The sequence below is a fragment of the Chlorogloeopsis sp. ULAP01 genome, from assembly GCF_030381805.1.
Lineage (GTDB): Bacteria > Cyanobacteriota > Cyanobacteriia > Cyanobacteriales > Nostocaceae > Chlorogloeopsis.
The window spans coordinates 1-57,671 of sequence record NZ_JAUDRH010000018.1 but is presented as its reverse complement, the minus strand read 5'-3'; the positions used below and the strand labels follow the sequence as shown (position 1 = coordinate 57,671).

General features: G+C 41.7%; 47 protein-coding genes. 25 read left to right on the top strand and 22 right to left on the bottom strand.

Annotation, left to right across the window (positions count from 1 at the left end; translation table 11 throughout):
- Window positions 1-107: 107 nt before the first annotated feature.
- Complete coding sequence (locus QUB80_RS29560; RefSeq protein ID WP_289793029.1) at window positions 108-500, top strand: BON domain-containing protein; 393 nt, start codon at window positions 108-110, stop codon at window positions 498-500.
- A gap of 100 nt (window positions 501-600) precedes the next feature.
- Here QUB80_RS29560 and bioF read toward each other — a convergent pair whose 3' ends face one another.
- From bioF to QUB80_RS29535, 5 genes are all read right to left on the bottom strand, one after another.
- Window positions 601-1,779, bottom strand: a complete 1,179-nt coding sequence (gene bioF, locus QUB80_RS29555) for an 8-amino-7-oxononanoate synthase (protein WP_289793028.1) — start codon at window positions 1,777-1,779, stop codon at window positions 601-603.
- 141 nt (window positions 1,780-1,920) lie between these two features.
- The gene (gene ruvA / locus QUB80_RS29550) at window positions 1,921-2,559 is read right to left on the bottom strand and encodes a Holliday junction branch migration protein RuvA (protein ID WP_289793027.1); all 639 of its coding nucleotides are present in this window, start codon (window positions 2,557-2,559) and stop codon (window positions 1,921-1,923) included.
- A complete protein-coding gene (locus tag QUB80_RS29545; protein ID WP_289793026.1) occupies window positions 2,556-3,305 on the bottom strand; it encodes a sucrose-phosphate phosphatase in 750 nt (249 codons plus the stop codon). Before QUB80_RS29545 ends, ruvA begins: the two co-directional genes overlap by 4 nt.
- 454 nt (window positions 3,306-3,759) lie before the next feature.
- Entirely contained in the window at window positions 3,760-4,422 is a 663-nt protein-coding gene (locus tag QUB80_RS29540; RefSeq protein WP_289793025.1) for a Coq4 family protein, read from the bottom strand.
- Between the two features lie 123 nt (window positions 4,423-4,545).
- Window positions 4,546-5,163 carry a CDP-alcohol phosphatidyltransferase family protein gene (locus QUB80_RS29535; RefSeq protein WP_289793024.1) on the bottom strand — a complete coding sequence of 206 codons (618 nt, stop codon included), beginning with the start codon at window positions 5,161-5,163 and terminating at the stop codon, window positions 4,546-4,548.
- A gap of 99 nt (window positions 5,164-5,262) precedes the next feature.
- Between QUB80_RS29535 and QUB80_RS29530 the strand changes: the two genes are divergently transcribed.
- Both QUB80_RS29530 and QUB80_RS29525 read left to right on the top strand, forming a co-directional pair.
- A complete protein-coding gene (locus QUB80_RS29530; protein ID WP_289793023.1) occupies window positions 5,263-5,427 on the top strand; it encodes a hypothetical protein in 165 nt (54 codons plus the stop codon).
- A 443-nt stretch (window positions 5,428-5,870) separates the two neighbouring features.
- Window positions 5,871-8,018, top strand: a complete 2,148-nt coding sequence (locus tag QUB80_RS29525; protein ID WP_289793022.1) for a glycoside hydrolase family 10-like protein — start codon at window positions 5,871-5,873, stop codon at window positions 8,016-8,018.
- Here the strand turns inward: QUB80_RS29525 and QUB80_RS29520 are convergent.
- Window positions 8,015-8,446, bottom strand: coding sequence for a hypothetical protein (locus QUB80_RS29520; RefSeq protein ID WP_289793021.1), 432 nt, complete (start codon window positions 8,444-8,446; stop codon window positions 8,015-8,017). The genes QUB80_RS29525 and QUB80_RS29520 overlap by 4 nt on opposite strands.
- 466 nt (window positions 8,447-8,912) lie before the next feature.
- On the opposite strand from QUB80_RS29520, the gene QUB80_RS29515 reads away from it, so the two are divergent.
- Window positions 8,913-13,070: a PAS domain S-box protein gene (locus QUB80_RS29515; RefSeq protein ID WP_289793020.1), complete on the top strand. Its 4,158-nt coding sequence runs from the start codon at window positions 8,913-8,915 to the stop codon at window positions 13,068-13,070.
- A 641-nt stretch (window positions 13,071-13,711) separates the two neighbouring features.
- On the opposite strand, the gene QUB80_RS29510 is transcribed toward QUB80_RS29515, so the two are convergent.
- The gene (locus QUB80_RS29510; RefSeq protein ID WP_289793019.1) at window positions 13,712-14,437 is read right to left on the bottom strand and encodes a phosphorylase family protein; all 726 of its coding nucleotides are present in this window, start codon (window positions 14,435-14,437) and stop codon (window positions 13,712-13,714) included.
- Window positions 14,438-14,654: 217 nt separating this feature from the next.
- On the opposite strand from QUB80_RS29510, the gene QUB80_RS29505 reads away from it, so the two are divergent.
- Complete coding sequence (locus QUB80_RS29505) at window positions 14,655-17,399, top strand: efflux RND transporter permease subunit (protein ID WP_289793018.1); 2,745 nt, start codon at window positions 14,655-14,657, stop codon at window positions 17,397-17,399.
- On the top strand, window positions 17,399-18,385 hold the full coding sequence (gene hpnA / locus QUB80_RS29500) for a hopanoid-associated sugar epimerase (protein WP_289793017.1): 987 nt from the start codon (window positions 17,399-17,401) through the stop codon (window positions 18,383-18,385). Before QUB80_RS29505 ends, hpnA begins: the two co-directional genes overlap by 1 nt.
- A 314-nt stretch (window positions 18,386-18,699) precedes the next feature.
- On the opposite strand, the gene QUB80_RS29495 is transcribed toward hpnA, so the two are convergent.
- The 3 genes from QUB80_RS29495 to QUB80_RS29485 all read right to left on the bottom strand — a co-directional run bounded on the left by QUB80_RS29495 (window position 18,700) and on the right by QUB80_RS29485 (window position 20,745).
- Complete coding sequence (locus tag QUB80_RS29495) at window positions 18,700-19,239, bottom strand: DUF1830 domain-containing protein (RefSeq protein WP_289793016.1); 540 nt, start codon at window positions 19,237-19,239, stop codon at window positions 18,700-18,702.
- Window positions 19,240-19,791, bottom strand: a complete 552-nt coding sequence (locus QUB80_RS29490) for a CAP domain-containing protein (RefSeq protein WP_289793015.1) — start codon at window positions 19,789-19,791, stop codon at window positions 19,240-19,242. It abuts the gene before it with no gap.
- A 261-nt stretch (window positions 19,792-20,052) separates the two neighbouring features.
- Window positions 20,053-20,745 carry a response regulator transcription factor gene (locus QUB80_RS29485; RefSeq protein ID WP_289793014.1) on the bottom strand — a complete coding sequence of 231 codons (693 nt, stop codon included), beginning with the start codon at window positions 20,743-20,745 and terminating at the stop codon, window positions 20,053-20,055.
- Window positions 20,746-21,109: 364 nt separating this feature from the next.
- Between QUB80_RS29485 and fraC the strand changes: the two genes are divergently transcribed.
- The 3 genes from fraC to QUB80_RS29470 all read left to right on the top strand — a co-directional run bounded on the left by fraC (window position 21,110) and on the right by QUB80_RS29470 (window position 23,745).
- Window positions 21,110-21,649: a filament integrity protein FraC gene (fraC, locus tag QUB80_RS29480; RefSeq protein ID WP_289793013.1), complete on the top strand. Its 540-nt coding sequence runs from the start codon at window positions 21,110-21,112 to the stop codon at window positions 21,647-21,649.
- A 31-nt stretch (window positions 21,650-21,680) separates the two neighbouring features.
- Window positions 21,681-22,700 carry a septal junction protein FraD gene (gene fraD / locus QUB80_RS29475; protein WP_289793012.1) on the top strand — a complete coding sequence of 340 codons (1,020 nt, stop codon included), beginning with the start codon at window positions 21,681-21,683 and terminating at the stop codon, window positions 22,698-22,700.
- Window positions 22,701-22,965: 265 nt separating this feature from the next.
- Window positions 22,966-23,745 (top strand): ABC transporter permease, encoded by a 780-nt coding sequence (locus tag QUB80_RS29470; protein ID WP_289793011.1) that lies wholly within the window; start codon window positions 22,966-22,968, stop codon window positions 23,743-23,745.
- Between the two features lie 216 nt (window positions 23,746-23,961).
- On the opposite strand, the gene QUB80_RS29465 is transcribed toward QUB80_RS29470, so the two are convergent.
- From QUB80_RS29465 to QUB80_RS29455, 3 genes are all read right to left on the bottom strand, one after another.
- Window positions 23,962-24,624: a pentapeptide repeat-containing protein gene (locus tag QUB80_RS29465; protein WP_289793010.1), complete on the bottom strand. Its 663-nt coding sequence runs from the start codon at window positions 24,622-24,624 to the stop codon at window positions 23,962-23,964.
- Window positions 24,625-24,940: 316 nt separating this feature from the next.
- The gene (locus QUB80_RS29460; RefSeq protein WP_289793174.1) at window positions 24,941-25,495 is read right to left on the bottom strand and encodes a DUF981 family protein; all 555 of its coding nucleotides are present in this window, start codon (window positions 25,493-25,495) and stop codon (window positions 24,941-24,943) included.
- 111 nt (window positions 25,496-25,606) lie between these two features.
- Complete coding sequence (locus QUB80_RS29455) at window positions 25,607-26,506, bottom strand: carbohydrate ABC transporter permease (protein ID WP_289793009.1); 900 nt, start codon at window positions 26,504-26,506, stop codon at window positions 25,607-25,609.
- A 159-nt stretch (window positions 26,507-26,665) separates the two neighbouring features.
- On the opposite strand from QUB80_RS29455, the gene QUB80_RS29450 reads away from it, so the two are divergent.
- Both QUB80_RS29450 and purN read left to right on the top strand, forming a co-directional pair.
- Entirely contained in the window at window positions 26,666-27,544 is an 879-nt protein-coding gene (locus QUB80_RS29450; protein WP_289793008.1) for a bile acid:sodium symporter family protein, read from the top strand.
- A gap of 128 nt (window positions 27,545-27,672) precedes the next feature.
- Window positions 27,673-28,347 carry a phosphoribosylglycinamide formyltransferase gene (purN, locus tag QUB80_RS29445; RefSeq protein WP_289793007.1) on the top strand — a complete coding sequence of 225 codons (675 nt, stop codon included), beginning with the start codon at window positions 27,673-27,675 and terminating at the stop codon, window positions 28,345-28,347.
- A 118-nt stretch (window positions 28,348-28,465) separates the two neighbouring features.
- On the opposite strand, the gene QUB80_RS29440 is transcribed toward purN, so the two are convergent.
- From QUB80_RS29440 to QUB80_RS29425, 4 genes are all read right to left on the bottom strand, one after another.
- A complete protein-coding gene (locus QUB80_RS29440) occupies window positions 28,466-29,047 on the bottom strand; it encodes a CPBP family intramembrane glutamic endopeptidase (protein ID WP_289793006.1) in 582 nt (193 codons plus the stop codon).
- 340 nt (window positions 29,048-29,387) lie between these two features.
- Window positions 29,388-30,449 carry a DUF3326 domain-containing protein gene (locus tag QUB80_RS29435; RefSeq protein WP_289793005.1) on the bottom strand — a complete coding sequence of 354 codons (1,062 nt, stop codon included), beginning with the start codon at window positions 30,447-30,449 and terminating at the stop codon, window positions 29,388-29,390.
- Between the two features lie 80 nt (window positions 30,450-30,529).
- Window positions 30,530-30,706, bottom strand: coding sequence for a DUF8621 family protein (locus QUB80_RS29430; RefSeq protein WP_289793004.1), 177 nt, complete (start codon window positions 30,704-30,706; stop codon window positions 30,530-30,532).
- An 83-nt stretch (window positions 30,707-30,789) separates the two neighbouring features.
- The gene (locus QUB80_RS29425; RefSeq protein WP_289793003.1) at window positions 30,790-31,107 is read right to left on the bottom strand and encodes a 2Fe-2S iron-sulfur cluster-binding protein; all 318 of its coding nucleotides are present in this window, start codon (window positions 31,105-31,107) and stop codon (window positions 30,790-30,792) included.
- A 279-nt stretch (window positions 31,108-31,386) separates the two neighbouring features.
- On the opposite strand from QUB80_RS29425, the gene acnB reads away from it, so the two are divergent.
- The 3 genes from acnB (at window position 31,387) to QUB80_RS29410 (ending at window position 36,157) form a co-directional block, all read left to right on the top strand.
- Complete coding sequence (gene acnB / locus QUB80_RS29420) at window positions 31,387-34,059, top strand: bifunctional aconitate hydratase 2/2-methylisocitrate dehydratase (protein WP_289793002.1); 2,673 nt, start codon at window positions 31,387-31,389, stop codon at window positions 34,057-34,059.
- A 338-nt stretch (window positions 34,060-34,397) separates the two neighbouring features.
- Window positions 34,398-35,162 carry a cyclase family protein gene (locus QUB80_RS29415; RefSeq protein ID WP_289793001.1) on the top strand — a complete coding sequence of 255 codons (765 nt, stop codon included), beginning with the start codon at window positions 34,398-34,400 and terminating at the stop codon, window positions 35,160-35,162.
- The gene (locus tag QUB80_RS29410) at window positions 35,159-36,157 is read left to right on the top strand and encodes a fumarylacetoacetate hydrolase family protein (RefSeq protein WP_289793000.1); all 999 of its coding nucleotides are present in this window, start codon (window positions 35,159-35,161) and stop codon (window positions 36,155-36,157) included. Before QUB80_RS29415 ends, QUB80_RS29410 begins: the two co-directional genes overlap by 4 nt.
- Window positions 36,158-36,313: 156 nt before the next feature.
- On the opposite strand, the gene QUB80_RS29405 is transcribed toward QUB80_RS29410, so the two are convergent.
- Entirely contained in the window at window positions 36,314-37,600 is a 1,287-nt protein-coding gene (locus tag QUB80_RS29405) for a sensor histidine kinase (protein ID WP_289793173.1), read from the bottom strand.
- Between the two features lie 874 nt (window positions 37,601-38,474).
- On the opposite strand from QUB80_RS29405, the gene pcrA reads away from it, so the two are divergent.
- The 3 genes from pcrA (at window position 38,475) to QUB80_RS29390 (ending at window position 42,004) form a co-directional block, all read left to right on the top strand.
- Window positions 38,475-40,817, top strand: a complete 2,343-nt coding sequence (gene pcrA / locus QUB80_RS29400) for a DNA helicase PcrA (RefSeq protein WP_289792999.1) — start codon at window positions 38,475-38,477, stop codon at window positions 40,815-40,817.
- Window positions 40,810-41,571, top strand: coding sequence for a class I SAM-dependent DNA methyltransferase (locus QUB80_RS29395; protein WP_289792998.1), 762 nt, complete (start codon window positions 40,810-40,812; stop codon window positions 41,569-41,571). Before pcrA ends, QUB80_RS29395 begins: the two co-directional genes overlap by 8 nt.
- A gap of 130 nt (window positions 41,572-41,701) precedes the next feature.
- Window positions 41,702-42,004, top strand: a complete 303-nt coding sequence (locus QUB80_RS29390; protein ID WP_289792997.1) for a hypothetical protein — start codon at window positions 41,702-41,704, stop codon at window positions 42,002-42,004.
- 88 nt (window positions 42,005-42,092) lie between these two features.
- On the opposite strand, the gene QUB80_RS29385 is transcribed toward QUB80_RS29390, so the two are convergent.
- Complete coding sequence (locus tag QUB80_RS29385; protein ID WP_289792996.1) at window positions 42,093-43,562, bottom strand: aldehyde dehydrogenase family protein; 1,470 nt, start codon at window positions 43,560-43,562, stop codon at window positions 42,093-42,095.
- Between the two features lie 205 nt (window positions 43,563-43,767).
- On the bottom strand, window positions 43,768-45,762 hold the full coding sequence (locus QUB80_RS29380) for a zinc metalloprotease HtpX (protein WP_289792995.1): 1,995 nt from the start codon (window positions 45,760-45,762) through the stop codon (window positions 43,768-43,770).
- 462 nt (window positions 45,763-46,224) lie between these two features.
- Between QUB80_RS29380 and QUB80_RS29375 the strand changes: the two genes are divergently transcribed.
- From QUB80_RS29375 to QUB80_RS29355, 5 genes are all read left to right on the top strand, one after another.
- The gene (locus tag QUB80_RS29375) at window positions 46,225-46,659 is read left to right on the top strand and encodes a QcrA and Rieske domain-containing protein (RefSeq protein ID WP_289792994.1); all 435 of its coding nucleotides are present in this window, start codon (window positions 46,225-46,227) and stop codon (window positions 46,657-46,659) included.
- A 366-nt stretch (window positions 46,660-47,025) separates the two neighbouring features.
- Complete coding sequence (locus QUB80_RS29370; protein WP_289792993.1) at window positions 47,026-47,889, top strand: substrate-binding domain-containing protein; 864 nt, start codon at window positions 47,026-47,028, stop codon at window positions 47,887-47,889.
- 22 nt (window positions 47,890-47,911) lie between these two features.
- Window positions 47,912-49,882, top strand: a complete 1,971-nt coding sequence (locus QUB80_RS29365; protein WP_336622361.1) for a sensor histidine kinase — start codon at window positions 47,912-47,914, stop codon at window positions 49,880-49,882.
- Between the two features lie 194 nt (window positions 49,883-50,076).
- Window positions 50,077-51,387 (top strand): glutamate-5-semialdehyde dehydrogenase, encoded by a 1,311-nt coding sequence (locus QUB80_RS29360; protein WP_289792992.1) that lies wholly within the window; start codon window positions 50,077-50,079, stop codon window positions 51,385-51,387.
- A gap of 79 nt (window positions 51,388-51,466) precedes the next feature.
- Entirely contained in the window at window positions 51,467-52,378 is a 912-nt protein-coding gene (locus QUB80_RS29355) for a bestrophin family protein (protein WP_289792991.1), read from the top strand.
- Window positions 52,379-52,505: 127 nt separating this feature from the next.
- On the opposite strand, the gene QUB80_RS29350 is transcribed toward QUB80_RS29355, so the two are convergent.
- Window positions 52,506-52,640, bottom strand: a complete 135-nt coding sequence (locus QUB80_RS29350) for a hypothetical protein (RefSeq protein WP_289792990.1) — start codon at window positions 52,638-52,640, stop codon at window positions 52,506-52,508.
- Window positions 52,641-52,738: 98 nt separating this feature from the next.
- Entirely contained in the window at window positions 52,739-53,011 is a 273-nt protein-coding gene (locus QUB80_RS29345) for a hypothetical protein (protein WP_289793181.1), read from the bottom strand.
- 176 nt (window positions 53,012-53,187) lie between these two features.
- Here QUB80_RS29345 and QUB80_RS29340 point away from each other — a divergent pair, with 176 nt between their 5' ends.
- From QUB80_RS29340 to QUB80_RS29330, 3 genes are all read left to right on the top strand, one after another.
- On the top strand, window positions 53,188-54,279 hold the full coding sequence (locus QUB80_RS29340; protein WP_289792989.1) for a DNA polymerase III subunit delta: 1,092 nt from the start codon (window positions 53,188-53,190) through the stop codon (window positions 54,277-54,279).
- A 243-nt stretch (window positions 54,280-54,522) separates the two neighbouring features.
- Window positions 54,523-56,250: a glycoside hydrolase family 15 protein gene (locus QUB80_RS29335; protein WP_289792988.1), complete on the top strand. Its 1,728-nt coding sequence runs from the start codon at window positions 54,523-54,525 to the stop codon at window positions 56,248-56,250.
- 172 nt (window positions 56,251-56,422) lie between these two features.
- A complete protein-coding gene (locus QUB80_RS29330) occupies window positions 56,423-57,436 on the top strand; it encodes a zinc-dependent alcohol dehydrogenase family protein (RefSeq protein ID WP_289792987.1) in 1,014 nt (337 codons plus the stop codon).
- The last annotated feature ends 235 nt before the right edge of the window (window positions 57,437-57,671 follow it).

The window sequence follows — 57,671 nt, the reverse complement described above, 5'->3', positions numbered from 1 at the left end:
GACCACTTATGTCATGTTTGTTTTGACATTTTTAGATTTGCTCCTCAACGTCAATTTCAAAACTAAATCAACTTCATCGCCTCAAACATCTAATCAGGAGTAATAAAATGAAAGGGCTATTCCCGTTTTTGATGACTGCTATTGTGTTAGTTGGTACACTTGGTTGTCAACAAGAAGCTAATAACACTGGTTCACAGACTCCTAAAACTACGCAAGCGCCAGCAAAAAATGCTAGTCAGACGAGTCAAACTGCAAAGAAAACAACGGCTACTTCTAAAGCGCCTACAGGCAATATAACAGCTGCGGTAAATAAACATTTGCAGGAGAAATTGCCAGGTAGCAAGTTAGAAGCTGTAGATAATAAAAATGGTGCTGTCACAGTTAAAGGAACAGTTCCTTCACAAGCGGATCTCAAAAAAGTTGAACCTTTGACAAAGGAAGTTCAAGGTGTCAAGACTGTGAAGGTGGAAGCAAAAGTTGCACCTGTGAAAAAGCAGTAGGGTAAAGAGGATAGGGAGGTAAAGAAGTTGAAGGAGATGAGGAAGTAATAAAAGTAAACCTTCCCTATCTTCCTCATTTGTTCCTCCCCCCTGCTCTTTTTCATGCAGCAGTATTTAGCAAGCTATGAAGGGATTGTATTAATTTCTCAATATGTGCTGCTTTGTGAGTTGCCATCACAGAAATACGTATCCGACTTGTAGGAACGGTGGGGGGACGAATTGCAGGGGCAAAAATACCAGCAGATTTGAGATATTGTGCTGCTTGAAGTGCATCGGCTGCACTCGGTAATTGCAAGCAAAGAATAGGTGATTGTGAAGGTAGTAATCTTTGGTTTGGTAAGTGTTTTTGTATCAACTCTTTTAATTGAGCTACATTGTACCAGAGTTGGGCATGGCGTTGCGGCTCTTTTTGTACTACGTCAATTGCTGCTAATGCTGCCGCCGCATCAGCAGGTGAAAGGGCGGTGGTATAAATCCAAGTTGGGGCGCGATTTCGCAAAAAGTCAATGAGGGTGGTGCTTCCAGCTACATATCCGCCTAAGCTACCCAAAGCTTTGCTTAGAGTGCCAATTTGGATGAGTTGTCTGCCAGTACAGCCAAAATGTTCTACACATCCAGCACCAGTTTTTCCCATAACTCCAGTAGCATGAGCTTCATCAACAAGCAGCATACAGCTAAACTCTTCAGCTAGCTCCAACAGTACAGGTAAAGGACATAAATCCCCATCCATGCTAAAAACGCTATCGGTAACTATCAAACAGCGTCGGTAGTCTTGCCGCACTCGTTGTAACTCATTTTTTAAAGCTGAAATATCACAATGAGGAAATTCAATTATGGTTGCACTACTGAGAATTGCCCCATTCTTTAAACTGGAATGATTGTACTGATCAGCTAAAATTAAATCTCGCTTCCCAACTAAAGCAGTTATTGTCCCTAAATTTGCCAAATAACCCGAACTAAAAACCAGTGCATCTTCTGTTTGCTTGAGGGATGCGATCGCCTCTTCTAATTCTCGGTGTAATTTTCTGTGTCCACTGAGTAATCGAGAACCAGTACTACCAGTGCCAAATTCTTGAGTAGCAGCAGTTGCGGCAGCTATTAAACGTTCATCGCCTGCTAATCCCAGATAATCATTACTGGCAAAATTAATTACCTCTCGTCCTTCTAAAAGCACTGTGGCACCTGGATGCCCATTAATCGTTTGTACAGAACGATACCAGTCCGCACGGTGAATGGTTGCTAGAGATTGTTCTATCCAAGCGTAAGGATCGGCAGCCATGTTTTAGCAGGAGAGAGGGAAGAGGGGGAAACAAAGAAGCACCAGGGGCAGAGGAGAACCACTAACCACTAGCTGCTGTACGGGCGGGTTTTAACAACAATCTCTCTAGAATAATGAAATATCTAAATAAACCCGCCCCTACTAATGACTACATTCACTACTACTGAGATGAGCGATCGCTTGTTTAATCCAATCTTCTACATAGGCGTCTTTGGGTAATCCAATATCTTCGCCCACTACGTGTAAGGCATGGCTAACTTCACTGGGAGTATAACCTAATGCCAACAGAGTCATTTGTACTTCTTCAAGGATACCCGGTGCGGGGCCACCCGTAGCGACGAAAAATCCTGCTGTTTTGCGCCATTCAATCAACTTGCTTTTTAACTCCAAACAGATGCGCTCGGCAGTTTTTTTGCCGACGCCAGGAGCTTGAATTAATAATTGAATGTTGCCAGTAATAATTGTTTGAACTAATTCTGGTAATTCTAGAGTGTCTAATAAGGCGATCGCCAAAGCTGCACCAATGCCACTCACACTCAACAAGTGGCGAAACACATCACGTTCTCCAGGAGAAGCAAAGCCATACAAAAATGGCATTTCCTCTCGAATTTGGTAATGGGTAAATACTTGTACTTCGCCTCCCGACTCTGGCAACTGCTGTGCCATTCGTGCCGGAATTTGTAAGTCATACCCGATACCATTGACTTCGAGAGTGAGAATATAGCGATTACCGCCATGTTTCTGGATGCCTGCGACGATACCTTTAAGATAGCTGATCATTCTATGAGTCCAAAATATCGTAAACCTTCAATAATTCCGCCCGCACAGAAATTCTTTGCCAGGTAGCGGCGATCGCCAGGGTTCTCATTGTGCCATTCGAGTAGCTCTGGGCGAGCATTCCCGACAATGATTCCTCGTTCGTTGCCTGCGGCGAATAAAGCAATATCATTGCCAGAGTCACCACAGACAACTGTTTGCTCTGCTAAAAATTTCCATTCTTGACGGAGAAATTGTACTGCCTGACCTTTATCGCTCCTGTGAGGCACAATGTCAAGGTCTATACCGCTACTATAGATTAACTTTATATTTAGTCCACTTTTACGTAACTCTGATTCTAACTGGGATAAAACTTTTACAGCTACATCTTGGTTGAGGAAAAAACTCACCTTAAATGGACGCTGTTCTGAATCTGGTTGTGGTTGTAACTCCGGAATTGTATCAGTAATAGATAATACCAAGTCTCTGTCCCACCCTTGTGAAAGTTTTTCCGCCCAAGTTGAATCAAAAGTTTCACTGCCGTTGATATATATTTCTGTTCCTACAGCCAAAATCAGGGCATCTGGTTCTAAAAGATTTTTTTGTTGTTTCAATTCTTGATACAAAATTGGCGATCGCCCTGTGGCATAAACAATTTTGGTACCGTGTTCCTGACGGTGCCTTTGTAAGCGATCGTTCAATTCCAACAAAGCCTTATCATCGCCCACAAGAGTATTATCTAAATCTGTTACAAATAGAAATGTAGTCACAGCAACCTCTTTTGTCAGCTTTACCATCAAAAAGTTTATGCTGTAATGGCGCTGATCTCATCTATTTTTGGTGAACAAGTCGAATAGTTAAGTAGAAGGCAGCTATGCTGAGAGCAGCGCGTTGCGGAGCCAGTGCGCCCTTGGAGGCTCCCCGGAGGCGGAGTAACTCCTGCTCCGCTCCGTTGTAGCACCTGCCTTGGCAGGAGGCAGGAGGGAATTAGGAAAAGAGGATTTCAATCCTAAAAGCTTTGGGGATAAGACTATTTGACGACAAAAAATCGAGTCGCTTACTTTTTGTTGACTTGTGCCAAATTCTACAAGTAAAACTGATACCAATTTAAAAAATGTTTCAGGGCAGATAGATTCACGAAAACCCAACACAGAAGGAAATTTCCAATTCCATTTTCTAAAACTTGTACTGAGCTTATCGAAGTATCCAAAATGGTATGAGCTTTTAAGTTTCAGGTAGAATGATGTTTAACGAAGTACGAACATTTTCTAGTGGCTGTTCCCACAACAGATTCCATTCAATGCCAAACAGAGGTTTAGCCTGTTTTCCCATCAGCCATCCCTTTGCGATCGCATCCATGTATTTTGTCGAAACTTCAATATCATAAATAACAGCTTTGACAAGATTTTTAGCTAATAGTGCCAACCAAAAACGTGTAAAGTATAGCTGGGCAACATAGAAAGCTTCTAATTGGATTTCTCCCAAAATATTCGTATCGCACCCAGTGACGATGTGCCAAATGTCATGGGTTTCGGTAATATGCACTCCTAAAAATTGGTAATTATTCTCTACTTGCCCTGCCTGTAAAGGTTTCAAATTATTTTCAAGCATATGTTTAGCATAGGCATATCCGAATGTGTTGGCTGGCAAACTATAGAGTTTTTGCAGATCGACATCACCTAGCCTAATACGCTTTTGAAATGCTTGTTTTCCTTGTGAGGTGCTAGAGAGAAATTCAATTACTTTCTGCAAGCCCTCGCGATCGCTGAGGGAATTTGCGAGTTTGCCAATACTCTCAAAATCCCCATCAGATGCTTTAACTATATTTATAATGCTCTCAAGTGCGCTATCCTGCCATGTTTGCTCTATTTGTTTACAAGAATGCATCTTAAAAAACCTTGATCAAAACTTTGTCTTTTAGTTTGACACGCTAACAAAATTTTTGATTGAGAATAATTGATCGTATTTACCGATTAGGACGAGAGCATCAGAGCCTATTAACAGAAGATTTTATCGCAACTGTTCTGCTTTTCCAGGATCGGGCATGGAGCGAAATTGCCAAATTACCCAAATAGCAAAGGTTGGCGCACCAATTGTAGCTGCGATGAGCAACTGCTCTAATCCGCCTAGCAAAGTTACAACTGGAAACAAATACAATATATCTTCGATATCAAAACCAGCAAAATTCGGTTGTCGTGTTGCGTCTTTACCATATTGCTGTTCCATTACGTTTCGCAAGTGGAAGATAGCAGCAACAGAAACGCCGGAGACTATACCCATCAACAATGCCCAAACACCGAGTTTGCTGTTGATTAAACCAAAACCAATACCCACAAATAAGAGTATATGGATGATGGCATCACTGACAAGGTCGTACTGATGTCCCCATTTACTGCTCTTTCCGCTCAGTCGAGCTAATTCACCGTCTGTGTGATCCAAAAAGTTTGACAAGACAAACAACCCAGCGCCAATATTAGCCCACCGAAAGCTACCAACTGCTAGCGCTGCTGTTGCTAATAACCCAGTTATTAGCCTAACTGTAGTCAGATGATTGGGCGTTACCCAACTGTCTTTGAAGGAACTAACTAACCAGCCAGCAAGTCGGGCATCCCAAGGCTTTTTTGTCATAGATAGATTACGTCTTTTTGAGATAAAACGAAGCGGATTATTAGTTTTTACCACACTCTTGAGCAAACTTTAGTAAAAGGGACTAGGGACTGGGTATTCGTGACTGGGAATTGGGTGGAAAGCGGAAAAATTATGGAAGGGGCTTTAAACCCCTCCCAAATTTTGCAACCTCCCCCAGTACCCAGTACCCAGTACCGGGAGCGGCGTTCCTTCCCCACCTTTAGGTGGGCGATCAGTGGGGGACTCCTCGCCGCTACCTGTTGAATGGTTTTCCAACAGTGCATCATAAATCCCACCGTGAAGAAAAAAAGTATGAGCGATCGCACCCTAAGCATCCTCATCAAATTCATATATTTATTTGATAACGTGAAGTTTGTATCCAGATGTAACTTCCACAATACGTATAGTTGTGATCGCTTTGGCATCAATAGGCATGAGGCATGAGCAGTGGTTTTTGTTAGATTTTCCTCAGCGTTACTTGGCACTACTCACTCACTAACTGCGTCAAATATCTAACTAAGCCAAATCTGCATCAGTGTTCTTGGTTAAGTAATGTTGTGGATGAATTGAATGGAAGTTTATAAATTAACCTCATTATTCAGCATAAATGCATAAAAATGCATAAATAATTTACAGATTTACGGTAACTCTGCTCAAATAACAATGTATAAAGCTTAACATCTAGTCTTTGTTTATTATCCACACCTATGCAATTGCCTTTTATTCGATCAATTAAACGTCTTTTTCCAGTTCTGTTTGCGATCGCATTTGCTACAGTACTGTTACTAGAAAACCTCACCCCCGTAACTGCTCAAGTTTCCCAGTTACCCTCCTCAGAAATTCGCGGCGTTTGGCTGACAAATAATGACTTTGATATCCTCAGGCATCGTGCCAAACTACAAGACGCAATTGAGCAATTGCGTCGGTTAAACTTTAACACCATTTATCCCGTGGTTTGGAATGATGGCTATACAAAATATCCCAGTGCGGTAGCCCAACGAATGGGTATCCCTTTTTTCTTCAAAGGCGCAGAGGGACAAGATGTAATTGCAGACATTATTGCTCAAGCCCGTCGCCAAGGTTTACTCGCGATACCGTGGTTTGAGTTTGGCTTTATGGCTCCTCTAACTTCAGAACTAGCATCCGAACATCCAGATTGGCTAACACAAAAGCGGGATGGCACCCAAACTTCGATTAGTGCTGCGGGTGAGGTGGCGTGGCTTAATCCCTTCCACCCAGAGGTGCAAAAGTTTATTACCGATCTCGTGGTGGAAGTGGTTACCAAATATAACGCTGACGGTATTCAATTTGACGACCACATGAGTTTACCAGTGGATTTTGGTTACGACAAGTACACGATTAACCTATACACTAAGGAAACCGGGAATCCTCCCCCACCTAATCCTCAAGCTCAAGCATGGATACAATGGCGGGCAGACAAAATCACAGCGTTTATGATCAAGCTCAACCAAGCTGTGAAAGCGAGAAAACCCAATGCAATTTTTTCTGTTTCTCCTAATTACTACGACTTTGCTTACAAATTTCAACTGCAAGACTGGCTCAACTGGGTGCGGCTAGGTATTGTTGATGAGCTTGTGATGCAGGTTTACCGTGATGATTTGCAAACTTTTAACAGTAAACTCACTCGCCCAGAAATTATCGAAACACAACAATTAATACCTACTGGTATAGGTATTATGTCAGGGTTGAGAAATCGCCCCGTTTCCATGCCACAAATTCAGTCTCAAGTACGGGCTGCTCAAGGACGCGGTTTAGGTGTAGTATTTTTCTACTACGAAAGCCTTTGGGATTATGCACCAGAACCTGTAGCTCAAAGACAAAATGGATTTCTAGCTCTTTTCCCCAATCTGGCTGCGCGTGATACTTCTCAAGTCACAGTTCGCAAACCAAGCTATAATTCCCTATCACTTCCTTTGCATACAAAAGGCTCTGTCGGGCAAAGAAATCGTGGCTATTTTCTAGAGGTAGCAGTGGCAGGTGGGCAGCCTAGACGGATTTTAATGGATACAGGTTCGGCAGGGCTAAGAGTTCCGAAAGAGTTTTTGGGAAATTTCCCCGTTCGTAGAACAGGTAAAGTTGTCAAGGAAGTATTAAGTGATGGTACTATCCTACAGGGAGAGTTAGTTTATACTAATGTACGGATTGGCCCGATTCCAACAGAGGAACCTATTCCCGTGCAGGTTGTTAGCAGTCGTCAATGTATCTCCCAAAAACCTAATTGTTCTGCCAAAAGTGGGACGCCCTTCTCCGGTATTATCGGTGTCAACTATTTTGAAAAGTCACTTCCCCATAACCCATTGAGAAAATTACCAGGAAATTTCAGTAATGGATTTATTGTTACTGGTAATGGTAATAGCAGCAACAACGGTAGTCTGATTCTCGGTTTGACAGCAGAGAATCGAGAAGGTTTTAAAATGACTGCCTTGAGCCAACAACCTGCAATTAGTGGTATACCTGGCAGCAGATGGGATTCCAGACTCAACGGAGTTTGTGTAACTATCACAGGAAGCTCAATGAACAATACCTGTAACGGCAAAATGCTCGCTGATACCGGAGCAAACAGTGGATTTACTGAAATTAAGTCTGCCTCCTTGGCGGGTAAACTCAAACCAGGAAAGTTACGCCCAGAAAATACGGTGCAGGTAACAATTCCTGGCATCTTTGACTACAGCATTGTGCCAGGGAACCGCGATGGATTTGATCTGTGGAATCTGAATGTATCTCCACAGGCACAGCATCCTGTGGTTGTGAATAGTGGGATCGGATTTTTTGACAAATATGATGTACTCTTCGATCCAATTAATGGGCAGCAGGGTTTTCGCGATCGCAGTTAATTAGCTTTTGCTGCTGCTTTGTTTCCATTCCCGTTAGCTTCCACATTGCCAACAAACGCAGGTTGCTCTGACAGGGGAGTGAGCGACTCACCCCGCAGCCCTTTGCGGCGCTGGTTCTTCGGAACTCCTCCTGCCATGCCATACTCTACACTGCTTTTGCCATATTGAGTTGCTACTCCTAGTAACATATGCTCTGCCATATCTGCCAACTCGCGCTCTGTTTGGAGCATTTCACTGTACAACTTATCCAGGTTGGAAAGGGCAGTGTTGTATGCATTCTCTCTAGTGCGCATCTTCTCGATTAGAGTTGAAAAGGCAGGTAGGGTGAGTCCATTACCTACATCTAAATTTGGATCAATTGAGTTCATGCCAGCAGCACGACGCACTGCTTTTTCTAACACCGGAGAGCTTCTTTTTCTACGAGCCATAATCTACACCTTCTTCTCAATTACGGGTAATAATATTTACTTTAATAATCTTCCATATTGATCGCCTTGAGAGTATTTCGGCAAATCTGCAATAGCTTTTGCTACAAACCCAATATTTGTTATGATTGCGCAAATTACTGAAATAAGAAAGCGTTTAAGCTTTAAGAGAAAGCAAAATGCCTTTTTGCTTGCTAAATCTACCGAAATGAGAAAACAAACTCCGGTTTGCTTGCTAAATTTACCGAAATGAGAAAGCATTTAAGCTTTAAGAGAAAGCAAAATGCCTTTTTGCTTGCTAAATTTACCGAAATGAGAAAGCATTTAAGCTTTAAGAGAAAGCAAACTCCGGTTTGCTGATTAAAATCGACTTTATGTATTTTCGACGGCGCGATCGCACTCCAGACGTTGCGCTACAAAGGAGTTATGAGATAGTAAAAGTTGTATCTTCGATTCCTGCCTTAAGTTCATGCTCCGCAATCGATGGATTGTCTTCCTGTTGGCTTTGCTAACACTGTTTCTGGCTCACGGCTTGGCACTGTTTTACCGGGTTCAACCTGCTGTTTCTTTGTGGTTTCCTCCATCTGGAGTTGCGATCGCTTTGACACTTTGGTTTGGCCCAATTGGTGCTATCTTGGCAGGAATCGCTTCTATTGTCATGGCACCTTTTTGGGGTAATCAGGGTTGGCATCGCCTAGTTGGGTTAACAGATGTAATAGAACCTTTGGTTGCTTGGTTTGTTTACTGTTATTGCTTTCGGGGTTCGCTAACTCTACAAGGACTTAGAAGTACTATAAAGTTTATTGTGAGTGTGCCTCTGGCTGCTTGCGCCACTTCGGCAATTGTAGGCACCTCAACCTTATTTGCCTTGGGAAAGCTACCAGCAGCAAACCTAAGTGTAACAATCGCTCACTGGTGGTTAGGAAATGCGATCGCGACAATGGCGATTACACCCCCGATGCTGTTACTTTTCACTCCAGTTTTGCGGCAGTGGCGATTGATATCAGTCACAGAGCAACCTCAAGCAAGCCAACCAAAATTAATTGCTGCTCACTGGTGGCGCGATCGCCCATCTGAAATTTTTTTGATTCTCATATTTAGCATATCTATTGCTTGGCTCGCTGTTGAAGCAGCACAGGGAACCAATTTTATCTTTGAGCAGTTTTCTTTGTTAAGTTTCATTCCGATTGTTTGGGCAGCAATCCGCTTTGGCGTTACGGGTGGAATACTGACAGCAAGCTTTTGTGTACTATTAACACTGTTTTATTATTTGCTCCTCTATCCCAACTTGATTTCACTGCCAATATCTCCGACAGAAGCCAAAATCTTCTACATTCATAATTTCCATCTGTTGATACAGTGCGCTGTCGGATTAGTAGTGGGGGCTGCTATTTTAGAGCGGGACAATTCTCTAGTTGCTCCAACTGCCGAAGCTCCATCTCAGTTTCAACTTAACAAGAAACTATTTCAATTAAACTTCTTACTGACAAAAATCATACAGCAATTGCAGGAGAGTGAAGAATGCTTTCGCACCTCTGTCGAAAATATGCTCGACTGTTTTGGGATTTATTGTGCCATCCGCGATGAATCTGGGCGCATTACAGACTTTCGAGTTGAATATGTTAATGATGCAGCCTGTATCAATAATCTCATGACTCGTGAGGAACAGATTGGTAGGGGACTATGTGAAATTCTGCCAGGGCATCGAGACTGCGGTTTATTTGATGAATACTGTCAGGTGGTAGAAACTGGGCAACCTCTGATCAAAGATGAATTGATTTACGAAGATAAATTTAGGCATCAGCGTTTAGTTCGAGCCTTTGACATCCGCATTGCTAAATTCGGAGATGGCTTTGTTGCCACTTGGCGGGATATCACTGATCGCCGTCAAGCAGAGATAGAACTTAGCCGTCGAGAGCAGGAATTGGCAACACTATTAGAGAACTCTCCAGACATAATTATGCGGCTTGATCGGGAACTACGCTATATTTATGTGAACAGTGTTCATGAAAAAGCAACTGGCTTAAAGTCTGAGGATCTCCTTGGCAAGACTGTAGCAGAAGTTTGGCAAAACCAAGAGCAACATCAGCAATGGCAAACAAACCTGCAAGCTGCATTCCAAACTGGCAAAACGCAAATAGATGAATTTAGCTTTCCAGATCCTAATGGTACAGTCCACTTTTACCAAACTCAAATTGTCCCAGAATTTATTACAGACGGTTCCGTTACTTCAGTATTGACGGTTACTCGTGAGATTACCAAGCTCAAAGAAACAGAAACTGCTTTGCGTCAAAGCGAAGCTCAATTCCGGAGAATAGTAGATTCTAATATCATTGGTATCTTTTTTGGAGACATTAGTGGTAACATTACTGCTGCAAATGATGCCTTTCTAGCAATGATTGGCTATAATCAACAAGACCTTTTAGCTGGCAGAATTCGTTGGGATACACTCACACCACCCGAACATCTGGAGCGAAGCCAAAAAGCAGTAGAAGAACTTCAAGCCACTGGCACCTGTACCCCTTTTGAGAAAGAGTTTTTCCGCAAAGATGGCAGCCGAGTTTGGGTAGAAATTGGTGGAGCGTTATTTGATAGCGATCGCGAAGGGTTATGCTATGTCCTCGATATAACAGCACGCAAGCAATCACAAGAGGCTCTGCGCGAGAGCCAAGAGCGCTTAAACTTGGCACTAGAAGCTGCTAATATGGGCAGTTGGGATTGGAATATTCAAACTGGGGAAGTTTACTGGTCACCAAATTTAGAGAGATTGTTTGGTCTTGAGCCTGGTAGCTTTGACTGTCGATATGAAACAGTAATGGCGATGATTCATCCAGGCGATCGCCAGTGGGTTTTGCAAGCAATTTATCGCGCTCTTGATGAGCAACAAGAGTACAATATAGAGTTTCGGTTCGTGAAGCCGGATGGTAAAATTCGTTGGGCAGTCGGTAGAGGACAGGTATTTTACGATGCCATCGGTAACGCAGTACGGATGACTGGTGTAGATTTAGATATAACTGATCGCAAGCAAGCAGAAGAGGCATTGCGTCAGAGCGAATTAATGTTCCGAACACTTGCAGATACCATGCCGCAGATGTTTTGGATTACACAACCGGATGGCTATCACGAATATTTCAATCAACGCTGGTACGATTACACTCAAACAAGCTTAGAAGAAACTCAAGGTAATGGATGGCAAAACATTTTGCATCCTGACGATGTACAAGGCACCATCGAAGTTTGGCACAATAGCCTGCGCACAGGAGACAAATATAATATTGAGTACCGTTTGCGTTGTGGTAATGATGGAGAATATCGCTGGCATTTAGGACGGGCGTTGCCATTACGAAATCAAGATGGTCAAATTGTAAAATGGTTTGGCTCTTGTACAGATATTCACGATCAAAAGTTGGCAATCGAAGAGCGGGCGCAGGCATTGGAGAGAGAACGTGCAGCGCGGATAGAACTTGAAAGAGCTAGTCGCATGAAGGATGAATTTTTGGCAATTGTTTCTCATGAATTGCGATCGCCTCTCAATGGTATCTTGGGATGGTCACGTCTGCTCCGTACTCGCAGATTAGCTGCCGACAAAACTGAACAAGCACTCGCATCAATTGAGCGCAATGCCCAAGCACAGACTCAATTAATTGAAGATTTGCTCGATATTTCGCGGATTATTCGCGGGCAAATTCGTTTAGATTTGCAGCCAACAAGTCTGATGACAGCAATCCAAGCAGCATTAGATACAGTTAGCCCCACTGCCAACACCAAGTCAATTCAAATTGAATCTAGACTTAATCCCAATGTTGGCTTAGTTTCTGGCGATCTAGATCGTTTGCAACAAATAGTTTGGAATCTGCTCTCTAATGCTGTTAAGTTTACTTCAGAAGGCGGACGAGTTGAAATTCGACTAGAGCAGGTGGGTTCCTGTGCTCAAATTCAGGTAATTGATACTGGTAGAGGAATTAGTTCTGACTTTTTACCTTACGTTTTTGTTCGTTTTCGCCAAGCAGATGCCACGACAACTCGCACTCAAGGAGGATTGGGGCTAGGACTTGCGATCGTCCGTAATTTGGTAGAACTACATAATGGCACAGTTTCAGTTGCTAGCAAGGGTAAAGGGCAAGGAGCAACTTTTACTGTACAACTCCCGCTTCTTGGCACTGACTCTGCGCCGAGTCAACAAGAACTTTCAATTCAGCGACAAACAGACACACAGGCTAGCTTTAATCTTCAGGGGCTAAAAATCCTGGCGGTTGATGATCAAGCAGATGCACGGGAATTTTTGACAGCAGCACTCTCAGAATATGGCGCGAATGTCACTACTGCCGCTTCTACTCGTGAAGCTCTACAAATACTAGAGTTGGTAAAACCAGACGTACTCTTAAGTGATATTGGTATGCCTGGTGAAGATGGTTACGCTCTGATTCGGCAAATTCGCCAACTGCCACTAGAACAAGGTGGACAAATCCCAGCCGCCGCTCTTACAGCTTATGCCAGAGAAGGCGATCGCCTCCAGGCTCTTGCCGCCGGATTTCAGATGCACATTCCTAAACCGATTGAGCCGATTCAATTACTGACAGTTGTAGCCAAACTGGCTGGAAATAGGGTTGGGGGAATAGAAAATTAGGCAAGCGTCGCGCTTGATACACCGATGTACAGACGTGCCATGGCACGTCTGTACAATGTCTATTTGTCGCATTCTTTTTTCAAATTGGTGTGATATTGCATTGACGCGATCACGCTCTAGTTTAAATAAAATAAAAACCCACTTTTGTGAGTGGGTTACTAAGTGAATGGATATTAAAAATCTATAGATTTTTGAGTTCTACTTTCCAGTGAAAATCTTGATTTTAAGGTTCAATTTAAGAGCTTGAAATTGAGTTCTAAGTTAATTCTTGTTTGTATGTAATACAGCAAATCAAAATATGAGTGTTGACAAGAAGCTTTTATATATAAACATATTAGTTGCTGATATTCATCCTAGTGTACCAGACTCAATTGAGAAATACTATCTAATTTAGAGTATTTTGATCTGAAGGCAGCAAGCAAACTTCAAGCGTTACTGATTTAATGTATGAATTTGTGTAATGGCAAAACCCTTGTAGAAACGAGATATGTCGCATCTGGGCATCTCGATTCATCCCACGATGTAGCAACGCCAAATTTCATTATTTTTGAGCCTCTTTGGTAGAGAAGACAGCAAAATAAGTCTTTGCTTGAGATTTAGGCGAATTATAGCACCTAGCGCGGGTTCTGCAAAAACTTTCACTAGGTTTGAAGCATTTTATCTTGGAACAAAAAAGTCGTAACTTCCTCTAACACCTTTAGTGCCTGCAAAGAACCTCGAATCAACCTAGTTGCAGCGATAGGCTGTTTGAGCATGGCAACTGCAAAAGCTAAAGGTTGCAGGGAACCATCCAGACTCAGCGCCAAGTTAAGATTGGTTATGTCGCGATCGCATCCGTCACTAACTACCCGCAACATTGCCACAGAAACTCCAGTTTGCTCAAAAAATTCCAAAATAGCAAATCCTTCCATATCTACCACCTCAGCGTTCAAAGTTTGATGGAGATGGCGTTTTTCATTCGCAGAGCAAATTACACGATCGCTTGTTAATGCTGTTACCAGAGGAACCTTTTTTTGGAAAAGTAAGTCAAGCTCGCAAGTAAAAGTGCGATCGCAAGATTTCTGCTGCAATGAACTATTGGTATTCTCCTGATAGATGTTGTTCTGGTACAGTACAATCTCGCCTACTTTATATTTGGGAGTCAAGCTACCACACAAACCCATAACCAATACTCTTGGTTGTGGATGATTCAGAATCTCTTGCAAATATTGACTTTTTGGCAAAAATCTAGAGTTAGCATTTCCACCAACAGGTATTGGTATCACTGACGTTGTAGAACTAGGAACGCGGCGCAAACCCCGACACACAGCCTGGTACTCTACACCCTGACAAACTAAAATTGCTTGGATAGATGTTTGATGTGGCACTAGCTACTCTGAAAATAAGGCAGAGGGCAGAAGGAAAGAAAGTTTTTTCATATATTCTATATATTCTTCTGTACGCAGTTCATGAAGGCTATTTAGTTTTTTATCCTGTATGGGAAATAGCTTACAATAAGTTTTCTCAAAGCTAATTTTAAGATTGAGTTGTATGAGTGTGTAATTAAACTTACAATCAAAAAGTAAGCGACAATCTCGATCAACGATGGTAAAGACCAATTCCTCCCAAAACCTGCGAGAGCGCTTTAATCCTTCAAAATTAGCAATTAAATATCCCTGGTTAACAGTAAGTTTTTGGCTTGCTGTGATGGTAGCGGGAATTTTGGCTTTCAGTTCCCTCAAGTATGCTCTGTTTCCAGATATTACCTTTCCGGTAGTAGTAGTCAATGCTAGCGCTCCACTCACAACAGCTTTAGATACGGAGGTAAAGCTTACTCAACCCCTAGAGCAACGTCTCCAATCTTTAGCAGGAGTCGATAACATCCGCTCCTCTACTTATCCGGGGCAAACAGTTGTTAGCCTTCTGTTTGCTGTCGGTACAAACCTTGAACAATCGACTCAGCAAGTAGAAACGTTACTCAAGCAGGTATCTCTTCCTCAGCAAGCAAGTTTTAAAATCTTTCCCGTTAACTTAAACGAGTCAGCTGTTGTTAGTTATGCAATTGAGAGTTCCTCAAAGAACTTAACAGACTTGACTCAATTAACTCAACAGCAAATTTTACCTGAAATAGCAGAACTACCAGGGGTGCTGAGAGTTGCACTGCTAGGTACTTCTGTTGACTCTACTAATGGAAATGGCAATCCTCTTCCTGGGCAGGGAGCAACAAGAGTGCGATTCAACGGCAACGATGCGCTGGCTTTTCAGGTGATTAAACGTGGTGATGCCAACACCTTGGAAGTCGTGAGTGAGGTAGAAAACAAAGTTCAACAACTACGCTCTAAGTTACCTGATATTACCCTCAGCCTCGCTGCCACACAAGCAGAGTATATTCGCAATGCCACCCATGCCACTATAAAAGCTCTGGTTGAAGCCATTGTTTTGGCAGTAATAGTGATTTTTCCTTTTTTGTGGAATTGGCAAGCTACCTTGATTTCTGCACTGGCAATACCTACTTCCCTTTTAGGGACGTTCATTGTCATGGCAATCTTCGGCTTTAATCTAGAGACAATTACACTATTGGCTCTAGCTTTGGTAATTGGGATTATTGTTGATGATGCGATCGTGGATGTGGAAAATATCATGCGCCATGTCGAAGACGGAGAACATCCACGACAAGCTGCCCTTTTAGCTACCAATGAAATTGGCTTGACAGTCGCAGCAGCAACTTTGACAGCTGTTGCAGTGTTTCTACCGATAGGGTTAATGGGTGGAGTAATTGGTCAATTTTTTAAGCCTTTCGGTATCACTGTCTCAGCAGCGATGCTAACTTCCTTGCTGATTGCTCGTACTTTATCACCTGTTTTATCTATTTACTGGCTCAAACCCACATCTTCTGGTAGCTCTTACAGAAGAAGAAATTTGTGGGTAGGCTTTACTCAATTTTATCGAGACTTGCTAAGTTGGTCTATTAATCACCGGGGAATAGTTTTAGGTTTAGCTGCCTTAAGTTTGGTGGCAGGTATCGCCTTGATTCCACTAGTTCCTAAAGGATTTATTCCCAAACTGGATCGCGGTGAATTTAATATAGTTTATACCACTCCTTTACCGAAGAATTCCCAAGAGTTAGAACAATTGGGAGGAGACACCGGAACGCTATTAGGTGAAAACGCAGAAAGTTTTGTTTCTGAATTCTCTGCTCCTGGAAGTAGTCTTGTCTCTCCATCTTTTTCAGCTCTTTTTCCTTCTCAATCTCCAATTACTTTCCTTTTGAATAATTCTCTTGAAGTTGGCAGGAAACTAGAAGAAGTAGTTAGACAATCACCAGAAGTAGAAACAGTTTTTACGATCGCAGGTACCCGTGAAGGAGAACCAAACAAAGGCAAGCTTTACATAAAACTAAAAGATAATCGCGCGATCGCCACCTCTGAACTACAAGAGCAGTTCCGCACCTCTTTGCCCAAACTTCCCGGCGTCAGCGTTAGCGTTGAAGATATTCAATTTGTTGACACAGGCAATCAAAAACCTCTAGAAGTAGCATTACAAGGCAACGATCTCAACACTTTGAGTAAAGCTGCTCAAACAATTAAAGAACGTATTCAAAATCAACCAGGCTTTGCTGATGTTAGTGTTACAGGTGTCACAGATGGACAAGATGAAGTATTTCAAATCGAACGTTTGAATAATGAACGGGTTGCTTATATCAGTGCCAACTTGGGTAAGAATTTATCTTTGGGCGATGCCACTGATAAATTAGTAGCTGCGGCTACAGATGTTTTACCTGCTGGTGTTTCTTTGAATTTGGGAGGAGATTCTGCCCGAAGTGGTGAAGTTTTTAGCAGTTTTGGTATCACTTTAGCTTTATCAGCGTTGTGCATTGTTGCCGTACTAGTTTGCCTGTTCAAAAGCTGGATAGATCCCCTAGCAATTTGCATTTCTTTGCCTTTGGCATTGGTAGGAGCGATGCTGGCACTAGTAGCGACAAGAAGTGACTTTGGCATGATCTCGCTGCTTGGCTTTGTCTTTTTGCTGGGATTGACTAACAAAAGTGCCATTTTGCTTGTAGACTGCATTAACCAACTACGTTCTGCTGGCTTAAATCGCACCGAGGCTATTCTCAAAGCTGGGCCTGTGCGCCTGCGACCAATTATGATGACAACAGCCTCTACAATTTTAGGAATGTTGCCGATCGCTTTAGGATTGGGAGCAGGTTCGGAATTGCGATCACCGATGGCAGTGGCTATTGCTGGTGGCTTGATCAGTTCTACTTTGCTGAGTTTGATTGTGGTACCAGTCGTGTACACCATTCTTGATGATTGGTTTCCCCGCTTTGAAAACAAGGGGAAAATTTGATGCGTGTATTTGTCACAGGTGGTACAGGTTTTATAGGCGCTAACTTGGTGCGGTTACTCTTACAAGAGGGATATACAGTTAGAGCCTTAGTACGCCCTTCTAGTAGACTCGACAACTTGCAAGGATTAAATGTAGAGTTCATCCAAGGAGACTTAAACGATCCGGATTTGTGGCAGCAAGTGCTTGGTTGCCAATACTTATTTCATGTCGCAGCCCATTATTCGCTGTGGCAAAAAGACAAGGATCTTTTAATCCGCCATAATGTCTTGGGTACGCACAATATCTTGGCAGCTGCTCAAAAAGCAGGTATCGAAAGAACCGTCTACACTAGTTCAGTTGCTGCCATTGGAGTGGGAGCAGCAGGTACAGCCGTAGATGAAACTTATCAAAGTCCTTTAGAAAAACTGGTTGGTAACTACAAAAAGTCTAAGTTTTTAGCTGAACAAGAAGCAATGCAAGCGGCACGTGCAGGGCAAGATGTAGTTGTAGTTAATCCTACCAGTCCCATTGGCCCTTGGGATATCAAGCCTACCCCCACAGGAGACATTATCTTACGCTTTTTACGGCGGCAAATGCCCTTTTATATGGATACAGGACTAAATTTTATTGATGTGCGGGATGTCGCCAAGGGGCATTTACTAGCTTTGCAAAAAGGCAAGCCTGGAGAAAGATACATTCTTGGAAATCAAAATCTCACCCTCAAACAACTCCTCGATCAGCTTGCCGAGATTACTGGTTTAAGTGCTCCCCAACGGGCTATACCTGCTTGGTTGCCCCAGAGTGTTGCTTGGGTTGATGAAAAAATTCTCACCTTACTTGGGAAGTCACCTTCCGTTCCTTTGGATGGTGTGCGGATGGCAACACAAACTATGTATTATGATGCCTCCAAGGCTGTACGAGAATTGGGTTTACCTCAATCTCCTCTGAGTGTGGCACTCAAAGATGCTGTCGATTGGTTTGAAGCGGGGCGAGGTGACAGGGTATAGGGTATAAGGTACAGGGAAAGTGTGAGATTTTGCCATGAATAGCTGATATCAATTTTGGATTAAAACCATTAATTAATAGGCTATTCCAGAATCATTGTTAGCAACCTTCAACTAAAATATATAGCAATCCTAAATCATTTATAAACAGATTCTGTTCTCTGTCACCTGTTCTCTGTCACCTGTTCCCTGTCACCTATCACCTGCCATAACATTAGCCCTGCCTGAGCCGCGATCAAAGTCATTGGATATTCTCTGGAAACGATCTGTGTTTATTTTCCAGTTATGAAATTTCTGGTATGGATATGTCACATCAGTCATAGTACTTGTAGTTGAGAACAAAGAATTTTATTTGCAAGCTCTGCACTTGTTGTGTCACTCGTATGGATTTCTAGTTCAGCTTCCGGAGAAGCTTCAAACAGTAGTTGTTCTCCAGGAAAAACAACTTGCTCAAAGTTATTAGCAATATTTGAAATCCGAGCAATTTGAATCTGACTTGTTGTGTTTTTGTAAAAACACAGAATTTGGTTTGCCTGTTTTAAAGTCGAAGTGTATGGCATATCAGTTCTAGTGGCTTGTTTTACAAAGTTGAAGACAGACTTTTCCAAAGCCTGATATTCCGGCAGGCTGAGATTGCACAACTTATATGACTGGTTCAGAAAATTGGTTAACGACAAACTTACTGTTTGTAAATCTGCCCGTCTTTTGGCTACCGTCAAAGCTTGAACGAAAGTGGGATAAATTTGGCGATCGCTAAACCCAGTCTTTTCCCCTGGCATCCAACAGTTAAATAAATATCCTGTTGGCATTGGTATTAACTCAATTAACCAGCCATAGTGAAAATGCTTCAATTTCATCTACTTATGCCGATTTGTTTCAAAACCTCTATCGTTCAAGAAAATTTGCGTCAGGTAGACTTCGCCTTTACTGTTAACAGCTACACCAACTCCAGTGAAATTATAGTCGCCTTTGATATTAGGTAGATGCTTGGAGCTGTTAAGCCAGCTATCAATAGCTTCAGTTGCAGGATCGCTATACCCTCGGTTAAAAGCCAGATTTTCTGCTGCACTTTTGTAGTGAGTAGCGATCGCATTGACTCGGCGTTCAAATCCCTCATGGCTAAAAGGCACTTTCCCGTTAGCCATATTTTGACTGTGAATTCTTGCCTGCTCAGTCATTTTTTCATCAAGAGTGAGCTTGGGCAAACCAACAGAAACCCGATAGTTATTTATCTGGTTAAATACTGATTTTTCTACATCAGTTGTTTGAAAACTAGCAGGCAATGAGATTTGACACGATAAAGCCGAGTTCTTAAGAGCAGAAGTAAGACTTAGCGCATAAGCGGTTGTCAATCCACTGGTAATACAAAGCACCCCTAAAGCTATGCCAAAAGCAGATTGTCGCATCATAGACAATTACCCAGTGACTAGCAATTCTGATTTGTTGTTATGGCTGTTGTGTTCCTCCTTACGAATTTTGACTCTAAAAGTTAACTTTTGTAAAAAATTTAGTGTTGATGTTTTCTTTACATATTTTAAAGAACATACACCCTACATATGCAGAATATACAACATACATATGCAGAATATACAACTTTCTTATGCAATTTCTGCGTAGGAAATGTGCAGAAGTTGTGGAGAATGAAATCAGAACAAAAATACTAAATTTCTCTATTTCAGGCGGTAACCTAGCCCATGAACCGTTTCTATAAAATCTTCGGGAGCACCCAAGGTTTTAAGCTTTTGCCTGAGACATTTGATGTGAGATCTAACTGTTTCCTCAACGGGTGAGTCATCCATAGACCAAACTTGCTCAATAATGCTAGAACAACTCAATACCCGTCTGCCATTAGCCACTAATAACTCCAAAATGGCATACTCTTTAGGGGTAAATGACAAAGGTTTACCGTCGTAAGTAGCCTCGTAAGTACTGGGGTTGAGAAGCAAACTTCCCCAAGAAAAACTCAATACTGTTGCAGAGCCTCCACGTCTGAGCAGAGCACGTATGCGAGCCATTAACTCTTCGAGATCAAATGGCTTTGCTACATAATCGTCAGCTCCTGCATCTAACCCAGTAATCTTGTCTATTACAGTATCACGAGCTGTAAGCATCAACACAGGTACAGCATAGTTACAATATGCAGGATGACTGACTTGTGTAGTGCGTAAACGTTGGCAAAAGCGGATACCATCTAACTTTGGTAGCGTTACGTCCAAAATCAGCAAGTCATATTTTACAGACTCAACTGAGTACCACGCCGCTTCTCCATCTTTAGCTACATCTACTACATACTGTCGTCTAGTTAAAGCTTCTGATAATACCTCTGCTAGCTGGGTATCATCTTCAACTACCAAAATACGCATAAAGAATTACCAAGATCCTAAACACAAAGCTCACGCTATCCTGATATGGAAGAGTATTGGATGCTTGTGATTGAGTATCGGATGTTAGTTATCAATTTCCCTTCTTTTTTCTCTGTTTACTGTTTAATGTCCAAATAGACATATTTTGACTCTAGCACGATATGCTGCTATTAACCTACTGATTCGCTGAGAAGGGAACAAGCTTGAGAGAATAGGGATTGGGGATTGGGGATTGGGTACAGAAAATTGTCTAGGCAACCAGGAAAAATTTTTCACAAAACCAGAACAATAGGGTAATTGCCCTCATCAGTTGACTAGCTTGCGGCTATACTTTCTTCAGCTACATCTGGAAAGTTACTGAATTATGTTCGATTATCCTATGATTCCCGAAGTTATTCCCTTGGGTGCTATTTTATTTAATTTTTTGTTTATATTAATAGCAATTCCGATAGAAGCATATATTTTAAATAGACGGCTCAAATTTGACAAAAGAACATCCAGTTACTATGCGATCGCTATTAATTTATTTTCTAATGCTATTGGTTGGATTATCTTTTTCTTTTTAGAACCATTTCTGGCAGTACAGTTGAAGTCAGAGTTAATTAGCTATATTTTCTTTCATCGTTTTATATCATTTAATATTCAAACGATAATTATTTTAACTGCTTTTATAATTTTCTTTAGTACTTTTTTTATAAAAGTTTTATTGTTAAGATTTTTATTATTGTCGCTTTCTGATTTCAAAAAAATAGAACCTGTCAATATTAACAAACGACGTAATTCTCGACAGGACAATAAGTTAAAAATCCAAAATACCAATTTAGTTACTGCTGTCTTGATAGCCAATGCGCTTAGTTATAGTGCAATTTCACTTATTTTATTTTTGATTCCCAGACAAGTATAGAAAAGTCATCAAATCATGCAGAGGCTTAATTATGCAATTAATTAAAGATGCATTTGGTTTATTTAATTTATTTGGTGATGTTTACGAAAGAATTAGAAAAATTTTAATTCCACCAAAAGCTTATTCCTGGCAGACCTTAATTTATTTGAGTATTTTCTCTTTATTAATGTCATCACTGTCTAGCGGTTTTGTTAGGGATATAATTGCTTTTTGTGGCTGGTTATTTTTAATCGCAGGAACTGCTTGGTATACAACTGATAATCCTTTACTCATCCCTGGTACTAATATGCCAGTTGGTGCATTAATCACCGGATTTTTAGTAAGTGCTTTTGCCTTTAGACAACAAGAAAATGTAATTACAACAAACACAATTGTTTTCTGGCCAACTATTTCTGCACTAATTACTGCTATTCCAGAATTTTTTGAAGGCACAGGAACTGATGTAAACCCTCAGATTCCAAAGCTTGAAGACCGTCAAAAAATAATTATTTTAATTGCTAGTAGTATGGTACTTAGTTGCTGCTTGCAATTTACATTTGTAGTCAATAAGTGGTATCAAGAATATCCCAGTTTAAGGTTAGATAATTTTCAACGCACATTTGTTGTAAAAATAGCACCCTTAACTAAAGTTTCGCAAAATGGGGCTATAATTTTAGATAAGCTTGAGCCAAGAATAGAACAGCAAATTGCCGAGAGACCTTGGTCAGAAGTAGAGCAATGGTTATTAGAAGCAAGACAAAGAGTTGGCAATTTAGGTAGACAAGTTATAGAAGTTAACTTACGTGAATATGAAGAAAGGTCTTTATGGCGAGTTGAACCCCGCATATATAATCTTAAATCTGGATACAAATTAGATTTACTTAGTATTTGGAATGGCCCTTCTTCAGCCGGGCGTGGATATTATTTGAGAAAAACTTGTCGCATTGAACCTATTGCAAAATCTAATAATACCTTTGTTCGTGGCAGAACAGATGACAAATCTGTCATAGCGGAATTTGATTGCGATCCGGTGAGTAAACCTATTTTGGAGCCACCACCAGCTCCACAGTGAACAGGAGTGGGAAAGGGACAAGGGAAGATGGGAGCAGGGGAAATGAGGAGAGAACAACTAACCACTGTACGGGAGGGTTTAAAAGATAGATTCTCGGTTCTAACCCAAATTTAATCAATCAAACCCGCACGGCAGTCGCTACAACGGGGTAACCCCCAAGGGCGCGCTGCCTCCCCTACTACTAACCACTATCAAATGACTATTGACTGTTGACTAACGACTCATTACAAATGATTCATCACAATTGATTAATGGCTAAATAGCAATGAATCTCGGCAGAATTTCTGTAATAGCAATGAATGTGTTTAAGGAAGTAATACGCGATCGCATTCTATTGATTATCGGCTTTTACATTCTCATACTTGCTGCTGCTATAGGTCTGCTTCCAGAAATTTCCGCCAGTACAGAGAATAAGATTTTTCTAGATTTTGGTTTGGCGGCGGCAAATGTGCTTGGTTTAGTAGTAGCAGTATTTATTGGTACAGGGCTAGTTCATAAGGAAATTGAGAAGCGTACAATTTTGGTGTTAATGGCTAAACCAATTGCCCGCAGTGAATTTATTATTGGTAAATATTCGGGTTTATTGGCAGTGCTTGCGGTTCTTATGGCTGCCATGACAGGAATTTACCTGGGATTTTTACAATTTGACAAAATAGATCATTCTACAACTAGTATTCTAATTGCTGCATTTTTCCAATTTCTACAGTTGTCCTTAATCGCTGCTGTTGCAATTAGTTTGGGTGTATTTACTAGTTCCCTATTAGCAACTGCTTTAACCTTTTTTGTTTATTTAACGGGCAATATTACTCAAGATTTATTACAATTTGCTCGCTTGGGGCAAAATCCAGGTATTCATCGTCTTACTCAAGCTTTGTATCTCATCTTGCCAGATTTGTCTCGATTAGATCTAAAAAATGATGCTATATATGGGCTAGAGGCATTACCTAACTCAATGACTCTGGTTGGGCATACTGTTTACGGCTTAGTTTATAGTTTGATGTTGCTGGCGATCGCTATATTTATCTTTTCGCAAAGAGAATTTTGATGTTGCTGAGGGACTAGTAAAAGAAGAATGAGAGTTGTTAATTGCTTTTTTAACCATTACCTGTGTCAGCCCAGTAGGATGCGTTAAAGCAGCGCGTAACGCACTGCAATCTGGTGGTGCGTTACGGCTAGTTCTCGTTTTCTTTAACTCTCAAATCCTTGGATAGTCGTAACACACCCTACCTAAAAATTACTTTATAAAAGCCCTATAAATGCTCTAAATAAATGCTATGTGATGTTGATGAATTATACCATCAGGCATAATAGTTTCATACAATTTTGCATTCTTGAGATTTGTATTTTCAAGATGTGCCTCACTCAAGTTTGCTGCTATTAAATTTGCCCATCTGAAATCTGCACCTGTTAGATTAGCTTGATTGAAATTTGCTTCTATTAACATTGCTCCACATAGCTCTGCATCTGTCAGATTTGCTCTTGTTAAGTTAGCTTCAATCAGTGATGCTTCGATTAACATAGCTGAACTCAAATCTGCTTCTGTTAAATCAACACCACACAGAGAAGCACCCCAAAGTTTACTGCCGCTTAATTTTACCTGGCATAAAAAAGCACTGCACAAATCTGCCTGCCTTAAATCAGCTTCACTCAAATTCGCTTGACGTAAATTTGTTTCTCGTAAATTTGCTGCTCTTAAATTTGCTTGACATAAATTTGCTTCACTGAGATTTGCACCAGTCAAAATAGCCCCACTGAGATTGGCATCACGCAAATCTGCTCCAATAAAGTTTATGCCACTCAAATCAACTTCTCTAAGATCAATACCACTCAAATTACATCCACTGAAGTCTCTACCTCCAGTATTTTTATTTGTGATTTGACTTAAAGGACTAAGACTTTTTTGCTTCTCAGTATGATTTTTCATTTTATTTACCTGTATCTGTACTTTGTAAAGTTTCTTAAATTTCACCCCGATAGTCTCTGTATTTTGAGAGTACACCTGTTGGATTAAAAAACAGGGTCACTAATTAAGAAAAATTGGAAAAAAATCTGCCTTAAATCGTGAATACATTCAAAATACGTTACTAATCGAGTATTTATTGTCAAAAGGTTCTGATAATCATCAGGAAAAATTGATAACTGAGAACATTTAATTTTATTAGTATTCTCAGCTACGGAAATTTTATTTTTGATTTGTCAACTAATTAAATATTGATTAATTAGTAATAAATACTTAATAATTAAGGCGATCGCATTGGTAATGGTTTCCAATCAGAATAACTGCCAAGGTGTCCCCAATATGCCATATAGCCAGTAAAGGCAAAAATTAGAGCAGCAGCTATTAGTACAATTGCACCTAACAAACGCCAAGAACGATTTGTTTTGAGATAAAGTGTTGGTGCAGCACAAACTCCACCTATTCCAGTTAAGATAAATCCAATTCCTGATAGGAGTGGTTGTCGCGTTAATCCCAGATTAATTATACGTGTACCAACTAAAATTGCAGTTAGTCCAGCGAAAAAGCCGTAAATTGCCACTGTTAGCAAATCCCATCCAAAGGCTAAAGCTAAAGAAGTGGTGAGGAATAAAATACCAAATAAAACACTCGTTTCACCATAGGCAATATTGAAAATGCCAGTAACTGGCCATGTGAAAGTCATGTGTAAGCCGGTAACGAGGGCGATCGCTCCCGTCATACCAAATCCAGGAATCCAAAGTTTTTTATTGGCACCATCCATGCCAAAATATACATAGCCAGCAAGGAAAAATAGCCCAGCTACGAGATTAATTAACATCAAAGTGATGTAGTTAATAAACACGATTTCGATTATTTACCCATTGACAATGTTTCATTCACATTTGAATACATATACTGTTTGTTTGAAAATCTATATTTAGAAGCATTTTTATAATTTTTTACTCTCTTCTCCCCAAGTTTGTAGCTGCAAATAAACCAACACCAGTGTTACAGCTAATAATACCGTTGCTGCTGCTGCTGCATAACCAAAATCAAATTGACCAAAAGCTTCTTGATAAATGTAGTAAACCAATAAATTAGTAGAATTTAAAGGCCCACCACCAGTAATTACATAAACTTGCTCAAAACTCCGTAAAGTGAAAATCATGGTGGTGACAAATGCGAATACGATAGTAGGTTGCAATCCGGGTAAGGTAATATGCCAAAACTGCTGCCAAGCATTTGCTCCATCAAGTTCTGCGGCTTCATAGCGACTGGAGGGAATTGTTTGCAACCCTGCTAAAAACACTACCAAGTTGAAGCCTAGTTGTTTCCAAATACTCAAGATAATTAGGACTGGCATTGCCCAAATGGTACTACCTAACCAAGGAATTGGATCGATACCTATAGTCTCCAAAAGCCCGTTCACAGGGCCATTATTTTGAAACAACCAGCGAAATCCCAAACCTGCTGCAACCAAGGAAATAATCGAAGGCAGAAAATAGGCACCTCGGAGCAGTCCTCGCAGTGCTAAATTTTGATTTAATAAAACTGCTAGTACCAAAGGAATAACTAGACTAGGCAGAACGGTGGCAATGGTAAAGTAAACTGTATTAAAAATTACTTGCCAAAAATCTGAGGTGAAAAGCAAGCGCAAGTAGTTTTTTAAGCCTACCCAATGGGTACCAGCAGAAGTGAAACTGCCAGCAGTAAAGCTGAGGTAAAACAAATAGGCAATTGGCCACAAGACAAATATACCCAGAAAAATCAGTGCTGGAGCCAGAAAAAACCAAGCTGCAACTGTATCTTTGTCTAGGAGTTGGCTACCAAAAAAGCGTGAAGGTTTCATAACAAGTGCGACAGCTTGAAATACTGAGAATTTTTAAGGTTATTGGTTAATTTTGACAGGCGATCGCAACCACACACAACTTATGACATTTATGAAGTACACAACACGGTAAAATTCATAGGGGTTTGTGCTGTACTGTTTTGCACAGGTAGTTTAAGCATGGAATCAAATTTTTTGACGGCTGTTTTTCTGCCCTTGGCTCTATTCATCATTATGTTGGGTATGGGGCTAACCTTGACTTTGGATGACTTTAAGCAAGTTTTGATCTATCCTAAAGCAGTAATTGTTGGTCTATTGGCACAGTTGGTAATGTTGCCAGTAGTGGGTTTTGGAATTGCGTCAATATTTTCCCTCAGTCCAGATTTGGCAGTTGGTTTGATGATTCTAGCAGCTTGCCCTGGTGGTTCGACTTCCAACATGATTACGTTTTTAGCTGGGGGAGATGTTGCCCTTTCGATTACGCTAACAGCCGTTAGCAGCTTGATTACAGTTTTCACAATTCCTGTGATTGTGAATCTATCGATGCAGACTTTTTTGAGGGAAAGCACAACCCTACAACTACCGTTTTTGAGTACTGTTTTACAAATAGCAGTGATTACAATTGTGCCAGTATCAATTGGGATGCTTATAAAGCGTTATGCCCCTAGCTTTGCCAAACAAGCAGACAAATCTGTGAAATGGTTGTCTTTGTTTTTCCTGGCGGTAGTAATTGCTGGAGTACTCCTCAAAGAACGCAATAACTTCATCTCCTTTGTGGTTGATGTGGGCTGGGTAACTCTGGCTTTGAATGCGGTGTCAATGGCTTTAGGATTTGCGATCGCAACCTTGGCGAGATTGACTAAACAACAGGCTACTGCAATCACAATAGAAGTGGGAATTCAAAATGGCACTCTGGCGATCGCTATTGCTTCAGCACCAACACTACTAAATAGCCCAACAATGGCGATTCCCGCTGCAATTTATAGCCTGCTAATGTTTGTTACTGGGGCGGGGTTTGCTTGGTGGGTGAATCGCCGTTCAACTTTATCCAAAGCATAATTTACATAATTAAGTAGGTAGACACAATTAAACGTAAAATGCTTACGCCCATAAATTAGATAGGACAAGCTTTTCAGCTTCTGCCCTCTGCCCTCTGTCTTCTGTCTTCTGCCTTCTGCCTTCTACTTATGAGTAATTCTTCAATCGTAGATACTTCTACACCTTGCCTGATTTCTCCTAATATTCCCAGCCAGCAATTTTCCCAAGGCACTCCCTTAAAATTGGGTATTCTGGCTTCAGGAAGTGGTAGTAATTTTGAGGCTATTGCCAATGCCATCCAAAACGGACAACTTAATGCCCAAATCCAGGTTTTGATTTATAATCAACCGCAGGCTTATGCTGCTGTGCGGGCAGCTAATTGGGATGTACCATCTGTATTGCTCAACCACCGTGACTATAACAGTCGTGAAGATTTAGATTGGCAAATTGTGCAAACTTTGCAGCAGTATGATGTGGAATTGGTAGTTATGGCTGGTTGGATGCGACTGGTAACGCAAGTATTAATTAATGCTTTTACTAACAGAATTATTAATATTCATCCCAGCTTGTTGCCCAGTTTTAAAGGTGTGCGTGCCGTAGAACAAGCCTTAGCTGCTGGTGTAAAAATCACTGGCTGTACGGTGCATTTGGTTTCTCTAGAAATGGATAGCGGCCCAATTTTAATTCAAGCAGCAATTCCGATCATGCCTGATGATACACCAGAAAAACTCCACGCCAGAATTCAACTACAGGAACATCAAATCTTACCACGGGCGATCGCCTTAGCAGCCCAGCAACTACAGGCTCTAAACATAACGTCGTAAAAATACGCAAAATCTATTAAGTAATACTTTGATTAAGCTAAATTTTTCATGAGAGAGTATGGTTGAATTAATACCTCAGCCGGAATTCCCAATGAGGAATGTAAACGATTTTTATTTTTTAATACTGTCCTACTTTCCATAAATAGCTAGAAAGCATATTTGTAATTACATGAGCCACTATTGGCACCAACAAGTTATCACTGAAAAGGGCGCTATATCCAAATATAAATCCCACAAAAGTAGCCCAAATCACATAAGGCCATTGTTGAGCACCACTTAAGTGCAAGACACCAAAGGAAATACTAGAGAAAAATACAGCTAAGTGATCTAATCCAAAAGCCGGCAACATCACACCGCGAAACAATAATTCTTCGCTCAACCCTGGTAATAATCCTAACCAGATTAAATCTGGTAGTGCTAAAGGTTTTAGTACTATTTCTAAGTAATAATTAGCACTTTTGCGATAAGGAGGACAATGTTGATAAGCCAAGCCGCTTAAACCAGTAATGCTTAAGCCCAAACCAATTCCTAACAGCAAAGCCCTTATGTCCCAACGCCAAGACATAAGATAAAAGTTACCAAAGTACAACCACACTTTGGCAATGATCCACAAAATAGTAGCGGTTACTCCCATTGCCACCAGTACTTGGGTACGTGTCATATATGGCATTTCTGGCTCTTGATTTTGGTGTTGAGTCACGGGAGTTTTTATCTATATAGAGGGGCAGGAGAGAAAACTACTAACCACTGTACGGGCGGGTTTAGAAGATAAATTATCTGTTTGAACGGCAAGATGCTCAACAAAACCCGCACGCCAGTTGCTACAACGCGGGAAACCCGACGCCAGGTGACGCCAGTCGCTACAACGCGGGGAACCCGCGCAACGCGCTGGCTCCTTTATGCCGGGGAACCCGTCCACCCTCCGGGTTCAGCAGTCCCCCATCGCCGGGAACCGCCAAGACGGGGGCTGCTTCACCGCACTGGCTCCGCAACGCACTGGCTCCCCTACTAATCAATGACAAATGACGAATGACAAATAACTAATTACTCAAACAATGTAATGAGGATATTTTAGGGCTGAGGGAAAAAGGATCTATACCTGCTTTATGGGCAACTAATACACCTACTGCCTCCAAATATGAGTTTACCTGTATTGATTTTATCCCTAATGGCTGAGAAGGAACTTGAATCTGAGTTTTATTTTCGTTGACTGTCACAATTAAACATTTTTCCTGGCTTAAACTTAATAAAGCACTGCTGCCGCATGCTGTTGCTGGTACGATCGCCGCATCGACTCGATCAGTCCAAATATCCACTGCTTCTGGCATTTGGTGAGTTTGTCTGGTAATAAATTGAGGTGCGCGACTCAAACCAACAAGTACGCTGGGCAGAAAAGTATAGCCCAATTCTTCTGCGGCAGAACGAGGAGATAAATCTGGAGCAAGAGGTGGAGCCTCAAAGGCGGGAGCGTGAGCGCAGGGAATACAGAACTCTCGCACTACTAAATGGCTAATAACAGCTTCTGCTCCTGCAATGGGATCGACTCCTTTGCCATGACGGTAGTTTTGTTCTGCTTGCTCATCAAGACAATCGGGAAAACGAGCAACTACTGCGATCGCTTCTGCCCTTGCTTTTTTGATTAGTACCTCCACCGCCCGTAGTAAACTATCTGGATTGCCTATTGTTCCCCAGCTAGCACCGGAAGAGGTAGTACGTAAATCTACATTTAATGGAGCATCTGTGATTACATAATCAGTTAGGGATATTCCCAGGGTAGCTCTGGCTGCATCTGCTGCCTGCAATTGTCTCAGCCGCAATTCTGGCTCAATACCTTGATCTAAAACCAAACCTACTCGATTTTGATGTACTGGACGCAAACCCCAATACCCAGCAGCAAATTTATCTAGTCCATAACCTTCTACATAAAAAGTATTGGGTAGGTTCCAATACAAGCTGGCACCATTAAGGACATTGGGGTGAGTAATGAGGCGATCACAAACCTGGGCGATCGCTCTTGCAACAGGTAATGCATCTCCTGCATATCCTCCAATTGCAGCCCCAATCCCAGTAGGTATAATTAAAATAGCAGTGTATAGACGCACGTTCTGAGTCTGCAAATAAAAGCAACTAGTTGATGATGTTAATAGCTAATATTTAATAGTACACAATTAGCCATTACCCATTAGCTTTCAACAGTAACAACAGCTTCAACATTTACTTTTTGTTGTTTAATATCCACAGAGGTAATAGCCCAGCGTAGAGGCTCACCCTGTTTTTGTAACTCTGCTTCTATTACTTTTTGCAATTCCGTAGGAGTTTCTTGTAAGTCAATTTCAGCAGTAATAAAATGAGTTGTCATTGCAGTATCTCCTTATAGTTTTTACGTAAGTAAACTAATAAATGGTTGATGGTTCATTGCTAATAGCTAGTAGCTAATAACCATTAACTTTTACCAAATTGTAGCTGATAAACGATTTCTTCCTTTTCTGTGGCTATTTTTAAATCAGAACGTGGATAAGCAACGCAAAGCAGTACATATCCTTGTTTTTGTAGTTCGGGACTTACACCCATGCCATCAGTTTGGTCTACAGTTCCTTGCAGGATTTGACCAGCACAAGTTGTGCAAACACCAGCATGACAAGAGCTTGGTAAATCTATCCCAGCCGCTTCTGCAACTGATAATATAGTCTCGTCCTCAGGAACTTGTAAAGTATGAATTTTACCTTGATGTTGAATTTCAACAGTGTATGTTTTTGACATGGTACAAAATAATTGTGACGTAATTAACAAATCAAATATCTTATATTAAAAATAGGTAGAGATACAAATCAATGAAATAAATATTTTCTTGCCAGAGTTATGTATGCAATAGTAGCTATACAAGGACAATTATAAATCCTTGACACAGAAAAACTAAAACTAATAATCTTTTGCTCTGTTAATTACACCTGAAAACTATTATCAGGTAAAACAACCCTGAGAGTAGGAAAGTGATGATAACCACGAGAAAAATTGTTGCCTGAACCAAGGAAGAGTAAAATGCTGGAATCATATCGCCAACACGTAGCCGAACGCGCTGCCTTAGGAATTCCCCCGCTACCTCTGGATGCCAAGCAAACGTCTGAACTGTGTGAACTACTGAAAAATCCGCCTGCGGGTGAACAAGAGACATTATTGCATTTATTGCGCGATCGCGTATCTCCCGGAGTCGATCCAGCAGCTTACGTTAAAGCCGGATTTCTCACTGCTATTGCCAAAAAGGAAATCACTAGCCCCCTGATCTCACCAATCCAAGCAGTACAATTACTAGGGACAATGGTAGGAGGCTATAATGTTCAATCCTTAATTGAATTGCTGCAAACTCCCACTATTTCTGTATCGGATTCTTCCGATACACCATTGGTAATGGGGGGACAAGGCAAAGAACCAATAGCAGCCTATGCCGCCAATGCCCTCAGCAAAATTCTACTCGTATATGATGCCTTCCACGATATTTTGGAATTGTCCAAAACAAATCCCTACGCCAAACGAGTAATTGACTCTTGGGCAGAAGCCGAGTGGTTTACAGCTCGTCCACAACCGCCAGAATTTATTAATGTCACCGTTTTTAAAGTCAGTGGCGAAACCAACACCGACGACTTATCTCCCGCCACCCACGCCACCACCCGCCCGGATATTCCTTTACACGCCTTGGCGATGTTGGAATCACGGATGCCTGGCGCATTGGAAACTATTGCCGAATTAAAGCAAAAAGGACATCCAGTTGCCTACGTTGGTGATGTAGTCGGTACAGGTTCCTCTCGCAAATCTGCCATTAACTCGGTATTGTGGCACATTGGTAATGATATTCCTTTTGTTCCTAACAAGCGGGCAGGTGGATATGTATTAGGTGGTGCGATCGCACCAATTTTCTTCAACACTGCCGAAGACGCCGGTGCTTTTCCCATCCAGTGTGATGTCACCAAGATGGAAACTGGCATGGTAATTACTATCTATCCCTACAAAGGCGAAATCACAAACGAAGCAGGCGAAGTCATTTCCACCTTTACCCTCAAACCAGATACAATTCTCGATGAAGTCCGTGCAGGTGGACGTATTCCCCTATTAATTGGGCGCACTCTCACCGATAAAACTCGGCAAGCACTAGGTTTACAACCCAGCACATTCTTCACTCGTTCAACCCCCCTTGTTGAAGGTGAGGTTAAAGGTTACACCCTAGCACAAAAAATGGTGGGTAAAGCCTGTGGTTTACCTGGTGTGCGCCCCGGAACCTACTGCGAACCGATCATGACTACCGTTGGTTCCCAGGATACCACTGGGCCGATGACGCGAGATGAACTCAAAGAACTCGCCTGTCTCGGTTTCTCTGCTGATTTAGTCATGCAGAGTTTTTGCCATACCGCAGCTTATCCCAAACCAGTGGATATCAAAACTCACCACGAACTACCCGACTTTTTCGCCTCTCGTGGTGGTGTGGCTTTACGTCCCGGTGATGGTATCATCCACTCTTGGCTAAACCGGATGTTACTGCCGGATACAGTCGGAACTGGTGGCGACTCTCACACCCGCTTTCCCTTGGGAATTTCTTTCCCTGCTGGTTCTGGGTTAGTGGCGTTTGCTGGGGCGTTGGGAGTGATGCCTTTGGATATGCCAGAATCAGTTTTGGTACGCTTCAAAGGAGAATTGCAGCCCGGTGTAACTTTACGAGATATTGTGAATGCCATTCCCTACGTAGCAATTCAAAAGGGTTTGCTAACGGTAGAAAAGCAAAACAAGAAAAACATCTTCGCCGGGCGGATCATGGAAATAGAAGGCTTGCCAGATTTGAAAGTTGAGCAGGCATTTGAACTTACCGATGCTACGGCAGAACGTTCTTGTGCGGGTTGCACAATTAAGTTGAGTATCGAGACAGTTTCCGAATATCTGCGTTCCAATGTTGCCTTGTTGAAAAATATGGTAGCACGGGGTTACGGTGATGCTAAAACTATCATGCGTCGTGTTGCCAAAATGGAAGAGTGGTTGGCAAATCCGGTATTAATGGAAGCAGATACAGATGCGGAGTATGCGGAAATCATTGAAATTGATTTGAACGAAATCAAAGAACCTATTGTTGCAGCTCCCAACGATCCCGATAACGTAAAATTATTGTCGGAAGTTGCAAAAGACAAAGTTGATGAAGTATTTGTCGGTTCTTGCATGACGAATATCGGTCATTATCGCGCCACTGCTAAAGTTTTGGAAGGTGCAGGCGCAGTCAAAACCCGTCTGTGGATCTGTCCGCCGACTCGCATGGATGAACACCAATTAAAAGAAGAAGGGGTATATGGTGTTTTTGGTGCTGCCGGTGCGCGTACAGAAATGCCAGGATGCAGTTTGTGTATGGGTAATCAAGCACGAGTTGAAGATGGCGCAACGGTGTTTTCAACCTCTACCCGCAACTTCAATAACCGCATGGGTAAAGATGCGCGAGTATATCTTGGTTCAGCCGAATTAGCAGCAGTTTGCTCCTTGCTGGGAAGAGTTCCCACAGTGCAAGAATATATGGACATTGTGGCGAATAAGATTCATCCTTTTGCTGGTGAATTGTATCGGTATTTGAACTTCGATCAAATTGCTGGTTTTGAGGATGAAGGGCGCGTGATTCCGTTGGAAGAGATGCCCAAGATTGAGGATATTTTGGGAATTCCAGCTGGTACGTTGCGTAGTTCATAGTTAAATTTGGGTGGGCAATGCCCATCCACTTCTGTCAAAGATGATTTATCAAGTAATACCATTTTGGATTTTAGATTTTGGATTGGCAATTGCCTTCTATGTCTGGGTTGAGGAAATATATCTGCCCTTAATCATTTTTTAAATTGGTATAAACCCTAAATTATAGTGGTGTGACAAGGCTAAAATGATGCAATAGAAAAAGTCTAAACAATGAGGAAGCAATAGGAATGAGCGATAAAGTGCTTTTGAATAGCACTGTAACGTATCTTATTGTTTGGCAAACAAATAACTTCTAGAATGACACAAAGTTATGACTAGAAAAATTCTGACCAAAAATTATGCGAATCATTGATCTGAGTGATACGCTACAAAATGACAAAAGTTGGACACCTTGGTGGGCGCGTAATTCAGTCACTTATCAGGATCATAAGTTCGGTAGATTTGCTATTTGGCTACTGTTTGGAATAACACCTAAATATCTGCGTAACAAACTGGGTTGGGCTAATGATGTCATCAAGCTCTCCACTCATGGCACAACTCACATGGATGCACCCTGGCACTATGCACCTACTTCCGGAGGCAAGCCTGCTAAGACAATAGATCAAGTGCCTTTGGAATGGTGCTATGGCAACGGGGTTGTTTTGGATCTGCGCCACAAGGAAGACGGTTGTGCGATTACCGTGGAGGATTTGAAATTAGCCCTGGAAAAAATTAACTATCAACTCAAGCCTTTCGATATCGTATTGATACAAATTGGGAATGATCGCCGACTGGGAACACGAGAGTATTTTACTCATGGGTGTGGGGTGAGTGCAGAAGCGACGCACTGGTTAATTGATCAAGGCATCAAAGTGATGGGAATTGATTCTTGGGGTTGGGATGTACCACTACCAGTGCAAGCAAAACAGGCGAAAGTAACCGGAAGAAAGGATGTTTTCTGGGCTGCTCATTTTGTGGGTATAGACAAGGAATATTGCCAACTCGAACGGTTGGTTAATTTAGAGCAACTACCGCCTCATGGTTTTAAGGTGGCTGCTTTTCCATTAAAAGTTAAAAATGGTTCTGCTGGCCCGGCGAGAGTGGTAGCAATTATAGAATCATGAAACTTGTAACTTTTTTACCTTGTTCTCAACCTCAAGCTACTCCAACTGTCGGTGTGGTTGTAGATGGCGATGCTGTGGTGAGTTTGCAAGCTGGTAGCCAAATGATGGCAGGTAGCTCCTCGCTTTTTTTTGTCGATATGCTTGCATTTCTAGATGGAGGAGAAGCAGCACAAGAAGCAGCCCAGCAGGTGATAGATTTTGTTTGTACCCAACGCCCACCGGAAATTACTTACTCACTTAGTGATGTAAGATTACTCTCTCCGGTGCCGCAACCGCGATCGCTCCGCGATTGTTTAGTGTTTGAAAAGCACCTCATCCAAGCAACTCGTAGCGTAGTTGGCTGGTATTTACCACCGCTTGCGAAACTAGATACTTGGGTGGAGAAGTTACGCGGGCGATCGCTATTTAGTCCACCGAAATTCTGGTATAAATCGCCAGTTTACTACAAAGGAAATCCATTTAGTGTTGTCGGTACAGATGCTAAGATACACTGGCCTACCTATACACAAAAGCTAGATTACGAATTAGAAATTGGTATATTTATTGGCAAAACAGGACGAAATATTACTGAGGCAACAGCACGCAACTATATTGCTGGTTATACAATTTTCAACGATTTTAGCGCTCGTGACATTCAAATTCAAGAAATGAAATGTCGGCTCGGCCCAGCGAAGGGAAAAGATTTTGACACAGGTAATGCGATCGGCCCTTATCTAGTTACTCCAGACGAAGTTCCACAGCCGTATAATCTAACAATGAGCGCTAAAGTCAACGGCGAAGAATGGTCACAAGGTAACAGTAACAGTATGCACTTCACCTTTGAAGAAATTATCGCTTACATCTCAAAAGATGAAACCTTGTATCCAGGAGAATTTATTGGTTCTGGCACAGTGGGTAATGGTTGTGGATTGGAATTAAACCGATGGCTGAAGCGAACAGATGTAGTGGAATTAGAAGTGGAATCTTTGGGTACATTGCGAAATGTAATTGTTTGATGACAAGTTGTTGGTTGTTCTAGGTAATACCATGTCCGGTTAATCAAACTGAATAAAAATGTTTGCTCGTAGTCAGGACTTTAGTCCTCAAGCCGGGACTGAAGTCCTGACTACAAAATGTAATATAAAAAGGTTTTCTTCTGCCTTCTTCTCCCTTCACACCACTTTATTTGGTAGCTCTTTTTTTAAAGTAAAAAAGAATGTACTACCTTGTCCTACCTCTGATTCTACCCACACTTTCCCGCCATACATCTCGACTATCTTCTTCACTAAAGCAAGTCCAATTCCAGTACTATCTAAATCTTTACTGTCAGATAATTTTTGAAACATTTGAAAAATTCGGACAAAATGTTGTTTTTCAATGCCAGGTCCGTTATCGGTAACACTTATTTTCCACTCATTATTCTCTTCGATGCAAGCAATCACTATTTTACCTTGAGGTTTATCCATAAATTTAATGGCGTTACTCAATAAATTTTGGAAAACTTGTTCTATACGAGTTTTCTCACAATAGGCAACAGGTAATTGATTAGCTATTTTTATTTGAATATTTCCTAGAGGTTGAAAAAGCTCGACAATTTCTGTCACTATTTCATTTAAATTTACTTGTTGAATCGTTTCTTTGATGCGTCCAACTCTAGAATATTGTAAAATTGCTTCAATTAAATTATGTAGCTTTTTCACTCTATGGATCAGCAAATTAATTAATTCTTTACCCTCGGTATCTAATTTATCAGCATAATCAGCTAATAGCCATTCTGATAAAGAATTAATGCCTCGTAATGGCGCTTTCAAATCATGGGAAACGACATAGGCAAAATCATTTAATTCCTGATTTGCGCTTTTAAGTTCTATCAGTAGCTGCCCCATTTTTAACTGAGATAACTGATGTTGAATTATCTCTTGCTGGAGTCTTTCATTTGTTTTTTCCAGTTCGGCAGTGCGCTGATTTACTAGTTCTTCCAGATGTTCTTTATATTGGCGTAACTCTTGCTCTACTCGCTTGCGTTCTGTAATTTCTTCTTGTAAAGCTTGATTAGCGATTTCCAACTGTTCAGGGCTTGGAAGTGCAAGTGCTTGAGGAACTAAAGGTATCAGTGTTAAAGCAGTGTAAAAAGAAATTAGAGCAGTGAAAGCTTTAATGCCACCTGACAACCAATAATCAGGATGCCAAAGTGTCCATACTTCCATAATGTGAGTTGTACCACAAGAAATAATAAAAGCTCCAAACAAAAGAAAAATACTCTTAAATGGTATATCTTCTCTTTTGCGGACAAAATACAATAGTGTCAAAGGAATTGAGTAGTAGGAAAGTGTGATAATAGCATCCGATAAAATATGTAGCCCTACTAATTCCGGTTTCCAAAGATAACAATGCCCATGAGGAATAAAATTACCTGAAAAGAAAAAATTGTTAATAAATTCCACCGTTAAATCCCTTATAACTATAAAATAGTGTAACTATATAAAAAGTTGAAATAATAGTGAAAATTTATGAGTATTTAAACTCTAAATATTTACGCGCAAATTTAGAAAATCAGAGACGCTTTGCCAAAAATCTTTTTCTTATCTCGCATTTCAATTTGTGACTAGATAGACTAAATAAGTTTGACAAAAAGCGAAGCGATCACCAAGGGAACATCCCACTTTTTTAATCAATACCCTGGAAGGGTATTGCTACACAAACAAAGCCTGCGGAGGCAGGCTTCGTATTTATAGCCCCAGGCTTATAGCCTGTAGGCATTTTAAAAACTGGGATGCACCCAATCGCCAATTATTTCCTTCCAGAAGCCATTTCTAAATATTGTGACTCTTAAATACTGTTCTCTGAGTACTTGTTCATAAATATTATGTATTGCTTCCAAGGACAAAAACAACACAATTAAAAGCTGCGGATTGATGCACCTCATACCATTTCACTTTTTGAGTGATTCGTATTCAACCCCTCCCAATCTCCCCTTATTAAGGTGAGGTGCCGTAGGCGGTGGGGTAGATCCATATCAGCCTTTTCGTGAAATAGTATCAGTCGAATTTTGTAGAATTTATTTTCTCATCTACTCGGCTGCAATCCCCAAAAATCTCAGGAAAATCCGAAAAAGACGTATTACAATGTTTACATATAGTAGTATAGCGAAAATTAAAAAATCCATTGTCTTATTGGTGTAGAGATTACCGTTTCAATCTGTTCACAAATCCATAAAATCTTTCTTGAGCTAGTTTCGGTAGGATAGTGTAGCCTAAGCAATAGCTACTTTAATAGTTAAACGCCAAGCGATATATGTGGCTGGTGCCTTAGTCTTACGTAAACCTTGAATCCATGACAGCAACCATTGACTTTCTTAGTCACCTCAACCCCAGTCAACGCCGCGCCGTTGAACATTTTTGCGGCCCTTTATTAGTTGTTGCTGGTGCAGGTTCCGGCAAAACACGCGCACTGACTTATCGCATTGCTAACCTGATTTTGGAACATCGTGTCGATCCTGAAAATATCCTGGCGGTTACCTTTACCAACAAAGCCGCACGGGAGATGAAAGAACGGATTCAAAAGTTGTTTGCCGAACGGTTAGCGATCGCAGAATTTGGTGAGCGGTTTGAGTTATTGCCAGAATATGATCAAGTCCAACTCAAATCGCGAGTTTGGCGCACTTATATTAAAGATTTGTGGTGTGGTACTTTCCACAGTTTATTTTCTCGGATTCTCCGCTTCGATATTGAAAAATACCAAGACGAAAAAGGGCGCAGATGGAACCGTAACTTTTCAATATTTGATGAATCAGATGCTCAATCTCTTGTCAAAGAAATTGTCACAAAACAACTTAATTTAGACGAGAAAAAATTTGAACCTCGTTCTGTACGCTACACTATTAGCAACGCCAAAAACCAAGGTTTATCACCACAAGAATTTGCCAAAGAGCAACCAAACTATCGCGGACGGGTAATTTCAGAAGTTTATAGTTACTATCAAGATAGACTAGCAGAAAACAATGCCCTTGACTTTGATGATTTGATTCTCATGCCTGTGAGATTATTTCAGCAAAATGAGCAGGTATTGGGTTACTGGCATAATAAGTTTCGCCACATTTTAGTAGATGAATATCAAGATACTAACCGCACCCAGTACGACTTGATTAGCCTGTTGGTAACCCATGGTGAAACCAAAAGAAGTAATTGGGAATGGCGCGATCGCTCAGTTTTTGTTGTCGGTGATGCCGACCAATCAATATATTCATTTAGAATGGCTGACTTTACCATCTTGCTTGACTTTCAGCAAGACTTCGGCGATGGTTTGCCAGATGAAGATACCCGGACGATGGTGAAATTAGAAGAAAACTATCGCTCCTGCGAAAATATTCTGCAAGCAGCTAATCAACTCATAGAAAATAATACCCAACGAATAGATAAAATTCTCAAAGCAACACGTGGCGCAGGTGAGCAAATTTTTTCTCACAAAGCAGACGACGAAATGGCAGAAGCCGAATTTGTCATTAATCAAATTCGGACTTTAGAACGGCAAAATCCAGAATTGGATTGGGGTAGTTTTGCCATCCTCTATCGCACCAATGCCCAATCTCGCCCCTTTGAAGATATTTTAGTACGCTTGGGAATTCCCTACACAGTTGTGGGAGGCTTGAAGTTTTACGATCGCAAAGAAATTAAAGATGTATTAGCTTATTTAAGAGCGATCGCTAACCCAGCCGATACAGTTAGTTTGTTGCGAGTTATCAATACTCCCCGTCGCGGAATTGGTAAAGCCACAATCGACAATCTAGTCGGCGCTGCTCAACAATTAGGTACAACTTTGTGGGAAATATTAAGTGATGAGACATCAGTTAATACCCTAGCTGGGCGTTCTGCTAAGTCTGTGAATAACTTTGCTCAGATGATTAGCCGTTGGCAAGAACAAGTAGAAACGCTGCCAGTTTCCGAACTTCTACAAGGAGTGTTAGAAGACTCTGGTTACGTGCAAGATTTACTCAATCAGGGAACAGATGAAGCCGAAGACAGAGTGCAAAACGTCCAGGAATTGTTTAACGCAGTGCTGCAATTTCAAGAAGAAAACGAGGAAGTCACCCTGCAAGCCTTCCTTGCCAGTACCGCTCTCAGTTCCGATTTGGATAATTTAAAAGAAGGACAAACAGCCGTTTCATTAATGACTTTACACGCTTCTAAAGGGCTAGAATTTCCTGTAGTGTTTTTGGTGGGGTTAGAACAGGGATTATTTCCCAACTACCGTTCTATGAACGATCCCAGCGCCTTAGAAGAAGAGCGTCGCCTGTGTTACGTAGGTATCACTCGTGCTCAAGAAAGATTATTTATTTCCCACGCTCGCGAACGCCGCTTGTATGGAAATCGAGAACCCGCAATGCGATCGCAATTTATGGACGAGTTACCCGAAGAATTATTAGCTACTCATCATTTGGGTAGAATTGCTTATACCAAAGGTGTTGGCAGCAGTACATCGCAGCGTACAACCGTTGGTAAGCAAAGCTTTAGAGAAAATTGGCAAGTAGGCGATCGGGTGCTTCACAAAAAATTTGGCGAAGGTGAAGTCACGCACATATTTGGCTCAGGAAGAAAAATCTCTTTGGCAGTTAAATTTGATAGTCTGGGGCAAAAAATTATTGATCCTGTTGTTGCGCAATTGCAAAAAGTTGAGTGATCAAGTAGCAATTCACATGGAGAAGGCAGGCCCAAATTTTTATGACGATGAAGCGGTTTTTGCAACCTATATGCAACATCGTCAACGCTCAGATACACCCAATGAAACGCTTGAAAAGCCAGTAGTGATGGATCTGATTGGACTCATGACTGACAAACGTATCCTTGATCTTGGCTGTGGTGATGCAGTAATTGGGCGTGAACTCCTCCACCAGGGCGCGGCGAGCTATGTTGGCGTCGAAGGCTCGCACAAAATGGCGGCTGTTGCACGCCAAACTCTTGCTGACACCTCTGGACAAATCATTGCGCAGAGGATTGAGGATTGGACGTATCCACACGCAGCGTTTGATTTGGCGATCGCACGACTTTCCCTACATTATGTCGCCGAGCTCGCGCCAGTTTTTACCAAAGTCTTTCATACACTCGCCCCGTCGGGACGGTTTATTTTTTCAGTCGAACATCCCGTGATTACATCGTGCGATCGCGGCTGGAAATCTGGCACGTTCCGCCAAGATTGGATCATCGATAACTATTTCACAACTGGATTGCGAGTCACAAATTGGCTTGGTGGCACAGTGCAAAAATATCACCGCACAGTCGAAGACTATTTTCACCTCCTCCAAGAAGCCGGATTTATAATTGCAGATCTGCGTGAAGCGCATCCCCAACGCGAACACTTTCACGACGTGCAAACTTTCGAGCGGCGAAAGCGTATTCCGCTATTTTTGATTCTCGCAGCACACAAACCTGGGTAATTAGCCCAATAAAAAACATTTTATCTATTTAGGCGGTGCGTTACGGCGTTAGGCCTAACGCACCCTACTGGATCTACTAACCACGATACGGGCGGGTTTATAAAGATAAATTATCGGTTTGAACGTCAAAATGAGCGGCAAAACCCGCACGCCAGTTGCTACAACGCGAGAAACCCGACGCCAGGTGACGCCAGGTGCTACCCTGCAAGAAGCCGCCCTCTGGGCGTCTACAACGCGCTTAACCCGACGCCAGGTGACGCCAGTCGCACTCGACGCGCTTAACCCGCAAGGGCGCACTGGCTCCTTTATGCCGGGGAACCCTTACTTTCGCTTATCCACTACTCTGCGAGAAGCCGGACTACGTCCGTCTACGTGTCTACGCCAGTCGCTACAAGTCGGCACTAGACGCGTTCGCCGTCAGGCGTTGCGTTAGCTAGCGGCTACCCTCCGGGAAGCCGCAAGGGCGCGCTGGCTCACCACCGCACTGGCTCCGCAACGCACTGGCTCCCCTACTCACCAACTCACAATTTAATTGTGACAGTCTTAACTTCTGTATATTGCTGCAAGCCATACTCGCCCAATTCACGGCCTATGCCTGATTGCTTGAATCCACCGAAGGGTGCAGCAGCATCAAATACATCGAAGCAGTTTACCCAGACAGTACCGGCGCGGACGTTGTTAGCGATCGCGTGTGCCTTGGTAATATCCTTTGTCCATACACCTGCGGCAAGACCGTACATGGTAGTATTTGCCCGTTGAATGACTTCATCAACGTCTTTGAACTTAATGATACTCATTACAGGGCCGAAGATTTCCTCTTGGGCAATCTTCATCTCGTCGCTAACATCAGTAAATACAGTTGGTTCAATAAAGAAACCGCGCTCGCCAACTCGGTTACCACCACATAACATCTGCGCACCTTCGCGCATTCCCACCTCGATGTAGCCCATTACCTTGTCGAACTGATCTTTATCTACCTGCGGCCCTTGTTCGGTTTTAGGATCGAAAGGATCGCCGACAACGCGATTTTTAGCACGTTCTACACTCTTGGCAACGAACTCGTCATAGCATTTTTCTTCGACGAATAGCCGCGAACCAGCAACACAGCACTGTCCTTGGTTGAAGAATAGAGCATCGTGAGCACCTTCAATGGCTTTGTCCAGATCGGCATCGGCAAAGACAATGTTGGGACTCTTGCCACCGAGTTCGAGAGTCACGCGCTTGAGGTTACTCTTGGCAGCAGCTTCCATAATCAAATGCCCAACTTCGGTAGAGCCGGTAAACGCCACTTTGTCAATATCCATGTGGTGGGCGATCGCAGCTCCAGCAGTCGGCCCATAACCGGAAAGAATGTTGACTACACCGGGAGGAAATCCAGCCTCAATCATCAACTCGCCGATCCGCAGTGCCGATAGTGGCGTCTGTTCGGCTGTTTTCATCACTACTGTATTACCTGTTGCCAATGCTGGTGCTAATTTCCAGGCTTGCATCAGTAGCGGGAAGTTCCAAGGAATAATTTGACCGACAACACCCACTGGCTCATGGCGCGTATAGCAGAAGTACGGGCCATTAATAGGAATAGTCTTGCCGTGTACCTTGTCAGCCCAACCCGCAAAGTAACGATAGCAAGCAATAACTAGTTCAATGTCGCCACGGGAATTATGCAGGGGTTTACCGTTGTCTAGGGTTTCCAACCGTGCTAATTCATCGAGATTGTGCTCAATTAAATCCGCCAGTTTGTATAGCAACTCACCCCGACGACTAGCCGACATCTGACGCCATTCGCCACTACTGAAAGCTCTGCGAGCTGCTGCGACTGCTTTATCCACATCTGGAGCATCTGCTTCGGCTACATCGCAAATTACTTCGCCTGTAGCAGGGTTAATAGTTTCAAACCTTTTACTGCTGACACTTTCCACCCATTCATTATTAATCAGCAGCTTTGTGGGACCTATTTTTACCTGTTGTTCTGGTCTACTCGCTGTAACCATCAGGCCCTCCTTAAGCTATGAAAGATTCGCTTAAATCTATATAATTATGTTTCTTGCGTTACAGCTATTTGTTGATTTTTTCATATAATTTTAAAATCGATTTACATAAGTTTTTAATTGAATCTCATCAGTAACTTTGCCCAAACAAAAATGGAGGTAGTTACCAACCACCTCCCTAAGCATTAAATTGGAAAAACTCTAGTAGCTATCTGCTTAAAAACATACTCATGAAAAGTCCCAGGGTAATTAATCCACCACCCAGGATAAATGACCAAAAGCGATGATAGCTGTTGACAATAGTGCCACCTTGACTTTGGAGTTGAATCAAATCCATCCAAGGGGCAACACCTCGCCGGAACCATCCTACAGCCCCAACCTGCTCGCCAATAAGGCTTTGTACTCGTTTCATGCCAAACAGAAAATTGCCTAAAGGGCCAAAGCGTGAGGCGTAATGCAGATAAAGCATTCCACTGCGATCTTGAATTTTGAGATCGGAACCAAATTTGTTACCTGCATCTCCACGACCAATAAGTTGACCTTCCAATTTTGCAGGTTGTCCCCGCAAAGGACTAGCATAAGGATCTGACATTAGAGTGAGAATGTCAGTTGTTGGTGCTTGTTTGTAGTTGGGAAACATTACCAAGGCTTTGATGAGAATTCCTAAACCTAAGCCAATCAATGGTGCGCCGATTATAAAACCAGCATTTCGAGAACTTGACCACAGGATCGTACCCATCAATAAGCCAGCGAAAAAACCAATAGTTTCGGCACCGTAAAGTACAACGTCTAAAAAGAAATTACCATAAAGCTTACTCTTGTTGAGACTTTTGCCTTCGCCAATCACTCGTCCCATATCAAACTCACTCGGTAAGCCCAGCTGTTCGGCATAGGTACTGAGAGCGCGGACACGCTTACCAGTAAGGGGATGAGTAGAATTTAATTCCATCCACCAGCCCCACGGGTTAAACATATCCCACAAAAAGACACGACCAATTTTTTGTGTATCAGATGCGATGCGGTAAGCGGTTCCTGTAGAAGCAGCGGCTTTCGGATCGTAGATACCCAAAGCGCGAGTACCTTCAATCAAACGACTGGGTTCTTGTGCGCGTGAACCTTCTTCTAAAATTCCGTAGGCAATCTTCACTAGGGCGCGGGATAATCCATTGGGATTACCTGTAGTTTCTGCTGCAAAGTGATCGGCAAAGTATTCTCTTGTGCGGGAGAGGTACAACACTAGGTAAGTACCAACGATATAAAAAATGTAGGCTACTAAGGCAGCAGTTTGCATTGCATCTTTGATTTTGTTGTCCCCACCGCCACGTCCTAACCTTCTGGCTGTGCTGTAAACTAGGTAGCAAATTTGTACTAAAGTGGCAGCTACTGTCATCACTGCAAAGTCCCAATGGACGATATGTCCTAATTCATGGGCGTAGACGGTAGCAATTTCATCATCATCTAAATAAGTGAAAAGTCCCTGACTGACTACTAAGCGGGCGCTATTTGGTAATGAGCCATAGGTAAAGGCTGTGGGGTTTTGGTCGTTAATAATTCCCAAACGGGGTGATTTTAAATTTTTTTGCTGACAAACTTGACGAATAACTTTAGCTGTCTCTGGACTTAGATTTTCAACTTCTGTCAAATCTACCCAACGAGTTTGGTAGAGCCAGCTTTGGGTTAAGTCCATTAAGAATGGAGACAGGAAAAAAGCTGCGACATTGAAAATGAGGGTGATACTAATGGCGATCGCTAACCCACTGAGTGGATCTTCACTACCAAAAATAAATACTAAGCTCAAACCTAAAACTAATACCATGCCAAACAGCAAGGTCATAGTAACGCCAGAAGCTAATGCCAAACTCCCACCTACACCTCCCATTGTTAATTTCACACCAGTAGTGGCTGCACGACTAGCTTTTTGGATCGCACTAGATTGGGTTGCTGGAGGTTTACCAAAGGATTGGTAGGCTTGTTCTGCCCAACTGCGAACCTCTGGGTTTTCGCTCATCATTAACTTTTGACACAGAATCTTGGCTTTTTCGGTTTCACCAATACCTTGATAGGCTTTCATCAACCACATCTGCGCGGAAAGATAGTCTGGGGAATTGCGATCGCCACTATTGCGGCAGAACTGCTCCAACAATTCAACGGCTTGTTGATAGTTTCCTTTTTTGAAGGCTTCTAATCCAGATTGCAATGACATAAGATCTCCTTAGCAAAGGAGTAGTATTTGATCCATCAATACTCAATACATACAAGTTTCGTCATCGCAATTTCGTACAGTTACCGCTGTATAAATTAATACTGTCCTATTTAAAACTTATAAGAAGCTATAAAATCTCTTTGTTCTTTAAGGTTCTTGAGAGCCGCTATTTACTCTCAGCAAGAAAATATTTATATTTATGTATTTTTAAGTAGAAAGAATAAGTCAATTGAGTACGATCCGATCTAGCGATCGCTGGCTAGCAGATTCCCGACTTCTTGTAAACACCCGGAGGGTGGCTTCCCAAAAGGTAGAAGTCGGGAATCTAAGCAATTTACAACTATCACAAATTAAACCGAGGGAATTTACTGGGGTAATTGTGTTAAATTGACACACAATCAGGGGAAAACTCCCCATCATAAAGTAACTACACCAAAAGTAAAATCTATTTCAAGGCAGCTTATGAATCGTCGTGAATTTATCAGTTGGGTAGGTGTGGGGAGTGCAGCTAGTTCTCTACCTGGAATGATTACTGCCTGTTCACAAACTAATTCTCAGCAATCTACAACTCCTGTCCGTGCTGATGGTTTTCAAGAAGTTGGCACAGTAGCAGAGTTAGACAAAAACGGTCAAATTCTGAATGAAAAATTAGCTGCTGGTAAGGTATTGGTAATCCGCGATCCAAAAGACACCAGTAAATTGGCTGCCTTAAACCCCACTTGCACTCACAGAGGTTGTACGGTGTCATGGAACAAAGACCAAAGCTCTTTTGTTTGTCCTTGTCATGGTTCTAAGTTTAACAGTGATGGCAAAGTTGTAAATGGCCCGGCGGATAAACCTCTACCGACTTACACAGCAAAGTTAGAAGGTGATACGGTTTTGGTGAAAGCAGGCTAGTAAGAGGGCAGAGAGAACTCAGAGCGCCCTCCGGGTTCACAGTTCCCTGGGCATGGGAAACCCGCCTTCAGGACTGATTCACCGTCGCACGGCGTTAGCGTAAAGCCCCGCAGACATGGCTGCGCTTACCGCGCAGCGTGTCGCAAAGCGACTTAGCTCCTCCAAAGGAGGCTCTGAAGTTCGGTGGGGCAGTAGGCACAAGGAAATTTCTCGTTACTAGGTTCAACCTGGTAACGAGGGTTTGTGGGCTGCCACCTTCCATTGGGAGGAAATTGATACAATTTATACAATCTTTATTTAAATGCTATAAGCTGTGCAATCTTTCTGGGAAATCTATAACCAGAACCAAAGGATTGAGCAGAACCTATGAAACTAAATATCCTATTTGGGGGATTAGCAATACTTGCTGTAGAGTTAGCTGGGGTAACTGGATGTACCAGTAACACCAGTACTCAACTCCAAGCAAACATCCAAGCGCAACAAAAAATTCAGATTAGTGGTTCAAGTAGCACTTACCCTGCTTTGAAGGTGTTAGCTGATGCCTATTCTGCTCAAGCACAAAACACTCAAGTTACTTTTTTGCCACCCAATCAGTCAGAAGCCACTATTGCTGGCGTTAAAGAAGGAATATTGGAAATAGGCAGTATAAGTAAGGTATTAAAACCAGAAGAAAATGACGGTTCAATACAATATAAAGAAGCTGCTAAAGATGCTTTGTTGGTAGCAACTCATCCTAGTGTTAAAGGTATAAACAACCTCACAACAGAACAATTAAAGGCAATATACAGTGGTAAAATCAAAAATTGGAAAAATTTAGGTGGAACTGATGCCAAAATTGTTGTATTGGATCGACCAGAAGATGAATCAGCCAAACGCCTTTTACGACAATATTATCTGGGCAAAGAACTAAAAAATACACCAGATGCGATCGTACTTCGGGAAGAAGATGATTTAATTGCTGCTGTACGGAATACACCTTACAGTATCGGTGCTTTTTCTCTAGCCTACGCTATTTCTCACAAACTACCAGTTAACCGCCTCAGTCTCAATGGCGTAGAACCGAATTCAGATAATATACGTAATGGAAAATATCAAATGGTGCGCAATATTGGCATCATTTCTAAAAAGACTCCAAAAGCCCCTGTTCAACAATTTATCAACTTTACCTTAAGTGAAGCAGGAGCCGAAGTGTTACATAAATCTGGCTTTGTTTCATCTAGCCAAAAATAACGAAAATTAGAGTAATTTGACAGTGATAATTAGATCGGCGTATTCAAGGCTTCCTGTTGCGGCGAAACTTCTTGTACCTTTGCTTTCTGTATTATTTGGTTTATGGACAGTGGGGACATTTAGTTTTGTTAGAAGTTCTTTAGAAGCAAGTCTGCAACAAGAAACGGAAGGCTTCTCCTCTTTGGTTTTAGAAGACTTGAAGCAGAAACAAGAATTGCTACGTTTACAAGCAAGGTGGGTAGCAGATAGAAATGATGTTAGCCAAGCTACTATATCAGGCAAAAAACCTTTGCTTCTCCAAACATTACTACCCATTCAAGCAGCATTACAACTAAATTTCATTAAAGTTGTAGCTCTTGATAGCTCAGTCTTAGCTGAATTGCGGCAAGGAGCTATTAGTCAAGCTCAGTTACAAGATGAGCAAGTGAGTCGATCTGCAAGTCTAGGTTTGGATGTTTCGGAGATTGTATCTGCAAAAGGGAATGCCCCTTCATTGTTGGTGGGGCTAATCTCCATTAAGTCACAACAAAAGGTTCTCGGAGGATTGATTGTAGGTACGGAATTGAATGATGATGTACTCAACAAAATTCGTAGGAATACACAAATCCACTTAGTTGCGTTACAAGATTCCCAGGTGATTGCTTCCACTTTGGCTGCGGCTCGAAATACTCGCTGGCAAGTACCAACACCAGAATCGCCACCACAGAGACTAACTATTGCCGATCAAGGCTATATGGCAAAAACCGTGCTGCTAACTGGGGTAAGTGGCACAGCAGTGAAAGTTGTTTTGCTCACCTCAGTAAAACCTTTAGAGCAAGCAGAAAGAAGCCTATGGTTTAGTCTTGGTGGATTATGCTTACTCGGAGGAGCGATCGCTCTCATTGTCGCCATCTGGGTGACGCGTTGGCTCACCCAGCGTCTTCACGGTTTGACTAATGCTACTCAACAGTTAGCTGCTGGCGATTTCAGCATCAGAATTAAAGTTGATAGCAAAGATGAAGTTGGTATTCTCGCTCAGGGCTTTAACTTTATGGCAGAACAACTTACGGCTAGAGACCAACAAATCTGTATTCAGATGCAACAATTAGAAAATACTTTGCAAAAACTCAGGCAAACTCAAGCACAATTAATTCAGAGTGAAAAAATGTCTAGCCTTGGACAAATGGTTGCTGGTGTTGCCCATGAAATCAACAATCCCACAAGTTTTATTTATGGTAATCTTATTCACATTCATGAATACACTCATAACCTACTAGGGTTAGTGCAACTTTATCAACAAAACTACCCCAATCCCGTACAAGCAATTCAGAAGGAACTTGTTGCTATTGAGTTAGATTTCATCGAGGAAGATTTACCTAAACTTCTTCAGTCAATGCAAATCGGATGTGAGCGCATTCATCAAATTGTTTTATCTCTACGCAATTTTTCCCGCCTTGATGAATCAGATTTTAAAAAAGTAGATATCCACTCTGGTATTGATAGCACACTGATGATTCTTACTAATCGCTTCATAACTCGACATAAGTATCAAGAAGTTAAAATTATCAAGGAGTATGGAAACTTACCACAAATTGAGTGTTACGCAGGTCAAATAAATCAAGTTTTTAAGAATATTATTAGTAATGCTATTGATGCTCTGGAAGATAAAGAACAAGAGGAAAAGTCATGTATCTTGAATCCAGAAATTCACATTTGTACCAAAGTAATTGATAATGATTGGATAGCAATTCATATCAGCGACAACGGTTTAGGAATGACTGAAGAAGTTAGCTCCAAAATATTTGATCCCTTTTTTACTACAAAACCAGTAGGTAAAGGAACAGGTTTAGGTTTATTCATCAGTTATCAGACTGTTGTAGAAAAACACAGTGGCAAAATTGAGTGTTATTCAAAATTAAACGAGGGTACACGATTTATCGTCACTATTCCTGTGAAACAGGGGAAAGTTATTGATGATGAAGGCATGAATGATGTAATCAAAATTAGGGTGTAGGGGAATAAGAAAAAATTGTATTTTTATACACCATGCCCCAAAACTAATAAGGGTACAAGCAGTACGAACCTCCACCAATTCCCCCGACACCCTTTTTCTTGACAAATTTAGGGGTTCTCATCCTCCTACTAGGCTTTTGACTACTATGCTTTTGATAGGATTAGAGAAGGGCAAAGAATCAGGTTTTTTTGGGCATGACTATTTCTGGGGATAATTCATCGAACTTAATTGCAATAGCGAAAAAAACTCGCCAGGCGGCACTCAAGCTAGCAGTTCTCTCAACGGAGGCAAAAAATCAAGCTATTGAAGCGATCGCCCAAGCTTTAGAATCTGCGAAAGAGGAAATTTTGCAAGCGAATCTTGCTGATTGCCAGATAGCGACAAAAGAAGGAATTGCCAAACCACTTTATAAGCGCTTGCAGTTGGATGAACATAAGCTAAGAGATGCGATCGCTGGGGTGAGAGATGTCGGCAAGCTTCCCGATCCAGTTGGTGCTGTGCAAATTCACCGCGAGTTGGATACAGGCTTAATTCTCAAGCGGATCACTTGTCCGTTGGGAGTTTTGGGGATTATTTTTGAAGCACGCCCGGAAGCAGCAATTCAAATTGTTTCTTTGGCTATCAAGTCAGGCAACGGCGTTATCCTCAAAGGTGGCAAAGAAGCTATTCGCTCTTGTGAAGCGATAGTTAAGGCAATTAAGCAAGGATTATCTCCAACTGCGGTTAATCCTGACGCGGTACAATTACTAACCACAAGAGAAGAAACTCTAGAACTTTTGAAATTAGATAAATATGTAGATTTAATTATTCCTAGAGGTTCTAATTCTTTTGTCAGATTTGTGCAAGAAAATACTCGCATTCCTGTTCTTGGACACGCTGATGGTATTTGTCATCTTTATATAGATAAGGCTGCCAATATTGATAAAGCAATTGCCATTACTGTTGATGCAAAAATTCAATATCCTGCTGCTTGTAATGCTATTGAAACCTTGTTAGTTCATGCCGATATTGCTCCAAACATCTTGCCAACAATTGCTGAGTATTTGCAAGCACAAAATGTAGAATTAAAAGGGGACGAACGTACACGCAAGATTTTAAATAATATCCCAGTGGCAACAGAAGAAGATTGGGAAACTGAGTACAGCGATTTGATTTTGTCAATTAAAATTGTCGATTCTTTAGAGGAAGCGATCGCCCATATTAACGATTACGGCTCTAAGCATACCGATGCAATTGTTACTGAACATAGGGAAGCAGCAGAAACTTTTTTGGCACTAGTGAATGCAGCAGGAGTTTATCACAACTGTTCTACTCGCTTTGCTGACGGTTTCCGCTATGGTTTTGGTGCCGAAGTTGGAATTAGCACTCAACAAATGCCTCCTCGCGGGCCTGTTGGTTTAGAAGGTTTAGTAACATATAAGTATCAGGTAACTGGGGATGGGCATATTGTCGCTCATTACACGGGTGCAGATGCTAAATCTTTTACTCATAGGGATTTAATCTAACTGATCCTCATTCAATTAATTGTGACAAAATACTAGAAAAACACCAGATAACTGGTGTTTTTTATAATCTTGATTTTCTATGAAATTTGATAAACATAATTGGTTACAACTTGCTTTACAACTGCAAGGTTCAGTACTACCTGCCGTTTTACCCCGCATCTTTTTGTGTAGCGGATTTGCTTTTTGTATATCTTTAAATCACTATTACGGTTTTGATTTATCAGAGCAAATTTTTAGTTCTGTCACTACTAACGTAGCATATAATTTAGTTTTAGGTTTGCTGTTAGTATTTCGGACAAATACTGCATATGATAGGTATTGGGAAGGACGTAAAATTTGGGGAAGTATTGTTATTAATAGCCTCAATTTAGGACGTAAAATAAAACTAGCTATTGCCGAAACAGAAAAGGTAGAGCAAGAAAATAAAATTGCGGCATTACGGCTTTTAGGTGCTTTTGCAGTTGCTACTAAATTACATTTAAGGGAACAGGCTGACATACATGAACTAGAGGCTTTTTTAACTCAATCGCAATATTTACAACTCCAAGAGGTGAAAAACATTCCCTTAAAAATTTCTTTTTGGATTGGTGCTTATCTCAAGCAACAGCAAGTTCGCAATTGCCTAAGTATTTATGAATTGGTTCCTATGAATCAAGCTTTAGACGCGATGGTAGAAGCATTTATAGGTTGCGATCGCATTAAAAAAACTCCCATACCATTAGCTTATGGAATTTATCTCAAACGACTATTACTGATATACTGCTTTGTCTTACCATTTCAACTCGTCCACGATGTCAGTTGGTGGACTATTCCCATCGTAACTTTGATTAGTTTTATTTTATTGGGTATTGAAGAAATTGGTAATCAAATAGAAAATCCCTTTAGTAACGGTGCAAATGATTTACCAATCGATGAAATTTGCAATACAGTAGTTAACAATATTGAAGATCTCATCAAATCGGAACCTGTAACAATATCGACATTAGTGTAAAGGGCGGAAAAACTTAATCAATAGTTTCAATATGATGTTGAATTTCATTATTTTTGAAATATGCGTAGTGGCGTGTTAGCGAAGCGTAACACACCTTCTGATTGCTTTGGTGCGTTAGGACAGAGTCCTAACGCACCCTCAATCTCCACAATTGTTGCAACGGGATGGCGATCGCATCCGCATTCATTTGGTTAAGTTGCTGGGGCAGTGCTAGATAAGTATCCAAATGCTCATCTAAAGTAGAACGACTTGAAAAAACCAAACTATGTGAAGTAATGTAAAAATGTTGGCATCTAGTTCGTAGTAAGGACTTCAGTCCTTATTGGAGGACTGAAGTCCACACTACAAACCTTTAATTATTTACCTCGTTCTACTTACTTGCTGACTGGCTTTATCTATCAACTGATCGGTAAGATCGTTGACTGCTTTCTGCCCGTTTTTGAATGAGAGATATCCTACCAGCCCCACAGCCACAAAGATTTGCAGCACAAAGGGAACAACAAGAATTAGGCAAAGTGGTAGCTTTTTGGGGTTTTTGAACAGGCAACATTTTTTAGAGGAATATCTCCGGTAAATTCCTTCCTTTGTATAGTTCCCAGAAAGCTGCCGAAAATATTGTCTAGAATCGCTCAATTACCAAGCTGCACGTAAGTATCGAACTAAAAAATCTTCAAACTAAGAATTAGTGTTATGTGTATTAGATAACTAAAAAATCTATAATTATCATCATCTCTGTTAATAGTTGCCATCAAAAATAGAAGTAAGTATGTTCCCTTGACTGGAAGCTTGAATTCGGAAGGCAAAAACGCGTGAACTTGGAATTGTCTACTCCTTTAGAATTAATTGGGCGATCGGCAGAATTTCAACGGATAGTGGAAGTTCTGGCAGAAGATGGTGATTTGTTGATTGTAGGAGTACCTGGAAGTGGGCGACGAACTTTAGTACGAGGGGCAACTTCGGCAGTGGGAGCGATCGTGCTAGAGATAGACTGCATTCGCGCCACAGATGGAGAGAGATTTGTGCAATTGCTAGCGGAGGCAATTAATCAAAGTTTTGATGCAGCACAAATCCAAGACTGGGTTGCCAAAAGTGCAAGAGAGTTTTTTCGGTTTCAGTTTGAAGAAAGCGGCGGTAAACTTTTGCTGATGCGTTCCCTGAACCAAAAGCAGTTGTGGCAAGCATTTGAAATTTTGCTCCAGTTGCCTCAACTGTTAGCTGATATGCAAGATCAGCGAGTTGCGTTGATTTTGCAAAGTTTTCCCCACATCCGCTCCTGGGATCGCAGTGGTTTGTGGGAAACAACCCTGAGGCGAGAAATTCACAAACAAACTCGTGTCAGTTACGTGCTAGTAGCAACGATTGCCGAAACAACTCACCACGCAGAAGAGACTAACTATCCAATCGAAACAGTACAGTTAGCTCCCTTAGCCAAAGATGTTTTAGCAGTTTGGGCAAGAGAAATTTTGCAGGCAGTAGGACTAACATTTGATTCTCGCTCCAAAGCACTACAACTATTTTTAGATGCTGTTCAAGGACATATTGGCGATGCGATGGCACTAATTCGCCGTCTGCAAACTCTATGTCGTCCTCATGAACTAATTACTGAGCAAGATGTAAAGCAAGCAATAGAAGCACAACTCAAAGATTTATCTATCACTTATGAGTCCTTGTTGATGTTACTCCCAGGCAATCAAGTACATCTTTTAGAATGCTTGGCTTGCGATCCCACTGACAAGCCCCAAAGCCGAGAGTATATTCAAAAACATGGTCTTTCCCGTGGCGGCAGTTTGCAAGGTGCATTATTCGGACTTCAGCACAAAGGATTGATTTACGGTGCTGAACAACGGTATCAATTGGCATTACCACTACTAGGTTTGTGGTTACGCCAGCGTTTGAGTTAACAGGGGACAAGGTACAGATAAAGTAAGTTAAATCTTTGGCAGACAAGCCAAGAATCTATCCTAAGCTAGGTTTATAAAGAAATGTTAAGAAATAATACTGTTTATATACTTTAACAATAGATAAAAATTTAGTCAAAAAATAACCATTTTGATAATTTCAGACTTTAGCACAAGTTAAGCAACTATGATCGCTTGTTTCACACCAGGGGCAAGCTGGTTGGGCACTCTATTTTTGATAGCAATATGACTAATGACGAATTTCCACATATTCGCGATTTAGCAATTATCGGCGATCGCCGCACAGCTGCACTTATTGATAAGAAAGGGACTGTCGTCTGGTATTGTCCTGAACGTTTTGATCGTCCTTCCTTATTAGCTACACTGCTCGATCCAGAGCGGGGAGGAGCTTGGAGTGTGCGATCGCCTGATACTACTTTTGCCAGTCGTCGTTATCTGGAAGACAATGGAGTATTAGAAACAACTTTCGCAACCAGCAATGGTAATTCTTGGCAGATTACTGATTGGATGTGTCTAGGAGAAAAAGTGCCACGGGGAATTTGTCGTTTGTTTTCACCTGTACCAAACGAAGTCACAGTTACTCTCCAGCCTGCCCCAAACTATGCTCAACATAAGCCAGATCTACAATACATTGGTCAAGCGGTACAAATAGATCGACGCTACTATCTTTATGCTTCCCATCCCCTCATACTAGAAAAAGATTGTATCTACTTCAAAATTTCGGAGGGTGAATCAGGTTGGGCTGTATTGGTTGATGAACAACTCGCCTTTGTCACGATAGAAAAGATAGAGACTTGGCTGGAAATCACTCAGGCTCGATGGCAGAAAATCGCTTCATACGCAATTTACCACGGCCCTTATGAGCGTGAAATTGCTCATTCCCTGCGAGCATTGCGTATGCTCACCTTTGAAGACAATGGCGGGATCATTGCGGCAGCTACCACCTCTCTGCCAGAAGTTGTTGGGGGAGAACGGAACTACGATTATCGCTATGTTTGGCTGCGTGATACGGGCATGATCGTCAGCGCTCTAATTCGTGCGGGCAGTAATGGTGATGAAGAGCGGCGCTTTCTCGATTATATCTGTGGTTTTGCTTGTAACTCAGATAGTATGCCACTAAAACCATTCACAACCCTAGATGGAGAACCAGTTCATCTCGAAAAAACCCTTGATTGGGTTGGTTATCGCGGCAGTCAACCCGTTGTCATTGGTAATGCTGCCAATAGCCAATTACAGCTTGATGCTTTCGGTAATGTACTTTTAGCAGCTAAACTCATTTACACTCGCTTCGACACACGCGAACATTGGTCTTTAATTGAAAAGATTGCCGATTATTTAGTAGAACATTGGAGCGATCCCGATCACGGTTTGTGGGAGGAACAAGTAAAACATCAATACACTTCAAGTAAGGTAATCGTTGCTTGCGGTTTGAATTATATTGCCCAGCTTGCCGAAAATGAAGCCAAAGCCAGGCGTTGGCGCTCAACAGCGCAGGAAATTCAAGACTTTGTTGCTTCTGAGTGTATAAATTCCGAAGGTGCTTATGCAGCTTTTGCTGGGGGTGAAGTGGTGGATGTTTCGGCAGTACTTTTTCCTGTATGGGGTTATACCTCTGCCGACACACCAAAAATGCTAGCCACAATCAAAGTCATAGAACGCGATCTTGCTAATGGTTATTTGTATCATCGCCACTTAGAGGAATTTGACTCTAAAAAAGAAGGAGCTTTTCTAGCGGGAACCTTCTGGGTAGCACAGTATTGGGTGATGCGTCGAGATTTTCAACGGGCGCAGGCAATTATAGATGCTGCTTTAGAGTACGCGAACGATCTCGGTTTGTTTGCTGAAGAAGCCGACGTCAACACCAAACAAATGTTGGGAAATTTTCCTCAAACCTTTGTTCATGCTGCTTTTATTGGTGCAGTCATTGACTTGAAAACAGCACAAGAGCATTAAGAGGGGATAGGGGACAGGGAACAGAGGAGCAGGGGAGTAGTAAACAACTAACCACTAACTACTGTACGGGAGGGTTTTGCCGATAATCTTGCCGTTCAAACTGATAATTTATCTTCTAAACCCGCCCCTACTAACCACTAACCACTATCCACAAGCTTTGAGGAGTAATTTTATGAAGGTTTACGAACTTCAAAGTAATGCAGGTATTGATGCACTGATATTAGTGACACGAGCAGAGACCAAACCCCAACCAGGGCAAGTTCTCATTCGGGTGAAGGCAACATCCCTCAATTATCGCGATTTAATGGTTGCACAAGGAAGCTATGGCTCTGGACTAAAATACCCTCTCATACCCATGTCTGATGGTGCGGGTGAAGTTATAGCGGTGGGTGAAGGTGTAACGCGAGTGAAAGTTGGCGATCGCGTCGCTGGAATTTTCTTTCAAGAGTGGATAGATGGGCAACTAAATCGACAGAAAATGAAATCGGATTTGGGAGCCGGTATTGATGGAATGTTAGCTGAGTATGTCGTTTTACACCAAGATGGATTAGTAATATTACCTGAGCACCTATCCTACGAAGAAGGTGCAACTTTACCCTGTGCATCTGTGACGGCATGGCACGCGCTGGTAACCAAGGGGAATATTAAAGCAGGTGAAATCGTATTATTACTAGGTACAGGAGGAGTATCTATGTTTGCCCTTCAATTTGCCAAGATACATGGTGCTAGGGTGATTATTACTTCTAGCAGCGATGAGAAATTGGCACGGGCGAAAGAATTAGGTGCAGACGAGACGATTAACTATAAAACAAACCCAGATTGGGAAAAGAAAGTTTATGAACTGAGCGATCGCACTGGTGTAGATCATGTAGTAGAAGTAGGTGGTGCAGGAACTTTGCCGAAATCTCTGCAAGCAGTGCGGATTGCAGGACGCATTAGCTTAATTGGTGTGCTATCAGGTATGGGAGCAGAGGTAGATCCTTTGCCAATCCTGTTTAAGAGTTTAACTGTGCAGGGGATATACGTAGGCAGTCGGGAGATGTTTGAGGCAATGAATCAAATAATTGCCCAACATCAAATTAAGCCTGTAATTGATAGGATATTTTCGTTTGCTGAAGCACAGGAAGCGTACCGCTATCTCCAAAGTGGATCTCATTTTGGGAAAGTAGTAATTAAGTGTGGTTAACAAGAAGGTGGGAGGCTCACGAACTTTTCTTGACTATTGTTTAGACTATCCCAATTACCAAGGATTAAAATCCTTAGCTCATAGCTCAAGCGTCTCAAGACGATTGAATAAAGTGTTTAAGTTGACTTCAGTAGACTTTTGCTAATACCATTTCACTTTTTGAGTGATTCATATTCAACCCCTCCCAACCTCCCCTTACTAAGGGGAGGTGCCGTAGGCGGTGGGGTACATCCAT

Excerpts from the sequence above, each read along its gene's own strand:
- QUB80_RS29560 (WP_289793029.1), top strand. The coding sequence starts at position 108 with ATGAAAGGGCTATTCCCGTTTTTGATGACTGCTATTGTGTTAGTTGGT.
- bioF (WP_289793028.1), bottom strand. The coding sequence starts at position 1,779 with ATGGCTGCCGATCCTTACGCTTGGATAGAACAATCTCTAGCAACCATT.
- ruvA (WP_289793027.1), bottom strand. The coding sequence starts at position 2,559 with ATGATCAGCTATCTTAAAGGTATCGTCGCAGGCATCCAGAAACATGGC.
- QUB80_RS29540 (WP_289793025.1), bottom strand. The coding sequence starts at position 4,422 with ATGCATTCTTGTAAACAAATAGAGCAAACATGGCAGGATAGCGCACTT.
- QUB80_RS29535 (WP_289793024.1), bottom strand. The coding sequence starts at position 5,163 with ATGACAAAAAAGCCTTGGGATGCCCGACTTGCTGGCTGGTTAGTTAGT.
- QUB80_RS29525 (WP_289793022.1), top strand. The coding sequence starts at position 5,871 with ATGCAATTGCCTTTTATTCGATCAATTAAACGTCTTTTTCCAGTTCTG.
- QUB80_RS29520 (WP_289793021.1), bottom strand. The coding sequence starts at position 8,446 with ATGGCTCGTAGAAAAAGAAGCTCTCCGGTGTTAGAAAAAGCAGTGCGT.
- QUB80_RS29515 (WP_289793020.1), top strand. The coding sequence starts at position 8,913 with ATGCTCCGCAATCGATGGATTGTCTTCCTGTTGGCTTTGCTAACACTG.
- QUB80_RS29505 (WP_289793018.1), top strand. The coding sequence starts at position 14,655 with ATGGTAAAGACCAATTCCTCCCAAAACCTGCGAGAGCGCTTTAATCCT.
- hpnA (WP_289793017.1), top strand. The coding sequence starts at position 17,399 with ATGCGTGTATTTGTCACAGGTGGTACAGGTTTTATAGGCGCTAACTTG.
- QUB80_RS29495 (WP_289793016.1), bottom strand. The coding sequence starts at position 19,239 with ATGAAATTGAAGCATTTTCACTATGGCTGGTTAATTGAGTTAATACCA.
- QUB80_RS29490 (WP_289793015.1), bottom strand. The coding sequence starts at position 19,791 with ATGATGCGACAATCTGCTTTTGGCATAGCTTTAGGGGTGCTTTGTATT.
- QUB80_RS29485 (WP_289793014.1), bottom strand. The coding sequence starts at position 20,745 with ATGCGTATTTTGGTAGTTGAAGATGATACCCAGCTAGCAGAGGTATTA.
- fraC (WP_289793013.1), top strand. The coding sequence starts at position 21,110 with ATGTTCGATTATCCTATGATTCCCGAAGTTATTCCCTTGGGTGCTATT.
- fraD (WP_289793012.1), top strand. The coding sequence starts at position 21,681 with ATGCAATTAATTAAAGATGCATTTGGTTTATTTAATTTATTTGGTGAT.
- QUB80_RS29470 (WP_289793011.1), top strand. The coding sequence starts at position 22,966 with ATGAATCTCGGCAGAATTTCTGTAATAGCAATGAATGTGTTTAAGGAA.
- QUB80_RS29465 (WP_289793010.1), bottom strand. The coding sequence starts at position 24,624 with ATGAAAAATCATACTGAGAAGCAAAAAAGTCTTAGTCCTTTAAGTCAA.
- QUB80_RS29460 (WP_289793174.1), bottom strand. The coding sequence starts at position 25,495 with ATGTTAATTAATCTCGTAGCTGGGCTATTTTTCCTTGCTGGCTATGTA.
- QUB80_RS29455 (WP_289793009.1), bottom strand. The coding sequence starts at position 26,506 with ATGAAACCTTCACGCTTTTTTGGTAGCCAACTCCTAGACAAAGATACA.
- QUB80_RS29450 (WP_289793008.1), top strand. The coding sequence starts at position 26,666 with ATGGAATCAAATTTTTTGACGGCTGTTTTTCTGCCCTTGGCTCTATTC.
- purN (WP_289793007.1), top strand. The coding sequence starts at position 27,673 with ATGAGTAATTCTTCAATCGTAGATACTTCTACACCTTGCCTGATTTCT.
- QUB80_RS29430 (WP_289793004.1), bottom strand. The coding sequence starts at position 30,706 with ATGACAACTCATTTTATTACTGCTGAAATTGACTTACAAGAAACTCCT.
- QUB80_RS29425 (WP_289793003.1), bottom strand. The coding sequence starts at position 31,107 with ATGTCAAAAACATACACTGTTGAAATTCAACATCAAGGTAAAATTCAT.
- acnB (WP_289793002.1), top strand. The coding sequence starts at position 31,387 with ATGCTGGAATCATATCGCCAACACGTAGCCGAACGCGCTGCCTTAGGA.
- QUB80_RS29415 (WP_289793001.1), top strand. The coding sequence starts at position 34,398 with ATGCGAATCATTGATCTGAGTGATACGCTACAAAATGACAAAAGTTGG.
- QUB80_RS29410 (WP_289793000.1), top strand. The coding sequence starts at position 35,159 with ATGAAACTTGTAACTTTTTTACCTTGTTCTCAACCTCAAGCTACTCCA.
- pcrA (WP_289792999.1), top strand. The coding sequence starts at position 38,475 with ATGACAGCAACCATTGACTTTCTTAGTCACCTCAACCCCAGTCAACGC.
- QUB80_RS29390 (WP_289792997.1), top strand. The coding sequence starts at position 41,702 with ATGAGCGGCAAAACCCGCACGCCAGTTGCTACAACGCGAGAAACCCGA.
- QUB80_RS29385 (WP_289792996.1), bottom strand. The coding sequence starts at position 43,562 with ATGGTTACAGCGAGTAGACCAGAACAACAGGTAAAAATAGGTCCCACA.
- QUB80_RS29380 (WP_289792995.1), bottom strand. The coding sequence starts at position 45,762 with ATGTCATTGCAATCTGGATTAGAAGCCTTCAAAAAAGGAAACTATCAA.
- QUB80_RS29375 (WP_289792994.1), top strand. The coding sequence starts at position 46,225 with ATGAATCGTCGTGAATTTATCAGTTGGGTAGGTGTGGGGAGTGCAGCT.
- QUB80_RS29370 (WP_289792993.1), top strand. The coding sequence starts at position 47,026 with ATGAAACTAAATATCCTATTTGGGGGATTAGCAATACTTGCTGTAGAG.
- QUB80_RS29360 (WP_289792992.1), top strand. The coding sequence starts at position 50,077 with ATGACTATTTCTGGGGATAATTCATCGAACTTAATTGCAATAGCGAAA.
- QUB80_RS29355 (WP_289792991.1), top strand. The coding sequence starts at position 51,467 with ATGAAATTTGATAAACATAATTGGTTACAACTTGCTTTACAACTGCAA.
- QUB80_RS29335 (WP_289792988.1), top strand. The coding sequence starts at position 54,523 with ATGACTAATGACGAATTTCCACATATTCGCGATTTAGCAATTATCGGC.
- QUB80_RS29330 (WP_289792987.1), top strand. The coding sequence starts at position 56,423 with ATGAAGGTTTACGAACTTCAAAGTAATGCAGGTATTGATGCACTGATA.